General features: G+C 67.8%; 56 protein-coding genes, 1 other RNA gene and 1 riboswitch (1 of these 58 cut by a window edge). Of the genes, 41 read left to right on the top strand and 16 right to left on the bottom strand.

Annotation, left to right across the window (positions count from 1 at the left end; translation table 11 throughout):
• Window positions 1-297, bottom strand: partial view of a hypothetical protein gene (locus ACIRD7_RS40705; protein WP_403461140.1) — the 5' portion only. The gene continues 108 nt to the left of window position 1, outside the view; 297 of the gene's 405 nt are visible here — the first part of the coding sequence; it begins with the start codon at window positions 295-297; its stop codon lies beyond the left edge, outside the window.
• A gap of 481 nt (window positions 298-778) precedes the next feature.
• On the opposite strand from ACIRD7_RS40705, the gene ACIRD7_RS40700 reads away from it, so the two are divergent.
• The 4 genes from ACIRD7_RS40700 (at window position 779) to ACIRD7_RS40685 (ending at window position 3,717) form a co-directional block, all read left to right on the top strand.
• On the top strand, window positions 779-1,708 hold the full coding sequence (locus ACIRD7_RS40700; RefSeq protein WP_403461139.1) for a zinc-binding alcohol dehydrogenase family protein: 930 nt from the start codon (window positions 779-781) through the stop codon (window positions 1,706-1,708).
• A 139-nt stretch (window positions 1,709-1,847) separates the two neighbouring features.
• On the top strand, window positions 1,848-2,687 hold the full coding sequence (locus ACIRD7_RS40695; RefSeq protein ID WP_261722771.1) for an IclR family transcriptional regulator C-terminal domain-containing protein: 840 nt from the start codon (window positions 1,848-1,850) through the stop codon (window positions 2,685-2,687).
• A gap of 106 nt (window positions 2,688-2,793) precedes the next feature.
• On the top strand, window positions 2,794-3,150 hold the full coding sequence (locus ACIRD7_RS40690; protein ID WP_403461138.1) for a hypothetical protein: 357 nt from the start codon (window positions 2,794-2,796) through the stop codon (window positions 3,148-3,150).
• Window positions 3,151-3,171: 21 nt separating this feature from the next.
• A complete protein-coding gene (locus ACIRD7_RS40685; protein WP_403461137.1) occupies window positions 3,172-3,717 on the top strand; it encodes a hypothetical protein in 546 nt (181 codons plus the stop codon).
• Window positions 3,718-3,801: 84 nt separating this feature from the next.
• Here ACIRD7_RS40685 and rnpB read toward each other — a convergent pair.
• The 6 genes from rnpB to ACIRD7_RS40655 all read right to left on the bottom strand — a co-directional run bounded on the left by rnpB (window position 3,802) and on the right by ACIRD7_RS40655 (window position 9,364).
• Window positions 3,802-4,200, bottom strand: an RNA gene (gene rnpB, locus ACIRD7_RS40680) — RNase P RNA component class A.
• 143 nt (window positions 4,201-4,343) lie between these two features.
• Window positions 4,344-4,475, bottom strand: a complete 132-nt coding sequence (locus tag ACIRD7_RS40675) for a hypothetical protein (RefSeq protein ID WP_403461136.1) — start codon at window positions 4,473-4,475, stop codon at window positions 4,344-4,346.
• 632 nt (window positions 4,476-5,107) lie between these two features.
• Window positions 5,108-6,403, bottom strand: coding sequence for an NRAMP family divalent metal transporter (locus ACIRD7_RS40670; RefSeq protein ID WP_403461135.1), 1,296 nt, complete (start codon window positions 6,401-6,403; stop codon window positions 5,108-5,110).
• Complete coding sequence (locus tag ACIRD7_RS40665; protein WP_403461134.1) at window positions 6,400-7,746, bottom strand: magnesium transporter MgtE N-terminal domain-containing protein; 1,347 nt, start codon at window positions 7,744-7,746, stop codon at window positions 6,400-6,402. The genes ACIRD7_RS40670 and ACIRD7_RS40665 overlap by 4 nt, the downstream gene beginning before the upstream one ends.
• 352 nt (window positions 7,747-8,098) lie before the next feature.
• A riboswitch (M-box (ykoK) riboswitch) is annotated at window positions 8,099-8,269 on the bottom strand.
• Between the two features lie 88 nt (window positions 8,270-8,357).
• Window positions 8,358-8,636 carry a hypothetical protein gene (locus tag ACIRD7_RS40660; RefSeq protein WP_403461133.1) on the bottom strand — a complete coding sequence of 93 codons (279 nt, stop codon included), beginning with the start codon at window positions 8,634-8,636 and terminating at the stop codon, window positions 8,358-8,360.
• Window positions 8,633-9,364: an MgtC/SapB family protein gene (locus ACIRD7_RS40655; RefSeq protein ID WP_403461132.1), complete on the bottom strand. Its 732-nt coding sequence runs from the start codon at window positions 9,362-9,364 to the stop codon at window positions 8,633-8,635. The genes ACIRD7_RS40660 and ACIRD7_RS40655 overlap by 4 nt, the downstream gene beginning before the upstream one ends.
• On the opposite strand from ACIRD7_RS40655, the gene ACIRD7_RS40650 reads away from it, so the two are divergent.
• The 3 genes from ACIRD7_RS40650 (at window position 9,363) to ACIRD7_RS40640 (ending at window position 13,089) form a co-directional block, all read left to right on the top strand.
• The gene (locus ACIRD7_RS40650) at window positions 9,363-9,545 is read left to right on the top strand and encodes a hypothetical protein (protein ID WP_403461131.1); all 183 of its coding nucleotides are present in this window, start codon (window positions 9,363-9,365) and stop codon (window positions 9,543-9,545) included. The two genes, ACIRD7_RS40655 and ACIRD7_RS40650, sit on opposite strands and share 2 nt — an antisense overlap.
• Before the next feature lie 387 nt (window positions 9,546-9,932).
• On the top strand, window positions 9,933-11,693 hold the full coding sequence (locus ACIRD7_RS40645; protein ID WP_403461130.1) for an ABC transporter permease: 1,761 nt from the start codon (window positions 9,933-9,935) through the stop codon (window positions 11,691-11,693).
• A gap of 34 nt (window positions 11,694-11,727) precedes the next feature.
• Complete coding sequence (locus tag ACIRD7_RS40640; protein WP_403461129.1) at window positions 11,728-13,089, top strand: nitrate/sulfonate/bicarbonate ABC transporter ATP-binding protein; 1,362 nt, start codon at window positions 11,728-11,730, stop codon at window positions 13,087-13,089.
• A 19-nt stretch (window positions 13,090-13,108) separates the two neighbouring features.
• Here ACIRD7_RS40640 and ACIRD7_RS40635 read toward each other — a convergent pair whose 3' ends face one another.
• Window positions 13,109-13,522: an ArsR/SmtB family transcription factor gene (locus tag ACIRD7_RS40635; protein ID WP_403461128.1), complete on the bottom strand. Its 414-nt coding sequence runs from the start codon at window positions 13,520-13,522 to the stop codon at window positions 13,109-13,111.
• A 65-nt stretch (window positions 13,523-13,587) separates the two neighbouring features.
• Here ACIRD7_RS40635 and ACIRD7_RS40630 point away from each other — a divergent pair, with 65 nt between their 5' ends.
• Both ACIRD7_RS40630 and ACIRD7_RS40625 read left to right on the top strand, forming a co-directional pair.
• Entirely contained in the window at window positions 13,588-14,613 is a 1,026-nt protein-coding gene (locus tag ACIRD7_RS40630) for a magnesium and cobalt transport protein CorA (protein WP_403461127.1), read from the top strand.
• Window positions 14,614-14,676: 63 nt separating this feature from the next.
• Window positions 14,677-15,774, top strand: a complete 1,098-nt coding sequence (locus ACIRD7_RS40625; RefSeq protein WP_403461126.1) for a magnesium and cobalt transport protein CorA — start codon at window positions 14,677-14,679, stop codon at window positions 15,772-15,774.
• 131 nt (window positions 15,775-15,905) lie between these two features.
• Here the strand turns inward: ACIRD7_RS40625 and ACIRD7_RS40620 are convergent, their stop codons facing one another.
• Entirely contained in the window at window positions 15,906-16,478 is a 573-nt protein-coding gene (locus tag ACIRD7_RS40620) for a hypothetical protein (RefSeq protein WP_403461125.1), read from the bottom strand.
• Between the two features lie 192 nt (window positions 16,479-16,670).
• Window positions 16,671-17,108: a DUF6233 domain-containing protein gene (locus ACIRD7_RS40615; RefSeq protein WP_403461124.1), complete on the bottom strand. Its 438-nt coding sequence runs from the start codon at window positions 17,106-17,108 to the stop codon at window positions 16,671-16,673.
• A gap of 449 nt (window positions 17,109-17,557) precedes the next feature.
• Between ACIRD7_RS40615 and ACIRD7_RS40610 the strand changes: the two genes are divergently transcribed.
• The 8 genes from ACIRD7_RS40610 to ACIRD7_RS40575 all read left to right on the top strand — a co-directional run bounded on the left by ACIRD7_RS40610 (window position 17,558) and on the right by ACIRD7_RS40575 (window position 22,985).
• Entirely contained in the window at window positions 17,558-17,953 is a 396-nt protein-coding gene (locus tag ACIRD7_RS40610) for a luciferase family protein (RefSeq protein WP_403461123.1), read from the top strand.
• A gap of 26 nt (window positions 17,954-17,979) precedes the next feature.
• Window positions 17,980-18,186, top strand: coding sequence for a three-helix bundle dimerization domain-containing protein (locus tag ACIRD7_RS40605; protein WP_403461122.1), 207 nt, complete (start codon window positions 17,980-17,982; stop codon window positions 18,184-18,186).
• A gap of 502 nt (window positions 18,187-18,688) precedes the next feature.
• The gene (locus ACIRD7_RS40600; protein WP_319648143.1) at window positions 18,689-19,033 is read left to right on the top strand and encodes an SH3 domain-containing protein; all 345 of its coding nucleotides are present in this window, start codon (window positions 18,689-18,691) and stop codon (window positions 19,031-19,033) included.
• A gap of 290 nt (window positions 19,034-19,323) precedes the next feature.
• Window positions 19,324-19,641, top strand: a complete 318-nt coding sequence (locus ACIRD7_RS40595) for a cell wall hydrolase (protein WP_334645869.1) — start codon at window positions 19,324-19,326, stop codon at window positions 19,639-19,641.
• 90 nt (window positions 19,642-19,731) lie between these two features.
• Entirely contained in the window at window positions 19,732-20,367 is a 636-nt protein-coding gene (locus ACIRD7_RS40590; protein ID WP_403461120.1) for a GNAT family N-acetyltransferase, read from the top strand.
• 278 nt (window positions 20,368-20,645) lie between these two features.
• Window positions 20,646-21,233 (top strand): GNAT family N-acetyltransferase, encoded by a 588-nt coding sequence (locus ACIRD7_RS40585; RefSeq protein ID WP_403461118.1) that lies wholly within the window; start codon window positions 20,646-20,648, stop codon window positions 21,231-21,233.
• The gene (locus ACIRD7_RS40580; RefSeq protein WP_403461117.1) at window positions 21,230-22,168 is read left to right on the top strand and encodes an alpha/beta fold hydrolase; all 939 of its coding nucleotides are present in this window, start codon (window positions 21,230-21,232) and stop codon (window positions 22,166-22,168) included. Before ACIRD7_RS40585 ends, ACIRD7_RS40580 begins: the two co-directional genes overlap by 4 nt.
• 325 nt (window positions 22,169-22,493) lie before the next feature.
• Window positions 22,494-22,985, top strand: coding sequence for a hypothetical protein (locus tag ACIRD7_RS40575; RefSeq protein ID WP_403461116.1), 492 nt, complete (start codon window positions 22,494-22,496; stop codon window positions 22,983-22,985).
• Between the two features lie 54 nt (window positions 22,986-23,039).
• Here ACIRD7_RS40575 and ACIRD7_RS40570 read toward each other — a convergent pair whose 3' ends face one another.
• Complete coding sequence (locus ACIRD7_RS40570; protein WP_403461115.1) at window positions 23,040-24,095, bottom strand: hypothetical protein; 1,056 nt, start codon at window positions 24,093-24,095, stop codon at window positions 23,040-23,042.
• A 582-nt stretch (window positions 24,096-24,677) separates the two neighbouring features.
• Here ACIRD7_RS40570 and ACIRD7_RS40565 point away from each other — a divergent pair.
• From ACIRD7_RS40565 to ACIRD7_RS40480, 18 genes are all read left to right on the top strand, one after another.
• A complete protein-coding gene (locus tag ACIRD7_RS40565) occupies window positions 24,678-25,004 on the top strand; it encodes a hypothetical protein (protein WP_403461114.1) in 327 nt (108 codons plus the stop codon).
• A gap of 152 nt (window positions 25,005-25,156) precedes the next feature.
• A complete protein-coding gene (locus ACIRD7_RS40560) occupies window positions 25,157-25,912 on the top strand; it encodes a hypothetical protein (RefSeq protein ID WP_403461113.1) in 756 nt (251 codons plus the stop codon).
• 269 nt (window positions 25,913-26,181) lie between these two features.
• Window positions 26,182-27,585 carry a hypothetical protein gene (locus ACIRD7_RS40555; protein WP_403461112.1) on the top strand — a complete coding sequence of 468 codons (1,404 nt, stop codon included), beginning with the start codon at window positions 26,182-26,184 and terminating at the stop codon, window positions 27,583-27,585.
• 585 nt (window positions 27,586-28,170) lie between these two features.
• Entirely contained in the window at window positions 28,171-28,986 is an 816-nt protein-coding gene (locus ACIRD7_RS40550) for a hypothetical protein (protein ID WP_403461111.1), read from the top strand.
• A gap of 80 nt (window positions 28,987-29,066) precedes the next feature.
• Complete coding sequence (locus ACIRD7_RS40545; protein WP_403461110.1) at window positions 29,067-29,408, top strand: hypothetical protein; 342 nt, start codon at window positions 29,067-29,069, stop codon at window positions 29,406-29,408.
• Between the two features lie 83 nt (window positions 29,409-29,491).
• Window positions 29,492-30,916 carry a DNA cytosine methyltransferase gene (locus tag ACIRD7_RS40540; protein ID WP_403461109.1) on the top strand — a complete coding sequence of 475 codons (1,425 nt, stop codon included), beginning with the start codon at window positions 29,492-29,494 and terminating at the stop codon, window positions 30,914-30,916.
• A 97-nt stretch (window positions 30,917-31,013) separates the two neighbouring features.
• Window positions 31,014-31,622 carry a hypothetical protein gene (locus tag ACIRD7_RS40535; protein ID WP_403461108.1) on the top strand — a complete coding sequence of 203 codons (609 nt, stop codon included), beginning with the start codon at window positions 31,014-31,016 and terminating at the stop codon, window positions 31,620-31,622.
• 350 nt (window positions 31,623-31,972) lie between these two features.
• On the top strand, window positions 31,973-32,374 hold the full coding sequence (locus tag ACIRD7_RS40530) for a hypothetical protein (protein WP_403461107.1): 402 nt from the start codon (window positions 31,973-31,975) through the stop codon (window positions 32,372-32,374).
• A gap of 83 nt (window positions 32,375-32,457) precedes the next feature.
• The gene (locus ACIRD7_RS40525) at window positions 32,458-33,405 is read left to right on the top strand and encodes a hypothetical protein (RefSeq protein WP_403461106.1); all 948 of its coding nucleotides are present in this window, start codon (window positions 32,458-32,460) and stop codon (window positions 33,403-33,405) included.
• Between the two features lie 117 nt (window positions 33,406-33,522).
• Entirely contained in the window at window positions 33,523-34,278 is a 756-nt protein-coding gene (locus tag ACIRD7_RS40520) for a hypothetical protein (protein ID WP_403461105.1), read from the top strand.
• 124 nt (window positions 34,279-34,402) lie between these two features.
• Window positions 34,403-34,615: a hypothetical protein gene (locus tag ACIRD7_RS40515; protein WP_403461104.1), complete on the top strand. Its 213-nt coding sequence runs from the start codon at window positions 34,403-34,405 to the stop codon at window positions 34,613-34,615.
• A gap of 79 nt (window positions 34,616-34,694) precedes the next feature.
• The gene (locus tag ACIRD7_RS40510; RefSeq protein WP_403461103.1) at window positions 34,695-35,141 is read left to right on the top strand and encodes a hypothetical protein; all 447 of its coding nucleotides are present in this window, start codon (window positions 34,695-34,697) and stop codon (window positions 35,139-35,141) included.
• 105 nt (window positions 35,142-35,246) lie between these two features.
• Window positions 35,247-36,137 (top strand): hypothetical protein, encoded by an 891-nt coding sequence (locus tag ACIRD7_RS40505; protein ID WP_403461102.1) that lies wholly within the window; start codon window positions 35,247-35,249, stop codon window positions 36,135-36,137.
• Between the two features lie 399 nt (window positions 36,138-36,536).
• Complete coding sequence (locus ACIRD7_RS40500) at window positions 36,537-36,803, top strand: hypothetical protein (RefSeq protein WP_266703952.1); 267 nt, start codon at window positions 36,537-36,539, stop codon at window positions 36,801-36,803.
• A gap of 215 nt (window positions 36,804-37,018) precedes the next feature.
• The gene (locus ACIRD7_RS40495) at window positions 37,019-37,636 is read left to right on the top strand and encodes a hypothetical protein (protein ID WP_037620167.1); all 618 of its coding nucleotides are present in this window, start codon (window positions 37,019-37,021) and stop codon (window positions 37,634-37,636) included.
• Window positions 37,637-37,758: 122 nt separating this feature from the next.
• Entirely contained in the window at window positions 37,759-38,508 is a 750-nt protein-coding gene (locus ACIRD7_RS40490; RefSeq protein WP_403461101.1) for a hypothetical protein, read from the top strand.
• A 112-nt stretch (window positions 38,509-38,620) separates the two neighbouring features.
• Window positions 38,621-39,271: a hypothetical protein gene (locus ACIRD7_RS40485; protein ID WP_403461100.1), complete on the top strand. Its 651-nt coding sequence runs from the start codon at window positions 38,621-38,623 to the stop codon at window positions 39,269-39,271.
• A 154-nt stretch (window positions 39,272-39,425) separates the two neighbouring features.
• The gene (locus ACIRD7_RS40480) at window positions 39,426-39,962 is read left to right on the top strand and encodes a hypothetical protein (protein WP_403461099.1); all 537 of its coding nucleotides are present in this window, start codon (window positions 39,426-39,428) and stop codon (window positions 39,960-39,962) included.
• A gap of 141 nt (window positions 39,963-40,103) precedes the next feature.
• Here ACIRD7_RS40480 and ACIRD7_RS40475 read toward each other — a convergent pair whose 3' ends face one another.
• Together ACIRD7_RS40475 and ACIRD7_RS40470 are read right to left on the bottom strand one after the other, a co-directional pair.
• The gene (locus tag ACIRD7_RS40475; protein WP_403461098.1) at window positions 40,104-40,484 is read right to left on the bottom strand and encodes a hypothetical protein; all 381 of its coding nucleotides are present in this window, start codon (window positions 40,482-40,484) and stop codon (window positions 40,104-40,106) included.
• Complete coding sequence (locus ACIRD7_RS40470) at window positions 40,481-40,900, bottom strand: hypothetical protein (protein WP_403461097.1); 420 nt, start codon at window positions 40,898-40,900, stop codon at window positions 40,481-40,483. Before ACIRD7_RS40470 ends, ACIRD7_RS40475 begins: the two co-directional genes overlap by 4 nt.
• Before the next feature lie 456 nt (window positions 40,901-41,356).
• On the opposite strand from ACIRD7_RS40470, the gene mobF reads away from it, so the two are divergent.
• The 6 genes from mobF (at window position 41,357) to ACIRD7_RS40440 (ending at window position 52,892) form a co-directional block, all read left to right on the top strand.
• Window positions 41,357-46,186 (top strand): MobF family relaxase, encoded by a 4,830-nt coding sequence (gene mobF, locus ACIRD7_RS40465; protein WP_403461096.1) that lies wholly within the window; start codon window positions 41,357-41,359, stop codon window positions 46,184-46,186.
• 15 nt (window positions 46,187-46,201) lie between these two features.
• Window positions 46,202-46,501, top strand: coding sequence for a hypothetical protein (locus ACIRD7_RS40460; RefSeq protein ID WP_403461095.1), 300 nt, complete (start codon window positions 46,202-46,204; stop codon window positions 46,499-46,501).
• 1,199 nt (window positions 46,502-47,700) lie between these two features.
• Window positions 47,701-50,316, top strand: coding sequence for a DEAD/DEAH box helicase (locus ACIRD7_RS40455; protein ID WP_403461094.1), 2,616 nt, complete (start codon window positions 47,701-47,703; stop codon window positions 50,314-50,316).
• A 230-nt stretch (window positions 50,317-50,546) separates the two neighbouring features.
• A complete protein-coding gene (locus ACIRD7_RS40450) occupies window positions 50,547-50,762 on the top strand; it encodes a hypothetical protein (protein WP_403461093.1) in 216 nt (71 codons plus the stop codon).
• 59 nt (window positions 50,763-50,821) lie between these two features.
• Window positions 50,822-51,346: an RNA polymerase sigma factor gene (locus tag ACIRD7_RS40445; protein ID WP_403461092.1), complete on the top strand. Its 525-nt coding sequence runs from the start codon at window positions 50,822-50,824 to the stop codon at window positions 51,344-51,346.
• Window positions 51,339-52,892 carry a hypothetical protein gene (locus ACIRD7_RS40440; protein WP_403461091.1) on the top strand — a complete coding sequence of 518 codons (1,554 nt, stop codon included), beginning with the start codon at window positions 51,339-51,341 and terminating at the stop codon, window positions 52,890-52,892. Before ACIRD7_RS40445 ends, ACIRD7_RS40440 begins: the two co-directional genes overlap by 8 nt.
• A 96-nt stretch (window positions 52,893-52,988) precedes the next feature.
• On the opposite strand, the gene ACIRD7_RS40435 is transcribed toward ACIRD7_RS40440, so the two are convergent.
• From ACIRD7_RS40435 to ACIRD7_RS40425, 3 genes are read right to left on the bottom strand one after another with little or no spacing between them, the layout of a single operon-like run.
• Window positions 52,989-54,215, bottom strand: coding sequence for a DUF1173 family protein (locus tag ACIRD7_RS40435; RefSeq protein WP_403461090.1), 1,227 nt, complete (start codon window positions 54,213-54,215; stop codon window positions 52,989-52,991).
• Complete coding sequence (locus tag ACIRD7_RS40430) at window positions 54,212-55,420, bottom strand: hypothetical protein (protein WP_403461089.1); 1,209 nt, start codon at window positions 55,418-55,420, stop codon at window positions 54,212-54,214. Before ACIRD7_RS40430 ends, ACIRD7_RS40435 begins: the two co-directional genes overlap by 4 nt.
• Window positions 55,417-55,857, bottom strand: coding sequence for a hypothetical protein (locus ACIRD7_RS40425; protein WP_403461088.1), 441 nt, complete (start codon window positions 55,855-55,857; stop codon window positions 55,417-55,419). The genes ACIRD7_RS40430 and ACIRD7_RS40425 overlap by 4 nt, the downstream gene beginning before the upstream one ends.
• Between the last annotated feature and the right edge of the window lie 376 nt (window positions 55,858-56,233).

Below are 56,233 nucleotides of genomic sequence, written 5' to 3'. Positions count from 1 at the left end.
ATCAGCTTCTTCCGCGGAGTCGGCATCTGGCTCCGGCCAGCGGCGACTCCCCTCCGCAGCTGCGGAGATCGGGTGGAACAGGATGGTCCCGTCCTCGGCTGCGAGCCACACCCCGCTCGGAGCATCGCCCCCGTCGCGGCGAACGAGGCCGTCTCCCTGTTTCCCGTCATGACGGACCTCATCATTCCCGGAAACGTCCGCGAATTCATGGGTGCCGTCCAGGGACTCCGTGCCTTGCGGATCCCTGTCCAGCACGCCGTTTCGATTTTCCCGCCGGCTCCCGCCCGGCACCGTCATCGCTATCGCCCCCGCGGTCTATTTTCACCTTCTGTGTATTGCGTGCCTTCGGCTCATCCCCCGTTAAGGACACGCACTTCTCCTCCCTGCCTGTGCGGGGCGACACCTTGCTCGTTCCGGAGGACCAACTGCCCGTCACAGCCCACGACCCCAGGCACGGCAGCGCCGAGCGATCCGGCGCGCGGCGCCCCGGTCGATGCGGACGCTCGCCCTCCCCGCGTCTTGATTCCTACCCTTGCGAATATGACTACGTCAACGACGAAACACGGAGAGTCGCGTGGGACGGCCCGCTTCTCACGTGGTGAGAAACCAGCCCGTTGAACACATCTCATGTGGTGAGAATGCGGTTTCATTTCTCACCGCGTGAGAAACGGAGGGCGTTTTCAGGCGCACCGCAGAACCGTCAACTCCATGACATAGCCTGGCCGTCGGAGGCATACCCAGATCCACAACCGCAGGGAGAAATGTGCGCGCCATTAGGATGGAACAGTTCGGCGGTCCGGAAGTGCTGCAGGTGGTCGAGGTCCCCGATCTTGAGCCACGGGGCGCCCATCACCTCTTGCAGGTGAGCCGCGCAGGCGTGAACTACGCGGACATGCACGTACGGGGAAACAGCTATCTCGCTCCCGTGACACTGCCCTACATTCCCGGCAACGAAGTCATCGGCACGACAGCGGACGGCAAGCGCCTCGTTGGCCTCACCCAGGGCGGCGGCTACGCCGAGCAGGCCCACGTGCACCGCCGCACCTCGTGGGAGGTACCTGATGACGTGACCGACGAGCAGGCAGTCGCACTGTGCCTCCAGGGCAATTCGGCCTACCACCTGCTCCACACCGTCGCTGCTGTCCAGGAGGGCCAGACCGTGCTGATCCCAGCCGCCGCGGGCGGCTTGGGGTCCATAGCCGTCCAACTGGCCAAGGGCATCGGCGCGAAGGTGATCGCCCTGGCGAGCACCAAGGAGAAGCGGCAACTCGCAGAAGACCTCGGTGCCGACGCAGTCGTCGATTCCACCAGCGAGACCCTCGCTGAGGACATCAAGGAAGCGGCCGGCGGCCCGGTCCAGGTCGCGCTTGAGATGACCGGCGGACCGACCTTCCACTCGATTGTCGCCGCCCTCGCCCCCAACGGGCGGCTGGCCGTGTACGGATACGCGTCGGGCCAGACCACCGACGTGTCGACCAAGGTGCTGATGGAGCAGTCGATCACCGTCTCCGGCTTCTGGCTGCCGACCCTGTTCCGCGACCTGAAGGCACTGCCCACCAGTATGAACGCACTCTTCGACGCCGTGCGCGCTGGCTCGCTTCGCCCAGTCCTCGGACAGGTTTATCCGATGAGCAAGGCAGCCGACGCCCACGCCGCTCTGGCCGCTCGGGCGCACACTGGGAAGCTCTGCCTTGATACCGCCGGGTAGTTGAAAGCTCAGATTATCCTCAAATTTTCCGCCACCTGGAACAAGAGTGCGACCCGAGGCGTCGTTCAACTAGTCGTCCATGTGAGGGAGTTGGTGGGCCGCTCCCAGCGGCCCACCCGTTGGGGAGGTAGCGGGCTACATGACTGGCAACGAAATCTCGAACGCCTCGGAGACTGGATCTCGTCTCGTCGACCGATTCATCCGAGTCCAGAAGGCCTTTGCTCAGCTGGGCGGGGATGTACACGGCACTGGCGAGATAGCCAAGGCGGCCGGCCTGGACGACTCCACCACCTCACGCATCCTGCAATCCGGCGTCTACGGCGGACTGTTCGAACGCATCGGCCGCGGCAAGTACCGGCTGGGGGCGACCGCCGCGCACCTCGGGATGCACGCGCTCGCCCACGCACCAGCCAAGGACGACAGCACGCACACGATCTTGGAGGAACTGCGCGAGGCGACTGACGGAGGTCTGGTCTTCCAATACATGCTGGCCCCCTTCGGGGGCGCCCAGCGTCAGTGCATCGACATGGCCGTGGGCGATTCGGACCTGGTGGAACTCGGTATGACCGCCCTCGACATCCTCTCCGTCACCCGCTCGCTCCGTACCGGAGCCAGCGGCCGAACCATCCTTGCCTACCTGCCTGCGACCCTCCAGGAGCTGGTGCTGGCCGAACCGATTCCGGCCGAAGCGGGCCCCGGCGTCTACCGCGACGACAAGGAACTCCTCGCTTCGCTCGAAGAAGTCCGTGACCGCGGCTACGCCCTCGGCTACGAAGAGTGCATGCCCCTGTGGAATTCCTGCGCGGCGCCCATCGTCTGGGGGGAAGCGATCATGGGAGCCGCACTCCTACTCAAACCTGCCACCGTCATGCCTGAGGCTCCGGAGTCAGTGATCGAAGCGACAAAGACGGCTGCCTCCCAACTCAGCGCCAGGCTGAGCCATCTGTCGGAGCCCATGGCCATGATGCTCGGAACCTGAGGAAAGTCCAGCTCAGAGCACTCGCCGCACGTGCAGGGAGAGCAGGGTGGACCCGCAGCAGAAATCCATGCGCCGACCGGCGAGAGTCGTGGCTAGGGTGAATCACATGAGCGAACAGCAGGAAGTTCACTCCGTTGCCAGGGTGGCCGCCACCCTCCGGACGGTCCTCGCGGGGTTCCGGCAAAGCGGCGAACGGGCCCTCCCCTTGCTGGTCGGTGAACAGGAGGGAGGCGAGCCCGAAGCCGTCGTCCTTCCCTACGACCTGTTCGTGGTGCTCTGCCGGGCACTGGAGCGTGGCGAGGACCTCGACCTCGGCGTTCTCGCAGCCAACCGGCTGGCCGACGCTCCCGCCCCCGGGCAGGGGCTGGATACGGCGGCCCTGGCCCGCCTGGTCGCCGAGGCGCAGCCCGAGGACGCCGACGATCTCCTCCAGGCGGGCGGGGCATCGCCGCGCGAGGACTGACGACAGCAGGACGGAGAAGTCGTGGCGGCGTCCGACCCCTTCCGCGGAGACCACCTACCGCAGGTCGGCGCCGACATCCTGCAGCTGAAGAACCTCCAGTTGCAGAAGCTGGCGCTCATCCGCATCACACAGCTGACCAGTGGAGAAGTTCAGGGCACCCGCCTGGAACGGATGCCGGATTCCTGGCCGGCGGAACTTAGAAACTGCTGGAAGCTGTATTTCGACGAGCAGGAGTACGACGTCGACCGACGCCTCAACCGCCCAGCGCCGCGCTATCGCATTGTCTACCGATTTCTCGACCCGGTGCCCGACACCGCAGAGCGCGACCGGCGACCACGGCTACAGGTCCTCGCGGTCGGCCCACGCTACCTGGCCGAGGCATACGAGCGAGCCGTCTCCAGGCTCGCCCGCCCGGAGGTAGCAGGGGAACGCTCAATCCAGCCGACACGCCCCTCTGCCCAACCCCTGCAGCAACGCGGACAGCGCGCGGGGGAACGAAGCCGACGAGCCCAGGGCGAGCAGCGCCAGCCTCGACAAGACTCTCCTCGCCCTCGGCATCATCGGTAGGGCGTGCCCAGGACTTGCGGCCCGCACATGCACCGCTGGACGAAGATCACGGAGATGGCGCGACCGTCGGCGCGTAAGAAGCGGCAGACGAGTCGAGCTGTACGCCGGATTCTGTCACCCGGCTGCCTCGCGGCGGCCGGGGAGACGGCCATCCATCTAGGACTGACGTTGCCGCCAGCCTCGTGCGGTCTACCCGCAGACTCGGGCGAGCAGCCCTCAAACGTCCGCGCAGGAGCACCGAGGTGCTCCCTCTTGACCTTGCTCCGGGTGGGGTTTACCTAGCTGCCCAGGTCACCCTGGGCACTGGTGGTCTCTTACACCACCGTTTCACCCTTACCGAGGACCGAGGTCCCCGGCGGTCTGCTTTCTGTGGCACTGTCCCGCGGGTCACCCCGGGTGGCCGTTAGCCACCACCCTGCTCTGTGGAGTCCGGACGTTCCTCGACGGGGCGTGTTGCCCCGACGCGGCCGTCCACTCGGCTCGTCTGCCGCGCTGACTATGTTAGAGGACTGAATCGCTGGCCTGCGCCATTCGTTTCCCCTTACCGCACGGCCGAGCTTGCACAAGCTCCCGGTCACCGGCCCTGCCCGCGAAGTACGCCTCCATTTCGCGACTGCCAGGCACGGTCAGGCGCCGAAGGGCAGTACCTGCTGAACGGCCAGGTCGTCGCGGAGCCGCAGGAAACGGACGGGGTGCCGGTATCGCCCCTCGTCGATGGCGGTGTCTGCTAGGAACTCCGCCACCAGGTCAGGGCGCACGGGGTGGTAGTCCAGCTCACCACGTGTACCCCAGCCGGCGCTGAAGCGTCGCCCGTGCCAGGGGTGATCGAGCCCCCCCCGGATGCAGGCGCCGGGCGAGATCGCGCCGGACGGCGGTCGGCAAGGGTGTGGTGCGCGCAATGAGCCGCAAGGTGCCGACCGCGTCATACCGGGCCAGCAGCAGCGTGGCCGGAGACGCCAATGCCCCGGTGACCCCGCCGATGAGCCCTTCGGCGGTGGTGCGGGAGCACTGGCGAAGCGCCGTTATTCGGAAGCTGCAGTATTCCCCTGCAGGTGGCAAATGGTCATCGTCACCAGCGGCCTGCCGGCTCATGTCAAGCAGGCCGCCTGCGCCGGAACTGCCTCACAATTACCTTCCTCGTAGAGCCCGGCTCGGGCTCGTGGCCTCCGGGGGCGCGCAGCAGCACAACGACCAGATGGCGTGGCTCGGCCTGCGCGGTCGACGTGGACGATCTGCCGGACCGTACCGAGGCGCACCGTCAGGGGACGGGCTGGGGATCGAGGGTGATCAGTACGACGAGTGTGGTGATCCAGGCCAGCAGGCCGGTGACCACGAGGTAGGGGCCGTAATTCTTCATGTCGGGACTCCTCTCCGAGTCGGGGGTGGGGGGTCAGCCAAGGCCGAACCAGCCCAGGACGGTCTGGACGAGCAGGATGGTGGACATGCTCGCGACGCCGACGACCACGGCGGTAGCGGCGATGCGGTAGCGGGGGCTGTTGGCGGCCGGGCCGAGAACGGAGCGGCGGTTGGTCAGGACCAGCAGATAGACCAGGACGATCGGGCTGATGAGGCCCTGCAGGACCTGGGTGCCGATGAGGAGCTGGATGACGTCGACCGGGGTCATCGCCACGGTTGCGCCCAGTACGATCTGGGCGGTGAACAGGCCCAGGAACAGTGGGGCGTCGCGGAAGCTGCGAGAGACGGAGCGCTCGACGCCGGCTGCCTCTCCTATGGCGTAGCTGGCCGAGAGCGGGACGACCGCGCCGGCGAGGGCGGAGGCGCCGATCAGGCCGAGGGCGAAGAGGAGTTCGGCGTTCTGGCCGGCAACCGGCTTGAGGGCTTCGGCGGCCTGGGCGGCGGAGTTGAGCGGGCCGGTGCCTCCGATGGCGGCGGCGGTGGCGATGATGATGGTCAGGCTGATGATGCAGGCGAAGACCGCGCCGAGCATGGCGTCCAGTTTGATCAGCCGGTAGTCCTCGGGCTTGGCGCCGCGGTCTACGACGCCTGCGGCGGCGTAGAACTGCATGTATGGGCTGACCGTCGTACCGATGAGTGCGACGGCGAGCAGGATGAAGTCCTTGCTCGGCTCGATGTGCGGGACGATCAGGTGGTGTCCGACGTCGGCCCAGTGCGGGTGGCCGAGGATCATCGCGATCGGGTACGCGAAGAACGCCAGCGACATGATCAGGAAGATGCGTTCGGCCCACCGGTAGGAGCCGAACAGGACGAGTGACCACAGCAGGATCGCGGCCGGCGGGATGACCGCCCACTTGGGGACGCCGAGGAGTTCGAAGGCGGCGCCAATGCCGGCAAACTCCGACACGACCAGCCCGGTGTTGGCCAGCAGCAGGCAGAACACCGCCAGTCCGGTCAGACGGAGGCTGAACTGCTCGCGGATCAGCGCCCCGAGGCCCTTGCCGGTGTGCGCGCCGAGCCGTACGGCCATCTCCTGGACCATCACCAGGGCGATGGTGACCAGCACCATGAAGAACAAGGTGCCGTAGGTGAACTGGGAGCCGGCGGAGGCGTAGGTGGCGATGCCTGCGGCGTCGTTGCCAGCGTTCGCGGCGACCAGGCCGGGACCGGCGATGGCGGCGATCATCGCGAGGCGGCCCAGGCCGCGCCGCCGCTTGGCGGGGCCGGCGGTGGGCGGAGCCGCGGCCGTGTCGAGGTCGCGGGTGGTCACTGCAGGAACCTCCGGAAGTGCAGGCGCCCGCGCTCGGGCAGCAGGGCGTCGAGCAGGTCGTCGGCCAGGATTCGGCCGAGCGGTCGGCCGGTGTCGTCGACCACCAGCAGTGAGGAGGCGCGGGCGGCGACCAACTGGTCGGCGGCCTCGTTGAGCGGGGTGTCAGGTCGGATGGTGTCGGGCGGGCCGAACTGGGCGCGCCAGGCCACCAGGTCGGCCACCGGGGTGGTGTCCTCGGCCACCGCCACGTCGAACAGGGCGATGTCGCACATCAGTCGGCCCTGGTCGTCCACCACGGTGACGGCGTCGATCTCGGTGCGGTGCTCGGCCTGCTCGGCCAGCTGCGCCCGTACTTGGGCGACGGTCTGATCCTGGTGTGCGGTGATCAGCAGGGTGGTCATGGCGCCGCCCGCGGTGCCCTCCCGGTGTGTCAGCAGCCGACGAAGCTCCGCTGCCTCCCCGGTCGGCATGCGGGTCAGCAGCGCCTCGCGCTCCTCGGGGGTGAGGTCGCGCAGGGCGTCGGTGGCCTCGTCCGGCTCCATCTCGTCCACCAGCCGGGCGGCGTGTTCCGGCTGAGCCTCGCGCAGGAGGTTCTCCAGCTCGTGCGGTTCCATCTCCTCCAGCGCGTCTGCCGCCTGCTCCGGCTCCAGCCAGCCCAGCAGCTGCTGCCGCTCGGCGCGGCCGAGGTCTTCGAGGATGTCGGCGAGGTCGGCCGGGCGCAGCCGGTGCAGCGCGGCCCGGGAGGCCCGCAGCCGTACCTCGGGCGGTCCTTCGGTGGCCTGTTCGGCGAACGGGGCCACGGCCTGCCAGTCCAGCACCCGTTCCGGGGTCGGCCTGGCCTGCCACCGGCGGGGGCCGAGCCGGCGCAGCAGAGTCGGCAGACTCACGTCCACGCCGACCAGCACCACGCGGTCGACCAGCGGAGCCAGGTACAGGTCGGCGGCCCGGGTGACCTGGACCCCGTCCACGTCGACCAGCTGGTGATCGAGTACGTCCTTGGCCAGCAGGGCCTCGCCGGGGCGGCGGGCGAAGTCGCGCAGGTCGACGCGAGCGGTGGACAGTCGCACGTGCCCGGCGTGCACCTTGCCGATGGCGTCCGAGGCCAGGAAGGTGTGCCGTCGTCCGATGCGCAGGATCAGGCCGGTGACCGGCGGGTATGCGTCCGGGCCGTAGAGCCGGGCGACCACGTCGACGACGCGGCCGACCTCCTCGCCGGCCTGGTTGGTGGCGGGTCCGCCGATCAGGCCGGCGAGCGAGACCAGCGAGGTGCGGACCGCCTTGGTGGCGGTGGCCCGGCGTTCCAGGTGGACCCTGCGGTCGCGCAGGCGGGCGGTGGTGGACATGAGCAGAGTGTGGGCAGCCAAGGTGAACACCCCCTTGCCCCGGTATGGCGGGGCATCGGGCGGCCCGCGGCAGCGCACTTCCTCCCCGGACCGGCGGCGGCAGGCACACCGGACACACCCCGGTAGACGGCCTGACAAGGCCGGTGAGCAGGGCGAACCGCCCGCTGAGGAGCCGGGCGGATCAGGTATCAGGGAAGAGCGGGCTGCTTCGGGCCGCGGAAGGACGGCGCGGACAACTCGAAGAGGGGCCGACTATGGCCCGGACTACTGTCCATGTCGCCTCCTCCCGGTCGTGGCCGCGCGCAGGGCGTCGCGGTCAAGCGGCAAGGGGAAGCCGGGCGGCGCACGGCCCGGCACACCCCATCTCGTCAGAGCTTTGGCACTCCACGGCGTAATCCCCTACGGGGAAGCCACTTGGGGTCACCCCTTGGGCCGGGGAGACCTGTCCTGATCCGGAGCGTCTCTCGACGGGTGGGATCAGTGGCCTGTGTCCGTGAAGACGCCTCACCGAACGAGGTGTCTGGTCAAACCTCGCAAAGCCTAAGCCCGCGCCGACCCGGCCTCCTAATCCATGACCAGCCCTTGACCCCGGACGGAACCGGAATTGGCCGTCACGGCCTCTCGCTGTCGGAATGCCCCGGTGAGAACGCTGCCTCGATCCATTCGTGCACGACGGTCACGGGCACACGTCCGTCGTCGGCGACGACACGTTCCGGCACGCCGAAGAGCCAGGCGGCCAGCGCTGCCCTGCGCAGGTCTGCCGTGCGGGAGGCGAGGCCGACCTGGTAGGCGCCCGCGGAGCCCGCGGCCAGTTTCGGGGCGTCCTCGGCCAGGTGCCGGGCGGCCCGGCGAACAGCCCAGCGTGCGCGCAGTACGGCGGTGTCGCTCATACGCCCGCCGCCTCCCGTTCCGTGTCGAGGGGGGTGTCGTCGAGGTGCCAGTGCAGATCCCGCACACCCGGCTCCAGCGACAGCCGCGCGATGAGCTGTTCCAGGCTGCGGGCAGGGTCGCCGCTGAGGGCGACGGCGGCCCGCAGGCTGGTGGTCTCGTCGCCGTCGCGGCGTACCCGCAGCCCGGTGGGCGCGAGGCCGTCGCCGGTGAGGGCCTGCGACAGCAGTGCGCGGACGTGGGTCTCGTCGCCGCGGTCGCAGACCAGGTGGACGGTGGCGTGCACGCCCTCGTGGTCGGGGTCTCGCTGCGGTACGCGGTCGATCAGCCGTCCTGCCGGGCGCAGCAGCAGGTGGACGGCGATGACGACGGCCGTGCCGATGAGGCACAGGTCCAGTCGGCCGGATGCGGCGAGTACGCCGACCGCAGCCGAACACCACAGCGTGGCTGCGGTGTTGAGGCCGCGGACCCCGCCGCCCTCGCGGAGGATGACGCCGCCGCCGAGGAAGCCGATGCCGGAGACGACGTAAGAGGCGACCCGGGTGGGGCTGCCGGGGTCGCCGACGGCCTCGCTGTAGAGGACGAAGAGGGTGGCGCCGACGGCCACGAGGGCGTTGGTGCGCAGGCCGGCCATGCGGGCGCGCCACTGGCGCTCGACGCCGATCAGGGCGCCGCAGCCGCCGCCGACCGCGAGCCGGAGTGCGAAGTCGAAGGTGGTCAGGTTCGCCATGGGAACCTCCCTGGCCCCGCCGCCGGGGCGGGGCAGGTCGGGGGCACGGCAGCGGCCCGACGCGGTGCGGGAGGACTACCGGGTGCCCGAGGAGTGGAGGGACACGGGGGTGCGGGGCCGGATATGGCCCGGACTACTGCTGCGATCCATGTCGCTCACCTCCTCCGCAGGGTCGGCCTGACCCCTCCATAGTTGCACATCGGTGCAAGTAGACCCCTCCGAACGGCCTATTTGCGTATCGATGCAATAAGCGCCACACTACCTGTCGGCACCCGCCTGTCACATCCCTGTGCAGGCCCCCGTGCTCCAGCCCGGAACCGCACGACTGAACGGAGGCGATCGTGGACGTCGACCCACCCAGTCCATGCTGCCTCTCCGGCAGTCTCTGACCCACTTCCGTACGTGACCGGCCGTGCCGCCCTCCGCCGAGGACGCACACGCGCTCCGGCGGAAGGCTGCGCCCGCGCGCTTCCACGCGCCCCGGCCCGCAGCAACCATCCGCTCTCAGCATCTGCTGCGCTCGCGCCCCGGCACGCCTGTGGCCACAGTGCGGTTGGAGGTTCCTGTGATGTCGTTCCGGACGAACGCGCCCGCACCCGCGACGCAGTCGTCGTTCTCCGCCCGTTTCGCCGGCCGTCTGTCCCGTATGACCTGGGTGGACGTGGTGGTCGCCGCCGCCGTACTGGTGCTCCTCTACATCGCGCTGCGGGTCGGAAAGGGGACCACGGTCTCCTTCTCCACCAGCCAGTCCGCCAAGGTGGACACCAGCATCGGCGAGCTGCCCTACGACGCGGCACGCTCCCTGCTGCGCATGTTCCTCGCGCTGGCCCTGTCCACCGTCTTCACCTTCGTCTACGCCTACACCGCCGCCAAGAGCCGACGCCTTGAGCGCATCCTCATTCCGGCGCTGGACATCCTCCAGTCCGTCCCCGTCCTCGCCTTCCTGACGGTGGCCGTGACCGGGTTCATCGCCTTGTTCCCCGGCTCGATGCTCGGCCTGGAGTGCGCGTCGATCTTCGCGATCTTCACCTCGCAGGCGTGGAACATGACCTTCAGCTTCTACTACTCCCTCACCTCCCTGCCCCGCGAACTCGACGAGCTCTCCCGGTCGTTCGGCTTCACCCGGTGGATGCGGTTCTGGAAGGTGGAACTGCCCTCCGGCATGATCGGACTGGTCTGGAACGGCATGATGAGCTTCGGCGGCGGCTGGTTCTTCCTCGTCGTCTCCGAGGCCGTCACCCTCGGCAACACCGACTACGCCCTGCCCGGTGTCGGCTCCTACGCCGGCGCCGCGATCGCCGACGGCGACCTGGGCAAGGTCGGCTGGGCCATCGCCACCATGGCGATCATGGTCATCGGCGTGAACTTCCTGTTCTGGCGTCCGCTGACCGCCTGGGCCGAGCGGTTCAAGAACGAGCAGTCCGAGGCCAGCGAGGTCCAGCGGTCGTTCGTCCTGGACTTCCTGCGCCGCTCCCACTGGCCCCAGCTGCTCGGCCGCGCCCTGCGCCCCGCCGGCCAGGCCCTGAACCGGGCGGGCCGCGTCCTCGGCATCGACGACCAGCCACTCGTCGTCGACCGCACCAGGCAGCGCACCGGGGACATCGCCTTCGCCCTGGTCGCCGGCGGACTGATCCTGTGGGGCCTGATCGACCTCGGCCACTACCTCTACGACCACACCGGCCTCGGCGTCTTCGGAGAACCCCTCCTGCTCGGCCTGGCCACCCTCGCCCGCGTCGTGGTGCTGGTCGCGGTCGCGACTCTCGTCTGGGTCCCGGTCGGCGTGAAGATCGGCTTCTCACCGAAGCTGACCCGCATCGCCCAGCCCGTCGTCCAGGTCCTGGCGTCCTTCCCCGCCAACTTCCTCTTCCCGCTCGCCGTCTGGTTCTTCCTCAAGACCGGCCTGACCATCAACATCGGCGGCATCCTCCTGATGGCGCTCGGTGCCCAGTGGTACATCCTCTTCAACACCATCGCCGGCGCCATGGCCATCCCCACCGACCTGCGCGAGGCCATGGACGACCTGGGCGTTACCGGCTGGCAGCGCTGGAAGCGGCTGATCATCCCCGGGATCTTCCCGTCGTACGTCACCGGCGGGATCACCGCCTCCGGCGGTGCCTGGAACGCCTCGATCGTCTCCGAGGTCGTCGGCTTCGGCGGCACCACGCTCACCGCCACCGGCCTGGGCGCCTACATCGCCCACGCGACGGCGGACGGCAACTTCCCCAAGCTGATCGCGGGCGTCGCCGTCATGAGCCTGTATGTCGTCTGCCTCAACCGGTTCTTCTGGCGTCGCCTGTACCGGCTGGCCGAGGCCCGCTACTCCCTCTGAACTTCCCTATTCCAGAACGCTTTTGGAGCCAGCCATGGCGATGAACACCCTCACCCCGACCCGGGACACCCGCCCCGCCGACGGCGACCTCCTGCTGGAGACCGTCGGCCTGACCAAGTCCTACGCCGGCGCCGACGGCGAACTCCCCGTCCTGTCCGGCATCGACCTCCAGGTCCGCGCCGGCGAGGTCGTCGCCCTGCTCGGCAAGTCCGGCTCCGGCAAGTCCACGCTGCTGCGCTGCCTGGCCGGCCTGGTCCCCGCCAGTTCCGGCACGGTCACCTACAAGAACACCCCGCTGACCGGCGCCAACCCCGGCACGGCGATGGTGTTCCAGACCTTCGCGCTGCTGCCCTGGCTGACCGTGCAGCAAAACGTCGAACTCGGCCTGGAGGCCAAGGGGGTCGGCGCGGCGGAGCGCGCGGAGGCCGCCCGGCAGGCCATCGACCTGATCGGCCTCGACGGCTTCGAGTCGGCGTACCCGAAGGAGCTGTCCGGCGGCATGCGCCAGCGCGTCGGCTTCGCCCGGGCACTGGTCGTCGAACCGGACGTGCTGATGATGGACGAGCCGTTCTCCGCCCTGGACGTGCTGACCGCGGAGAACCTGCGCGGCGAGCTGATGGAGCTGTGGGAGTCGGGCCAGTTCCCGACCCGGGCGATCGTGCTGGTCACCCACAACATCGAGGAGGCCGTGCTGATGGCCGACCGGATCGTCGTCCTCGGCTCCCGCCCCTACGGCACGATCCGCGAGGTCTTCGAGGTCGGGCTCGACCGCCCTCGCGACCGCAACTCGGCCGCCTTCGAGGACCTCATCGACCGCGTCTACCGCACCATGACAGGACGGCACAAGGAAGGCCGTACCCCCGGCCGCGCCGAGGCCGTCGAGCTGGACAAGCGCACCCCGGCCAACACGCCGCTCCCGCAGGCCAGCGTGGACGGCCTGTCCGGCCTGGCGGAGATGGTGCTGCACCGCGGTGGGCGCTGCGACCTGGCCGACCTCGCCGACGACCTCGGTCTGGAGATCGACGACCTCCTGCCCCAGGTCGACGCCCTCGACCTGCTCGCCTTCACCACACTCAGCGGCGACGACCTGCTGCTCACCGACACCGGCACCGCCTTCGCGAGCGCGGACGTCCAGGAGTCGAAGAAGATCTTCGCCGAGGCGGTCCTGCACGCCCCGCTCATCCAGCTGATCACCCGGAGCCTGCGCCAGAACCCCGCCGGCACCCTGCGGGCCGGCTTCTTCCGCGACCTTCTGGCCCACCACTTCACCAGCGAACAGGTCACCGCCCAGCTGGAGACAGCCACCGACTGGGGCCGCTACGCCGAGCTCTACTCCTACGACGCCGAGCCGCAGGAATACCGGCTCGACGAGCCCGACGACTTCAAGGCCGTATGACGGGCATGGCCTCGATGGGCTACTGGCCCAATGCCGGCCGCGCCCCCAGGGCTGCCCCGCGCACCGCGGCGGGCTGTTCCTGTGCGGCGGCTGCCGGCGTCCCAGGTCCGCTGTCGCCGGGTCCGTCGTTGTCGTCCTCGGCATCGGCCACCAGCTGGACCTCCTCCAGCAGCCCGCGCACACTCGCCGCCCGGTAGTAGATCCGCGTGCCCTCCCGGCGCGTGGTCACCAGCCCGGCCGTCCGCAGCTTCGCCAGGTGCTGCGAGGTCGCGGCCACATGGGCGCCGAGGATCCGGGCAAGCTCGCTCACCGGCAGCTCCCGGCCGCTGAGCGCCCACAGCAGCCGGTAGCGCGAGGGGTCGGCCACCGCCTTGAGCACAGCCACCGCACGCTCCGCGGACTCCGCATCCCACGCCTGTTCTTGCGTATCCATGCAACTATGGTACTGGCGGCCCGTACCGCCGGACCGTGCCCGTCACAAGGGCTTGGAGGACAGCCATGACGGCCCCCAGCACCCCACCGCAGCCGGTCCCCGTGGTCGACTGCGCCCTTTACGAGTACGGCCGACGCCGACCGGGACATCTGCCGCTCGACGAAGCGATGGACGCGGCCCGTACGACCCCCGGTGCCTTCGTCTGGATCGGCCTGCACGCCCCCACCGCCGACCAGCTCCAGGTCGTCGCCCGCGCGTTCGCCCTGCACCCGCTCGCTGTCGAAGACGCTCTGGACGCCCACCAGCGGCCGAAACTGGAGCAGTACGACGACACCCTCTTCCTCGTCCTGCGCACCGCCGTCTACCTCGAACACGAGGAGCTGACCCCGACCACCGACATCGTCGGAACCGGCGAGATCATGGCCTTCGCGGGCCGCGACTTCATCGTCGTCGTCCGCCACGACCCCTCCGAGCATCTCGGCCCCGTGCGCAGCCGCCTGGAGGCCGACCCCGAGCGCCTCGCCCACGGCCCCGTCGCCGTCCTGCACGCCATCGCCGACTCCGTCGTCGACCAGCACCTCGACGTCGTCACCGCCCTGGAGGCCGACGCCGACGAGGTCGAGAACGACGCCTTCTCCCCGGACACCACCCGTGACATCGGCCGCATCTACCAGCTCAAACGCGAACTCCTCGAACTCCGGCGCACGGTCGTTCCCCTCGCCCAGCCCCTCCGCGACCTCGCCGAGCGCCGTGTCCCCGGCGTGGACAGGGAGCTGGCCGCCTACTTCCGCGATGTCGCCGACCACCGCACCCAGGCCGCCGAGCGCGTCTCTGCCCTGATCGAAGTCGTCGACAACGCCCTGTCCATGGCCCTCGCCCAGACGAGTGTCCAGCAGAACCACGACATGCGCCGCATCAGCGCCGCAGCCGCGCTGATCGCGGTCCCCGTCGCCATCGCCGGCGTGTACGGCATGAACTTCGACCACATGCCCGAGCTGCGCTGGCTGTTCGGCTACCCCCTGATGCTTGGCGGAACCGCCGTCCTCGTCACCCTCGTCTACCTGGTGTTCCGCAAGAAGCACTGGCTCTGACGTCCGCTTTACGACGGCCTGGCACACTGTCCCGGAATCAGGTCCGGTGAAGGAGAATCCCGCATGTCGATGGTCGGCAACCTGCGCAAAGTGGCCCGCCTGACGCGGCGCAGTCGCGCCCGCGTGGACCTCAGTCACCCGGCCCGCTCCCCGCTCGGCTCCTCGGTGGTCAACTGCGTGGTCTACCGCGACGGCATCCGCCGGCCCGGCACGGACACGGTCGAAGAAGCCCTCCGACAGGTACGCAAGCACGGCCACGACTTCGTCTGGCTGGGCCTGCACGAACCGACCGAGACGGAGTTCGCCCGCGTCGCCGAGCTCTTCGAACTGCACCCGCTCGCCGTCGAGGACGCCGTGGTCGCGCATCAGCGGCCGAAGCTGGAGAGCTACGGCGACGTCCTGTTCGCCGTCTTCAAGACCGTCACCTACGTCGAGCACGAACAGCTCACCGCCACCAGCGAGGTCGTCGACACCGGTGAGATCATGGTCTTCACCGGCCCCGACTTCGTCGTCACCGTCCGCCACGGCAGCCACGGCTCCCTCGGCCCCCTGCGCGAAGACCTGGAAGCCCACCCCGAGCAGCTGGGCAGGGGCCCCTCCGCGGTCCTGCACGCCATCGCCGACCACGTGGTCGACGACTACGTGACCGTCACCGACGCCGTCCAGGAGGACATCGACGCGGTGGAGACCGAGGTCTTCTCCCCGCGAGGCTCCAAGACCGCGGATGCCGGCCGCATCTACCAGCTCAAGCGCGAACTGCTGGAACTGAAGAGGGCCGCGGTCCCCCTGGCCCGCCCCCTGGAGACACTCTCCACCAGGCCCCTGCGCGCTGTCGCCCCGGAGATACGGGCCTACTTCCGTGACGTCGCCGACCACCTGGCCCGCGTCACCGAGCAGATCACCTCCTTCGCCTCCCTGCTCGACTCCATCCTCCAGGCCCACCTCGCCCAGGTCGCCGTGGCCCAGAACGAGGACGCCCGCAAGATCACCGCCTGGGCCGCGATCATCGCGGTGCCCACCATGGTGTGCGGCGTCTACGGCATGAACTTCGACCACATGCCCGAACTGCGCTGGACCTTCGGCTACCCCCTCGTCCTCGGCGTCATCTCCACCGCCTGCTTCCTCCTCCACCGCAACTTCAAGCGCAACGGCTGGCTGTAAGACCACCCTCGCCAACGCATCGCGTGGGCAACCAAGTTGGCTGACTCGTCGTACGGCGCAGCAGAGCGCACGACCTCGACGAATGCGGGAAGTCCGTTTCAGAGATACGGAACAGCTTCGTACGGTGCCGGCTAGCCGTTCCGGTCGGTCGCTACGGCCGTGATCGCTGCCTGGCGGCGAGGTAGGGCGTCCAGCCAGTCCAGTGCGGTCGCCCGGTCCGTGGTGGCGGGGCACAAGGTGAACGGGGCGGCGAGCACGTCGTGAGCAAAGAGGCCCTCCAAGATCGCGCGCCGCTCGCCGTACGACCGGTTCAGCAGTTCTGTGTCCCCCGTCTGGAGAACGTCGAAAATGATCAGATAGGCGGGGCGCTCGGCTGCGGCCTGCACAGCGTTGTGCCCCCGGCGGCGGGCGCGGCGCTGCAGCTCGGCGAAGTTCAGGCGCCCTTCGTGTGGCACGACGAGCTCTCCGTCGAGCACGAGGGCCTCGGTGAGTGCGGTGCTCGCAGCAGCGATTTCGGGAAAGGCTCGCGTGAGGTCCGCGCCCTGGCGGGACTGGACCATAACTAGGCCGGGGCGGGCGAAGAGGACGGCTCGGAAACCGTCCGCCTTCTGCTCCGCGATCCATTCTCCGGGCAGTGCCCCGTCCGGGGGCAACTGCCGCCGCGCTTCCGCGAGCATCGGCTGAATCGGCGGGGTCAGGGCCACACTGTCACATCTACGCGGTGCCGTCTGGTAGTGCGCGCTGGGAGCCCCCGAATGGTCCCAGGCCAGGAGTGTGGCTATGCAGAGGCCGGCGCCGGGATAACAAAGGCATGACCGTGGCATCGCTGGGCAGGCCGAATGGGCTCCCCGAGCACAGAGCGAGGGTCCGCCAGGGGCGTCGTTCTCGCCCCGTGCTCAGTCGAAGATCCCCAACTCTGTGTCGGGGCGGCAGAACGGGCACGCTTCCAGTTGCGTGTCGGTGAGCGCGAGGCGAGCCTCATGCGCACCAACGCGATGGGTGTGATCGCTGGTCATCGTGCAGTCGTCCTGATGCACTGTGGCTTCTTCGGGACCGCTCGGTGTGCGCCGCCGCTCGATCATGAAGCCCGCCGACCCGCGCTCGCGCCGACTCGGGGCAGGGCCGGCCGCGGGAGAACTCAGCGCCCCTCGTCCGCGTAGACGCGGCTGTTGACGAGCAGCTTCGCCCTGACCTTCGGCAACGGACAGAGCATGACGGACGGCCTTCTGCTGAATTGACAGATAGATGCCGATCGTCTGATTCCGCGCGACCTGCTCGTCGAGGAAGTCCAGGATCATGCGAAGGCGGGGCGGGTCAGACGGCAGCTCGAACATGGCGGGCACCGGACCAAGCCGACGAGTGGACGATCATGCGTCGACCTCCTCTTCACGAGGCAGATCGACCAACCTCTCCCCATCCACCGGAAAACGGCCTCGGGAGCCCCAAAAGGGGTGGTAGTACAACGCCACCGACAGGGTGAGGAGCCGTCGCCGCACTGCGGCACCACCCCGCCGTGCGGCCAGCTCACGGTATGTGACGGTCCACTCGTGTTGAGTGCGGGCGAGGTCGGAAGGCATGGGGTGGCACATAGGTCAATTCAATCACCTGTTCGATTCCATTGACCACCGCCCAGCCACTTCTGTGGCCTCCTGAGTTGGCCATCGGCAATCGCAGTTGGCCAGCCGCGCACACCGCGTTGGTATCGGGCCCTTCAGCTGCTGCGGATCAGTTACAGATTCCTCACCTTCTGGTGGCCGGGGGGTGAGCTGGTCATGATGGGCGCATGACGTTGGCAGCGAGTGCCCTCGCACAACTGGCGACCTGGCCCGATCTCGCCGAGGCGGAGCCGAGCTGCGGCGTTGGCCGAGCCCTCTGTACGGCTCACGGCGAGATCGCCCACTTCCACTCCGACGACCACGTTGACCTGTACCTCACGGCCCGGGCCATCAGGCGGTTCGAAGACCACCTCACGGCAGCGACTGCCGTTCAGCTGGTGCCCGGTTCGCAGTGGGTGACGGTGCGGCTCGACGTCACCGCGGACGCCCATCTGCTCATGACTCTGGTCAGTCTCGCCCTCCAGGCGCACCAGGCGTGGCCGGTTCCAGACGACGTGCCGCGAGCCGAATGCAATGATCATCGCAACGCGGTTCGTCCGCGTGAGAATCTTGGCGGAGGCTGAACACACCTCTCCAGGCAGGTGGGGCGATGGCTGACAAGGAACGCGAGGCCGAAGCGGTCCGTGGGGTCGTAGAGCGCCTGACGGAGGCTTTCAGCGCGACACGTAGCCCGGCCGAGGTCGAGGCCGCGGTAGCCAAGGCTCACGCATCTTTCGCGAGCCGGCCGGTCCGCGAATTCGTTCCCGTACTGGTCGAACGCAAGGCCCGGGCGCTGTTGAGTGAATCATCCGACTAGCGATCTGCGCTCTCTGACCGTGTGCACTTGAACCCCCGAGCCGAACGGCGACGCCTCGGATTCCACGGCCCGCGTGGCCATCTACCGCTGAGCAAAGTGGCCAGCTGAGATTGACCACGGGCTCGCAATCTGCGGTTACGCCCAGCCCGCCAGCCATGTACCGCTGAAGGTCACAACCGCAGACGCGGGCGACTGCATGCGCATCCGGACCCTGAACGTCGGAGAGCCTTGCCGCCTACAGCTCGACGCGCCCCAAAGCGGGAGAATACCCGCATTTCAGCAGATCAGGCATTGCCACCAGCACCCAATATGCCGCAAACCCGACCAAGCGTCGTCGTCGCCAGCCCCACGACTCCACCCCTCGCCATCAACACATGTTGATAGACCCAACCCTCGCAAGGCTCGACCATGAGCAAAAATTGCCACCTAACATAAACACCTGTTGATGTCGGTGGCTTCGTGCCGCCGGAGTCCTGATGTCTCAGAGAAGGAGTCCTGGATCATGACCGTGCTCCGCCGAACCGCAGCTCTGGCTGTATCCACCGCCCTCCTCGCCGGAGGCGCGATGACTCTGGCGCCGACGGCGTCCGCAGCCACCTCTCCCAAGTGCACGTACAACCTGGCCGACTTCACCGGCACGGTGGACGGGGACGGCGTCAACTACCGAACGGGCCCCAGCACCAGCTACACCGCCAAGGGGCGGCTCTACGACGGTGACCGCGTGCGCGTCTACTGCGGGAAGGGCAACTGGTACTACAGCTCTCTGGCCAAGCGTTCGAAGGGGGGCCTGGCCAAGGGAACCACGGGCTGGATCCGCAGCGACATGCTCTACCAACTGGCCGGCTGAGCGACGCCGGAAACAGCGACGGCGCCTCGCCTTCCGTGATGCGCCCATGTCGCATCCGTCCGGTGAACGCGCCGCATCCGCCTCCGGGCCCAACACCGAACGGACCGGCGAGCCTTCGAGCGTGCCGCGCCGTCAATCGCCACGGCGATCGAGGGTCACTGGCCACGGCGCAGCGCCATCCAGCCGTGCCACGTTCCCGCTCGCGGCGGCCCATTTCCTCTGCAAGGTCCCTCCGACGAAGGAACTTTATGAATCTCCGTGCTCGCGTGCCTGCTCGTCTCGCCGCTTCCGTGACTCTCGCACTGTCCCTGACCGCCGGAGTGACCGCCGCCACGGCCCAGACCGCCAGCGCGGCAGAAGCGCCGTGCGTTCCCCGCGTGTACTACACGGTCAACACCAACGCCGTGAACTTCAGGACCGGACCCGGGACCGGTTACACGTCGAAGGGACTGCTGTACCGCGGCGACTGGGGCAAGAAACTCGCCACCAAAGGCTCGTGGATCAAGCTGCGGCTCGGGCAGAAATCCCGGACCGGACTGCCCAAGAACTCCACGGGCTGGATAGCCAAGCGCCTGGCCTACGACTGCGTCCCGATGCAGCTCGACTGACGCTGAAAAAGGAGCCTCGGGAATGACCCGTAAAGAGCTGACCGGACGCCTGGGCAACCGGGGCCCGCTCTTGGGGAGGAAGAAGATCGGATGACGAAGAAGGGCGGTAGCTCGGAAGGCGCTGATCAAAGCGGCGTCTTTCCGCGAGAAGGTCCCGACCGTACGCGAGAGCCGACACCTGCCGTGTCGCAACTGGCGGTTTCCTCGTTGCTGGTCGATCCCGCACCCCGGCCGATGACCACGCGAACGAACCAGTTCACGGTGACCCGAACCGCGCATCTCCACGACTTCGACGAAGTCAACGCCATGCACGCCCGGTGTTCGTTGGAATCGCGCTTTGCCCGCTACCACGCTGCCCGGCAGGACGTGACGGCCCGCGAGTGGGGGCATCTGTGTGACCGGTCCAACGGGACGACCTTGGTCACAGTCCCGCTCCATGAATCAACACGCATCATTGCCGTCACCCACCTGCTCCGGACGTCGGAACCGCATGTCCGCGAACTCGGAATCCTCGTCGAGGACTCCTGGCAGGGACACGGTCTGGGCACGACCCTTGCCCACTACATGGTGGACCTCGCGCGCACCCACACCCTCGACTGCCGTGAGATCACAGCCATGACAGGAAGCGGCAACCAGCGGATGCTGTCCATCCTGCGAGGGCTGCACGCCCACGTGACAGGCAGGAACGGCCCCACGCTGGACACCGTGATCCCCGTGGAGGCGTAGGTCCATGTACCAGGCCCTCTGTCAAAACCTTGTGCGGCGTGATGCCAGAACCAACCGGGGCCGACGGTACCGGGATCGCGGTCCTCACGCCCGCCCTGTCGTCTTCCGCCGCCGGGGCAGCAGTCGGCAACGGCGTGGCACCACGGCTCGGCGAGTTCCGTAGGACAGAGCACGTTCCGGGCGCGACCGGTCATCTCGGGGGCTGACATCGCGCGGTATCGCCAGCTGTTCCTGAACAGCCGCATCACGCAATCCGACGCAGAATGGGAGATCTCTCTGTGCCCCCGCTCCTTACCGATGCCCGTCGCAACACGCTCCTCGTGCTCGACGACGGCACGATCACCTACGCACGCACCGCGACCATCGAGGACTATCCTCTCCTCGAAGATCTGCACGCACGGTGCAGTACAGGCAGCCTCTTCCCGCTCTACAGAGGCCGGCGCCCCGGCTTCTCCGCTGCTGAGTGGCAGCGCATAGTGGACAGCCCCCGCAGCCGCGTGCTCCTCGTCACCGCGGACCAGTCCGATCACGCCGTGGCCATGGCGTCGATGATCGAGAGCTCCCGCGCGCCCGAAGCGTGCGAAGTGGCGCTCCTGGTGGCCGACCTAACTCCGCATGCCTACCAGTCGCGCGGTCTCGGCACCCGACTGGCCGACCTCGTCGCCGACCTCGCCCGCGACGCGGGATTCACGTCCCTCACCGTGACGTCGCTGTGGACGAACTGGCGGATGCTGCTCATCGTCGAGCGCCTCGGCGGCCCGACCCTGCCCCAGACCTCGTATGTGCGCAACATGGCGCTGCTCGGCCTGCTGCCCAGTTCCGGCCTCGATGTGGCCGACGAGATCGAACTGCGGATAGCGCTGTGAGGGCGGCTACTCCGTCGGGTACCGAGCGGTCCACCGTTGTCACCGACGACGGCGCCCGGCTGACCGTGTACACCGATGGTCCATCGCGTGCCGGAGTGACAGTGATCCTGAGCCACGGTTTCCTGATGACGGCGGACGTGTGGCGGCTGCAGGCGCGCGAGCTGTCTGCCGGCGGCGTCCGGGTCGTCCGCTACGACCAGCGGGCCCACGGCAACTCGGTTCCAGGCCGCGCGGCCTTGACCGTCGACCGGCTCGGCGCCGACCTCGCCCACGTCGTTGACGCGACAACGCCTCACGGACCAATCGTCCTCGCCGGGCACAGCATGGGCGGCATGGCAGCCCTCACCGTCGCTGCCCGGCACCCGGAACTCATCCGTCGCCGACGTCCACACGTAGCCCTGATCTCGACGGCCTGCAGCCGGGCCCAACTGGTGCCGGGCAACCACCCGCTCCACTGGATCAAGGCAGCGGCCCGTGCGGGCTACTCCTATCCTCTCTGCTGGTTTCCGCCCGCCGCCGACGTCGCACGGCGCCGGCTGCCGAGCCGTCACCAGTGGGCCCTTCGCCCCGAGACGCAGCACGACGGCGGCACCCCGCCTCCGAGCCGACAAGCCATCCACCGTACGCCCACGGCGCAGATCGCCCAGCTGTGGAAGTCCCTGCGCACCTACAACACGGCCGAGATGCTCCACGCTCTCGACTCACTCGCCGACCGCGTCGAAATCGTCACAGGAGAGTTGGACGACTGGATTCCCCTGTCGCAGACCCATGAACTGGCCCGGCAACTGCCTAACGCACGTATGCACGAGCCCGTCATAGGCGCCGGGCACCGACTGCCGACCGACAGGGTCGGCCACGCCGCCGTGACCCAGGTCGTGAGCCGGATGGCCAAGGAGGCGCTCCGTGCCCCTGCTTCCACAGCGTCCCCGAGGTGAACACACATGAGTCGAGACCGTCAACAGCCGCCGCCGGCGGCCCCTTTGGCCATCCGGCTCGACCCGGACACCACCATGACGCTGCGGTTCATCGCCGAGCCGACCGGGCGCCGTCGCCGGCACCGACGCTCCCTTCAGCCTCCCCATCGCCTCACCGGATCCGGGCCGCGGGAAACACCCGCCGAGTCGCGGTACCCCTCCGCGTAGAGGCCCGGGCCTGCACAACCCGCTGGCCCCGTGGCGAGACAGCCGATCGGGCCCCGCCTGCACCGCTTTGTATCACTTCAAATCCTGGCCTTCTCGATCGTGACGGATCGGAGAGCCCATGCAGCCGCATACCCGCGGCGCCCTTGAGAACTGGCGCACAGCCTGGACCGACCAGCAGGACGCCGCCCTGGCCGCCTTTGCCACAGCCTTTCCCGGCCTTGCGCGCATGGATCGCCCAACGGGCTGCTGCGATCCGCGTATGAAAGTCGAACGGCCCGGAGAGGCGACCGGCTTCGTGTGCTTCGACGATCACGGCCGCGCCACGGTGGATTTCGCCGGGATCCCGCAGACCATCCTCGGCAGAACCCTCGAAGTCATCTTCGGGTGCGACTGGTTCGACGAGGGATCCGAGGGAATCGCAGCCGCGCCGCCCGGCACCTACAACTGGGACGACGAAGCCACGTACGCGGAATTCGAGATCAAGGTTGCAGCCGACGCCACCGCCTCGATCTGCATGTCGTACGTGACCGTAGAGGATGCCGTCGCACTCCTCGACGAGCTGCAGCACCAACTGGTCGAGCACTCGGTGGCAACGGCCGAGGAACCTTGACGTCTCCCGACTGTGTCATCTGCCCCGTGCAATGGCGATGCCAGCGAGCTCCCTTCAACGTTTCCAGGTTGCTGTGAGCTGCTGCGGCACGGGCGTGCGCGCCTTCGCGTTCGCTCGCCACATCGCCGTGAACGGAAACTCGTTGTCCACCCAGAGGACGCCGGCCAGCTCCGAAGGCATCGCCCATCGTGGAGGTTTGTCGGGCTGGAACTCGATGGGGTTATGGATGTACGTGTCGCCGTAGTCGAACTGCACCGTCACCGTGGGCGTGCCGTTCAAAAGACAGTCGAGCTGTTCGATACCGAGCCCCGTGAACTTGTCGGCTCCGGCGGCGACGATAAGAGGCAGGCCAGCCTCCTCTGCCAGGGTTCGGTACTTGCTGACCTTCTCCTCAATTCCCGCCACCAGCGGCTGCGCCGAGACGACTCCGGCCCTGCCGCTGGGCGGGACGAGGATCGCCCGCATCCCGGGCGCCTGCATCGTCGCGCCCGTCTGCCGGTCGGCCATGACCAGAAATCTGTAGCCCTGGCTCGGCAGCTCCGCCTGGAGAACGGGTGACAGAAGGTAGCGCCGCAGGTCTTGGGCGATCTTCTTCGCCGTGCGCGCATCCGGCGCGTCCAAGGGACGGTCTCTGAAGCCGGCCACGGTCAGCACTACCGGCACAGGGATCTGCTTCACTCGCTCGACCAGGTCGTGCCAAGCCTTCATACGCCCGAAGAGCTCCTTCGACGGGCTGTGCGTCAGCACCTCGACCAGGGCCATAGGCCGCCCCTCGGCATCAAGCACGGTCCAATCCGGCGTCTGAGTTCCCCACAGTCGTTCGTACTCCACACGGAGACCCGACGCCCGGAGCGCTTCGCCGGCGGCGAGTTCGATGTGATCGCTCCAGAAGTTCTGATCACGCCAGAGGTTCCTCGCGTAGTTGTCAGCCTGCTTGTCTGGCAGGAGGGCCAGCTGCGCGTCGAGCCACGCCCGCCACGGCCCGTACTCGTCTTCTACGGCGAGGTCGTACGAGAGGGGCCGCCCCTCAGGGCGACGTTGGCCGTATCGGCGTTTCTGCTCGGCCACAAATTCGGGGCCGAACCGGCGATTCGGCTGATCGGTCTTCATAGGAGCGGATTATGAATCCTCTCGCGGCTCTGCTGCACGTGAGTTGACATCCGGTACAGCCCTGGCCATCCCCCGACTGGCGTTGTCGTGCCCATGCACCTTTGTGCGTCCAGCTCTCCGGCCAGCCGCCACAGAAACAGGCACCACTTCGCCGCGGGACAGGCGTACCCCATCGTGGTTGAGGTTCTCGGCCAGGTGCGGGTGGTGTCCCTCCCGGCTATCGAGTATGGGAGGCCGCAGCGAACTCTGCGCAAGGTCGGCCGCCCAGTTTTTCTCCGCTCCTGCGTCACGGAGAAAAACTGGCCGTCCTCCCCTGCACTCCGTTCGACGGCCCCCCAAATCTCTCTTCGCCGGGAGGGGCCGGGGGCCGATCTCCACGGCGACGCATCCCCCGGGGCCAAGCCCGCCACCCGGCCACAGCACTCGGGGCACACCAGCCTCAGACAACACCGCCAAAACCTGCATTTGCTCAGCCCAGAGCCCCTTTTCGCATTGACCACCCCACCCAATAAAGATAGATTTACCTATGTCAACACGGGGCAGGGCAAAGCCCCCGGAACCCACACAGGATCAGGAGATCCGATGGACCTGAACGACTACACGAAGCCGCTCCAGCTCAACGACACCACACGTCTCCAGGCGATCTTCGACCCGGCCTTGCGGCGCTTCCGCGCGCAGCTGTGGAAGGCCGGCGACCCGGCCGGACTGCTCGGGCTGGTCGAAGTGTTCACCCACCCCGACGACGTACTGGACGCGGTCGACGAGTTCCTCACCGCGCACGGCGAGGACCCGCTGACGAAGGAGCAGACGGGCCGCTTCGCCGGAATGCTGATCATGGCGAAGGGCGGACCGGACGCCGAGATGCTCCGGCTCGCCATCGAGGAGCCCGACAAGTTCCTCTTCTTCTGATCCACCGCTCCTGTCGGGGGCCAGGGTTGTCGACCTCACCCTGCCCCCGGCTGTGGAGCCTGGCCGTCGGCTTCTACCGCCTGCGAGGCGCGTGTGCCGACGGCGCCTTCTCACCCCGCGTTCCCGCCTGAAATGAAGGAACCAGACAGACCTTGCATACTCCCGCAGCCATCGCGCAGCTCGCCGCCGGGATCCTCGGCAGCGGCTGGAAGGCCGAACGCTCCCCCTGGGAGGTTCGCGGCAGCCTGACCGCACCCGAGACCGACGAGTTCACCCTCCATGTCGACGATCTCCATCACCTCGTCCTGGAAGCCGCCTTGGCGGGCGAGATCGCCCGGTTCACCGGACGCCCCGCCCAGAGCAACGGCGAGGATCTAGCCCGGACCGTCGCCGAGGCCATCCGCCACTACCTGTCCACGCTCGAAGACGACGAGACACAAGGCAGCGCGCTCTACCAGGAGCTGAACCAGGGAGCGCACTTCTCCGGCGCGGACTACAGCGACCCGGAGACTCCCTGCCACCCCTCCGTCACCATCGCAGGGGGAACTTGCTCCTTTTACATCGACGAAGCCCGCGTCGCGCAGGTAGTCGTCGAGCTGGACTGGCTCACCGCGAGCGGCCTCCGAATCTGGCCTGGAGGCGTACCCGTTCGGATCACACTCGACGGAGGAGTCGTCTTCTCCTCCACCGGCACGTGGGTGGTCGAGCTCCAGCACCCCGAAGACGGCGGGGACGACAGCGTGTGGGAATACGAGATAGCCGCCGAGGATGCTCCGACCGAGGCGGACGCCCGTACGGTCGCCGCGCAGCGGTTGCTGGCTGACCTCAAGTCCCGCGACAACGCCGACGCCTGGAGCGGCATCAAGATCCGCAGCGTACGACTCGCGGATCACCCGCCGACGGCCTGAGTTTCGCATTCCCCACGGTCATCGGTCGGCCGGGAAGATCTCAGCGGCCCCGTTCCGACGCCACCGGGTCTCCACGACGCCGCCCGCCTCCCGCGCGGGCGGCGCCTCCCAGGCGCAACATCCCGTCCTCGGACGGCAGTTCGGCCCCATCCCGCGGCCGATGCGCGCCGACGCCGCTGGGCCGCGCTCGGCAGAGCGCAGATTCACCTACGTCGCAGCAGGGGGCAGGGCAAGGCCCCCTGGAACCCACCACGGCAAGAGGTCTACACATGGGTGCCCACAGCCCGCAACTACAACTCGGTCTTTGGCAGGAGCAGCCCCCCGCCGCAGTCAGCGTGAAACCGGTGACCGTGCTTTCGTATGGACTGGGGGCGGATTCGACCCTCGTCCTGATAGAAATGCTGCGCGACCCGGCCGGCTACGGCCTGGAGCCAGACTTCTCCGATCTGATCGTGATCACGGCGACGGTCGGTTCGGAGTGGAGGGACACTGTCAGGCTCGTCGAGGATCACATCTTCCCCCTTCTCCGCCGTCATCGGGTCAGATACATTCAGGTCGCGCGGTGCGGCCCGTACGAAGCTGACGGCTGGGAAGTCCTCGCCGACTCCCGTAGTCCACAGCACTTCATTCCGCGAGGCCGCTGGACCCTCATGGACGAGCTCTCTCTGAACGGCACGGTCGTGCAGGCCGCCGGCGGGAATTCGTGCTCGCTGAAATACAAGGGCTGGCCACTGGACCAGTGGGGGCTGGCCGAGTTCCCCGACAGGCCGTTCCGGAAGATCGTCGGCTACCACGCCCGCGAACAAAAGCGCGCCCGCACCTACGACGGATGCCAGCAGGAGGACAACCTGAAGGCGCGCCGGACCATCTGCACCGTGGAATATCCGCTCATTGAGCAGAGCTGGGACCGCGATATCGTGGAGGGCCGGTTGTTCACCGAATTCGGCTTTCTATGGCCCAAGTCCTACTGCACGTTCTGTGTCTATTCAGGTTCCTGTTCTGCCCGGCCCGCGCATATGGCGCGCTTGCGTGACCACCTTGAGCAGGCTGTCGAGGTACTGGCCCTGGAATACACGTCGATGGCGCTGAACGAGAACGGCTCGTTCTACCCGAAGGAGACGCTGTACACGCGTGTCGCCGAGGACGGCAACACTGCGGCGCTGCGGGCGCTGGAGGACCATCTCGCCTCCGTGGAGTGGGCGCTGTACCGGATACGCCGCGTGTTCCCTCCGGCCCGCACCGGCAGCTGCAAGGAACGGCACGGCGACTCTTGCCGCTCCCCGTGGCCCGGCTGCATCGACCCGGACACGGGCGAGCGGACACCCCCATGCGCACAGTGGCACGGACCCGTCTGCCGCAAGCCGCAGCCCGCATGCCGGGACTCCTCCCGCAAGGGGCAGGCGAGCCGGTCCGTCAAGGTCGTGATCACCGGAACCCGAGCGCAGGTCACCCACCTGATGCGCCGTCGCGCCGCGGACGCCGGCGAGCACGTCGAGGAAGACCATCAGCACCCGCTCGGTCACGTCCGCAGCCAGACGCTCTCGCGCGGTGCACGCTTTCCCGCTGTGGAGGAGTTCCATGTCGTCGCACCCAGCGGCGTGATCGAGAAGCAGAGGAAGAACTTCGAGGAGGTGTGGCAGGAGACCTGCCGACAGCTTCGGCTCCCCACCTGATCGCGTAGACACCGCGTGCCACGCTTCACCGCTCGGCGTCACGGCGAGCCAGAACATCTCCTCTTCCCGGCTTTCCGAGTGTGGGGCCCTCGGCGGGAGGGGTGCAAGAACGGGCTTCGCCGCGTTCTTGCACCCCTCCCGTTCGGGCCCCGTTTTCTTTTTGCCGGGAAGGGGGAGGGGGCCACTCCACGGCACCGCCCCGCGTTCGGTACCGCCCGACAGCCGACCGCGGGCCTCACGCACTTAAAAACGTCTCCGCGCGGGCCGGAAGTCCGAAATCTCTTCTAAACTCCCTTCCGAAACCCGGATTCCGAGGTTGACCCACCCCCCAAGAGAACATAGATTTACCTATGTCGAAAGGGGGCGGAACCGAAAAGCGAAAAGCCGCCCACCAGGAACATCGGCAGCGAATAGACCAGTACGGTCGTCGATCCTTTAAAACTCCACAGAGCGCTTCATTGAAATCCGCAGAACATTGACGTGACATCAAGAACCAGAATTCCAAAGGGGGCAGGGCAAAGCCCCCAGGAACCCACACTGCTGAATGGAGTCACTCAGGTGACGAATCCCGAGATTCCCATTTCGATGACCGACCTTGCCATTGCCATCCGCGAAGGCGCACAGGTCGAGTCGAACAACATCCTCGGCAAATCCGTCGTGTTCACCCTCCCCACCTCCGGAGACGAGGTGACGGTGTGGCCCGGACCCGACAAGCCCCAGCCCTCCGCTCCTCTCGTCCTGCTCTGGCAGCGCCGGTCGCCGCAGGGCACGAACATCGCACAGGGTGCACTGCCCTGGCCCAGCGACCCGAAGCCGCTCGTGAACTGGGCGATCACGATGGCCTACTCGACCGAGGAGATCGGCCCGCAGTACGCGCCCGTCCTCGCCACCCTGCGCGAACACAACGTGATCGGCGACATCGTCCCCGTCCAGGGGGTCGGCCACCTCATCCACGTTCCGCTCCCGGACTCCACCTACCTGACCATCGGGGGTGACGAGGGCCTGCCCAGCCGCGCCGACCAGGTCAAGAACTGGCACGTACAGCACTACGGCCCCGACGAGCACATCGGGGTCATCTACCACGGCTCCGAGCTCCTCAGGATGGTCGGCGCGACCCAGCGCTACCTCCAGATGACGGCCACCCGCTACGGCAGCCACCACCCGCTCGGTGCCCCGGTCGACAGCGAGGAGCCGGACGGTCCGGACAAGCTCTACGGCCTCATCTCCGACCTGTCCGAACTGCGTCGCACCCGCTATGCGGTACCGGGTGGAGCCCTCCTGACCGTCATGGACGCCGACGGCCACAACGGCGCCACCATCGAGGTCCCGGCCGAGGTCGTGACCCGCCTCTGCCGCCTGCTCACCGTCGAAAAGCGGGTCATCGAGATCTACGGCGGCTAACAGCCGACGCACCCCCAACCTGCCGGGCCCGGAGGGCAACCGGGCCCGGCGCCCACGACCCCACAACCACGGATGGACACATGACGACCCGCATTCCCCCGGCACACAACCACTGGCCCCTGGCACTCGCCCGCTACTCCCGCGACCCCGAGCCGCTCGGACTCCCCGACCACCACCGGCCGATGCCCCTGCTGTGGGCGTCCCCGCCCTGCCCGCCGGTCCGGAGCACGTCAGGCCTGCGCCACTTCGCGCAGGCCGATGACCCCCGTTCCCGCATCGCCCGTCGCCTGGCAGTCGAACTCGGCACCTCCTCCGCCTGGAACCTGATCCGCCAAGCGCAGACCGGAAGCTTCCAGGTGGACACGGTCGAGAACGTCATCGAGACCGCTGTCTGGCTCACGTCCCAGACCTACGGCGAGTAACCGCCCCGCAGTCTTTTCCCGCTTCGGGCCCGGAGGGCAAACCGAGCCCGAAGCGCTCAGGAACCCATAAGCAGGAAGAGCACTTGAGCCTCACATTCACTGATATGTATGCGGGCGCGGGCGGATCCAGTACGGGCCTGGTCAATTCAGGACTCGAACTCCTGCTTGCCGCCAATCATTGGCAAGTCGCGGTAGATACGCACACCGCCAACCATCCGGATGCCGAGCACCTGTGCGCCGAGATGGAGTACTACGACATGAGGCGCCTCCCGAAGACAGACATTCTTTGGGCGAGCCCCATCTGTACAGAGATAAGTCCCGCCGGGGGGCGCCCCCGGACCAAGGGTCAAGTCGATGACGAGGAATGGAAATCCCTCCCGGACAAGGCGTTCCAGCGAACACGGGCTACCGCTTTCGAAGTCATCCGCGCCGTCCAACTCCACCGCTACAAGGCCGTATTGGTTGAGAACGTCATCGAGTTCGCGACCGACTGGGAGTTGTTTGACTGGTGGCTGGCCGGAATGGCGCAGCTGGGCTACAACTACCAGATCGTCTGTGTCTCGTCGGCGCACATCGGGGACGCGTTCAATCTCCCCGCTCCGCAGTGGCGCGACAGGTTGTACATCGTTTTCACGAAGGTTGGAATCCGGCTCCCGGATGTGAAGCCGACGCCGCTGGCGTTCTGCGAGGTCTGCGACGAGGACGTGCACGCGGTGCAGACCTGGCGTAAGCCCCGTAAGCCTCGCAAGGGCCAGAAGCCCCGGAGGAGCGGAGTCGGCAAGTACGGCGTGCAGTACGACTACACGTGCCCCTGCGGCCACGGGGTCGTGGAGCCATACGTCCAGCCCGCGTCGTCCATCATCAACTGGGAGGACGAAGGCGTTCGCATCGCAGAGCGTCACGAGCACGGGCTTGATCCTCTGGCCGAGAGCACCATCGCGCGCATTGAGGCGGGCCTGGAGATGTTCCCCGAGACCCCCTCGCTCGTGACCGTCAACCACGGTGGCCACGACGGGCGCGCGTTCCGGCCGGACCTGGCCCCGCTGCCGTCCAGGTGCGCGAAGATCGGGGAAGGGCTGCTCGTCCCGCCCGGAACCTTCCCGTACGCCACGTCGTCGCCGGATCTGGCGGCTCCGCCGTTCGTCATCGAGCTCCGCAACCACGGCAAGGCGCGGAAGATCGACCGGCCGCTGTCCGCGGTCATGGCGGGTGGCAATCACCATGGGCTAGTCATCCCGTACCGCAAGGGCGCGAAGGCCAAGCCGACGTCCGAGCCGCTACACACCCTCTCCACGCACGATTCGGCCGGTCTGCTGCGGCAGGCGGCACGGATCGAGGACTGCTACTTCCGGATGCTGAAGTGGCGCGAGCAGATGAGCGCGCAAAGGTTCCCGCCCGGCTACATCGTCACGGGGACCAGCGACGCTGCCAAGACGATCCAGGCCGGAAACGCGGTGAGCTGCAACGTCGCCCAGTGGCTCGGCGAGCGCGTGGCCGCCGTCCTGTAAGCCCCGTGGGGCCGCCCCAGCGGCGGCCCCACCTCCCCTTTCAGCCGGGCCCGGAGGGCAAACCGGGCCCGGCGCCCACAAGCCGAAGGAGCGCCGCATGGTCTTCCCGGACCCCCGGCACGACGCCCGCGAACGCATCGCCAATACCGCCCGCACCGTCCAGCACACCCGCACCACCCACATGGCGATCCGGCTGCTGCTCACCCGGGGCGTCCGCCCCCAGGTGACCCGTTCCCGCCCCTCCGAACCGCCGTCGCTGGACGTCACGTTCACCCATGGAGCCACCTCCGTCAGGTGGTCCAACACCTACTACCGCAACGGGCACAGCCTCCGATTCACACTCCTGCCGCTCGCCCTGGCGCCCACCGTCCTCGCCGCCGTCAACAGCGCCCCGGACCGCGAGTTGGCCGCCTTCCACGACCCGGCCGACTTCAAGGGCGAGGCCGCCCGATGGCTGGATGAGCAGACCTCGGGTCTGTTGGGCGTGGCCGACAGCCGCCCGATGCCGGGCTACGACGAGGAAGCGTCCGACACACCGATCTACAGCTCAGAGTTGTCCGGGCGCTGGCAGGTGGAGGGGATCGCCCTCGTGGAACTGTCCGGCCCCGACATGACCGCCGTGTGCAACCTGGAGATTCTGCGCCTCAGCGAGGCGGCGGCGCACGCAGTCGTCACCGCCTACGCGGCCCAGATCCCGCCGGGCTGAGCCAGCCGGCTGCCTGGCAGGCGCCACCTCGGCGATGCCAGGCAGCCGGGACTGACCCCCTCGCTGCCCAGGATCCGGGCAGCCCCACCGAATCGAGTTCGCCCGCAGCTGACCGGGCCAAGGGATACACCCCGGGAGTTCTAGGGTCCGGTCCGGCCACCCGAAACACCGTTGACCTCCACTCACTCGAAAGATAGATTTACCTATGTCGAAACGGGGTTAACGACGCCGGATACGGCCTCTCGCCTTCGTCAGGCCGCGCGAGCCGACCGTTTTGATTCCCAGCCGGAGCGCGGAAGGGCAAACCGCGCTCCGGCACCGAACCCACAACCGTGAAAGGCAGCCCGCCCATGGACTTCACAGGACCTCTCGACATCAAGGCGCCTACTGACTACGCCGAACTCATCAAGTCGACGCCGCCGGAGCGGGGGCACGCCCACCTCGCCTACGCCCTCCGCTGGGTCGGCGAGGACGGCACGAAGATCGACCGTGAGGGCAACATCATCGCTCCGGGCTGGGCCGACGCGCTCGACGGCTGGGAGACGTTCAACGCCACCTACGCCCCCGAAATGGCTGGAGCGATCTGCGCCGACCTCCTCTCCTACGTGTGGGAGGCGGCCGGAGCCGAGGGCCTGGGCCTCTCGCTGCGGACCCTCCTCACCTCTCTGACGGACGAGGAGGTGCCCGGGGACGAAGACGTACAGCACTCGCTGCGGACTCTCCTCGACTTCCTGGCCGACGCCCTCGACTGACGTCCCACCCCTGTACTCCTCCGGTGCGCGGCAGGGCAAAGCCGCGCACCGGAGCCGAACCCACCCATGTGAAAGAGCACCCCATGCAGACACACGCGATGCGCACCGCCGCCCGCGAGCGAGTCACAGCCGCGCGTCATCAGCTGGATCTGACCACGGCCGTGCTAGCGCTCCGTCGGAGGGCGGCAGCTAGGCACAGGCGACAGATCAGCAAGACGGACGACAGCCTCCTTCAGTGGCGTTCCGAACAGCGGCTTCTTCCTGCCGACTTCAGCAGCAAGTGGATCGAAGCCGCTGATGCTCAGCGGACGGTCCGTGAGCAGGCCCTCCGGGAGGAGGAGGCCCTGACGGCCGCCTACGAGGTCGTTGCCGCCGCCCACCGGCTGGCCCTCGGCGCGGCACACCGCGAAGTGCACCCCGTACCCGAGCGAGGCACCGTGATCGCTCCGGCCAATCCGGTCGCGCACGCCGTCAACTACACCGCGGCGTATTCCAGTTCCCACGACGGCGACGCGATCGATCACCCCCGTTCGCTGTCGGCCGACCGCGTCGAGTTCGTCCTCGGCCTGTGGCAGAAGGATCCGTCTGCGCGGATCCTCCTCGATGCGTCGTGTACCTACACCGTGGCTCGGCCCGGCAGCTACATCGAGCTGCGCCCCGTCGACGAGCCCGCGCCGACCGAGGGCGATGTGCTGCACGCCGCCCTTGGCGCGTACGGCGTGCCGTCGTCCCCCATGTGGGAGTGCGGCATCACCTACCGCGTGATCCCGCTCGACACCACCGCCACCGGCCAGGACGTCCACACCGGCCCCCGCCTGTTCGTCCAGTCCGGGGAAAGTGCCGATCGGCCGATCGACGCCCACGAGGAACCGTGGACGGTCACCCTTCACAACGCCGACGGCGACCAGATCCGCACGCTCTACAGCGGTTCCCACGTGCCCGGGGGCATCGCCGAGGAGTCCGCCGACTGCGCGGAGTTCGCCGCGTCGTGGATCCGCGACAACGCGCACGCCCGCCTCTCCGGGTTCTGACCCCTCCCTTGAGTCCGGGACGCGGACACGCAAACGGCCGCCCGCGTCCCGGTCTCCACTCACCGCTACCTCCAGCCGGCGAACTGCCGTCCGGCATCACTCGAAAGGCAACCGAGCATGGACACCAGAGCCCGCATCAAGACCCGCACCCACCGCGGCGAAGCCGCCGTGTGGGAATACCTCGACACCTCGTGTGTCGGCGCCGTCTTCAACCAGGACCCCGCCGCCCGCGGTCTGCGCGCCGTCCTGGCCTACGGCCAAGACCAGTGGAACGCCGGGTGGGACGTGCTCCGCACCAGCCCCGTCTTCCGCAGCGAGGCGGAAACCGTCATCACCACCCTGTTCAGCGACGTCCTGCACTACTGGGCCCGCCGCGACCCCAACACCCTCGACCTTCTCCAGCGCCGCATCTGGGAACTGCGCGGGGAATTCGAGAAGTTCGACTTCGACAGGTTCGTCGACGAAGAGGAACTCGCGGCCCTGTCGGCCTCCGACGTGAGCGAGGTGACCGCCCGCCTTCTGGCCGATCTGCTGCTGTGCGCCGAGCGGCTGAACCTCAGCTCCAACAACGTCTTCGCCAACGGAGTGCGCTTCTTCGTGGCCGACTGGAACCAGCTGAAGTTCGAACAGCTCCCGCGCGCCGAACAGGAGGCACACATCGTCCTGGCCACCCTGAAAGAGCAGAAGCTCATCCTCGGCTTCCGGCCGCACGGCGACGAGGGCGACGGCATCTGGCACGTACAGGAGAACCAGCTCGACCGTACGGTCCTGCACACCAAGGACGTCGCCGCCTACGCCGAGCGACGCAACGAGCTCCTCCGGCCCCACCCAGAGCGCCCCGGAAACGCCTGGAACGAGTCCTCCCCGCGCTGACCGAAGCCTTCTCGTCCACCGTCCGGCAGGGCAAGCCGAGCGGCGGACCCCGGAACCCACGCCGTTCCTGGTGGGCGGGCGAAACATCCCGCCCACCAGGAACGGCCCCGAGCGGAGACTTGTCATGACCATCACCGCGAGCACTCCAGCCGACCCGGGCGCGGACTTCGAGCGGGCGGCACGCCAGGCCATCCGTCTGGTCACCCCGGCCAGGTTGCGCCTGGTCACCTCCCAGCCCAGGCCCCCAGCCAAGGCAGGTCCCTCTACAGACGCCGACGTGGAGGCTCTCGCGATCAGCATCGGCGTCCTCAGCCAGCCTGACACCGAGCCCCTGTGACTGGCCCCGACCGGTCCAGCCGGACGGCTTGACCACCGCCTTCCCCCCCTCGGCACAAGATCCCCATACCTCGAAAGGCATGCCTCCCATGAACAACCTCGCCGCCATTCCCGTCGCCGCCGTACTGCTGCACGCCCTGGCCGTCGTCGAATTCCCCGGCTTCCTGGAACTCGACGAGGACTTCGTCATCGCCCACCCGCCGCACCTCCCCCAGGACAAAGCCCTGGACAGCGAGCACATCATCATCAACACCCCCTGGGGAGCCGACGTCAGCGGCCCCGCCCACCAGTACACGGGCGGCTTGTACGCCATGGCATACGAGGGCTACGACGGCTCGGACTACTGCGACATCGAGCGCGTCTACGAGGCGCAGCCCGGAGGGGACCTCATGGTCCACGCCGCCGCGTGCGCGAAGGCCGTCGCCGACTGGTTCACCTCCCGCCAGGCAACCGCCCAGGGCTCCGGAGACGAAAGCGGGGCCGACGACACGGACAAAGTCCGTACCAGCACCACCGAAGTGTGCTGACTTGGGCAAAGCCGCCGGCCCCTGGAACCCACAAGCGCAGCACCAAGGCACCACCCCTGAGGTATCCGACAGTGTAGGGCCTTGCATGAGACAGGATGAGCCACGATGACCACGACCAGAGAACAGTTCGAGCAGCGCCTCGCGCAGCTGCGGCGCGAGGCGCCGGAACTCACGCGCAAGGACTTCGCGCACCTCGCCGGCGTCGCCGAGAAGACGGTCCGGAACTGGCTGGACGCCGACCCGGAGTTCGCTGACACCGCCCGGACCGGTCCGCGGCGAGTCCAGCTCTTCCCCTTTGACGAGGGCGCGCAATGGGTGCGCAAGCAGCTCTTCGGCGCCGACGAGCGGGCGCCGGAAGTGAGCCGGGGGCCACGCCTCGCCGCTGAGCCCCAGCGCATGCCCCACACGCCCGGCGAGCGGTGGCGCTGGGTTGACATGGCGCGTCTTCGCGGCGTGACGCCGACCGCCGTGCGGCTGCTCGCCGCCGACTACCGGGACCACCCCGAGCGCCCGTTTCCGCCGCGCGACGAGTTCGACCGCATGTGTGACGCCGATGAGGTCTCCGCCTGGTTCCTGTGGTACGACACCACCCGTCCGGGATACACCGGCCCCCGGCCCGCCGAGATCGCGGCCGAGTCCGGCACCAAGGACACCCGCCACAAGGAGGTCGTCAGGCGCCTGCACACGGCGCTCGACAACGGCGAAACCCTGACCAGCCGGGCCCTGGCCGAGGAACTCGGGGTGAGCATCGATGTCGCGGCCCGCTACCTGCGGCAGGCCGCCGAGGAAGTTCTCCCGAAGCGCGGCCTGATCTCCCGCAGCCAGATCGCCGAACGGCTGCCCGCGGCGTCCGCCACGCTCACGCCCGAGCAGCGTCGCGAGAGAGTGAAGACCCTTCTCAAGCGCAAGAGCGCCCCCGCCCCCGTCATCACGGTGGCCGATACGCCCTACTACAGCGAGACGGCCATCGCCGAGTTCCTGGCCCCTCCCGCGTGACCCCGCCGACCGCCGTCCCCGATCGGACGGGCCGCGGTCGGCATCCTCACCTTCGCATCCCGGCGATCGAGTGTGGGGCCCTCGGCGGGAGGGGTGCAAGAACGGGCTTCGCCGCGTCCTTGCACCCCTCCCGTTCGGGCCCCGCTTTTTCTTTGCCGGGATGGGGAGGGGGGCATCCACGGGCACCGGCCCGGGGGCGGCTCGGCGCCGTAGCCGTGTGCGGCACCACGCGCGTCCGCACACCCCAACCGCGCTGCGACCCGGACGAAATCCGCAGAGACTGACCCCTGTTGGGCCGGGATTTCACGTTGACCACCCCACCCAAGAAAGATAGATTTACCTATGTCGAAAAGGGGCAGGGCAAGGCCCCGGAACCCACGATCCACCGAGGAGATCACCTTGGCCGAGGACACCGAAGACGCCGAGCAGACCGAGTTCCTGTTGGTGTGCGAGAACGGCGATATCGAGCCGTTCGACGACTACCACGACGCCTACGAGGCGCTGACCGCCGCCGTCAAGCGTGACGTCGAGAAGCACGGCGAGGAGACGGCTCGTGAGGGTGTGATCCACCCGTACGGAATGTCGATCACCGTCATGCGCGACGGCCGTGACGTCACGGAGGACTGGGAGCGGAACGAGCCGCACAAGCCGCTGAGCATGGACTGAGCGGCGCCCGGCCAGCGAGCCGGAATCCCTCGAATCGCCGGGATGCGCGGCTGCTCCCACGCGCGAGCTCGCTCGTGAACGTCGTCGACGCACGAGCCGGCCGGAACGCCGCGCGCCCGGCGCCCTTCCCCCCTCTTCCGCTCTTCAGAGCGTCCGTCACGCGCCCCACTGCTTCGGGCCGGGGAGTAACCGGCCTGCTTCGAAAGGACTCCATCATGCGTATCACCACCGCCCCGCACGCCATCGAGGCGCGCGCCGCGTTCGGCGGTTACTCTGCCTTCCCCAGACGGGTGGCCCCTCTGCTCGCGATGCGCCTCACCGTGATGCGGGAGTACGCGGCGAACCGCAACCACGTCGCGGTCTGGGCCGACACCGCCAAGCAGGTTCACGAGGCCATCGTGGCCGTGTGCTTCGCCGAGGTCGCCCGTCGCCGCCGGTACCGCCGGTTCGCGAGCCGTGTCGCGCTGGACGCCATCGTGGCGTACGAGAAGGCGTACGTCGTCACTCTCTCGCGCGACGAAGCGGGCCACTACCACCCCGAGCCTGGCACCGAATACCCGTTCGCCGTCTCCGACATCGGCCGCGCCGCCGCCGATCTCCTCGGCGACGAGTGGTTCGCAGACTCCGGTTCGTGGGGCGTGCGCGGTTACCTCCAGGCAGACGGCGAGAGCGGCGGCTACACCCTCGCCGTTTCCGACAGCGGTGTCCTCTACGTCGAGACCCTGCCCGAGGCACGCCGCACCGATGTCGCCGACGTGTGGTCCAGCGACCGTCTCGGGGACATCGCCGCCCGCGTCGCCGACACCATCCGCGAACTCCGCAAGGGCGACTGACCCGCCCTGCGCGGCCGTGCCCCGTGGCCAGGAAACCGGCCGGGGCACGGCCGCCGCACCCCGGCTCCACCACCCGCCCGGAGACCGACCGGGCAGTCCCCCGAGTGAGAGGAACTCGCGCGATGACCAGCAAGACCAATCCCAACGGCTACACCGTGCACGCATTCAACGCGGCCGGTGACGTCCTCGGACTCGACGGCCCCCAGTCGGCCGGAAAGGCGCGTGAGGGCGTGGACGGCCAGACCGCCGGACAGTCCCTGTTCATCGAGACCGGTCACCGGCTGGAGGGCAATGGCCTTCCGGTGCGCGACCGGATCCGCTGGTACGTCGTCACCGATCACAAGGCCCGCCGCCACACGTGCCACGGACGGCCCGAAGGTGTCGAGCCGGGCACCCTGGGCGCCCTGGTGCGCTACCTCGAATTCTCACCGGCTGATTGGGTGGCGCTCGCGATGCTCGAACACGCCACGGAGGGCACCCCGTTCTGCGGCTCGTGCGAGGACACCGGCACCGTGACCCTGTACGACGGTTCCACCGACGGGGTCATCGGCAGCCGGGCGTGTGAGGACAAGGCATGCATCCAGCGCGGCCGGGCGCGGGCGCGGATTACTGAACAGCGCCACACGGGAGAGCTGTTCATCGGGCATGAGGTGTTCACGCCGCACATCTGCTCCGAGTGCCACTACGGCGGTTACACGCCCGTGCCCGGCCTGTACGCGAGCACAGGCCCGGTCTATGTGTGCACGGCGTGGGGGTGCGGTCACACCGTCGACCGGAGCGCGTTCGAGGTCGCGGACGGCGAGAGGTTGGCCGAGGCGAACAACCGGCTTCACACCGCCCGTGCCCGCCGCCATGACGAACCCCCCTTCTAGGCACCGCAGCCCCCGCCACAGACGGTGTGCGGCCCGATCGAGTCGGGCCGGGGAGCACCGGGCCACCCCATCCGGGGCACGGCCCCAACCCCACGGAGAGGAACACCACGACATGACCACGCAGGACGAGCACCCTGCGGCTCACCGACCCGCCACGTACGACACCGGCCGGCGGGAGTGGACGGAGGCTGAGGCACTGGAGCGCGACCGGCGGGCGGAGGAGCGCACGCGGCCGGTGACAGCGGAGCTGGTACGGAACCGGGGCACACGGGAAACGGTGGTGTGGCTGCTCGACGAGTCCGGCACTTTGTGCGCCACGGCGCACGTAATCCGGCTGGACATCCGCCACGACGTCCGCCAGGACGACGCGGAGGCAGCGGCAGCCCGTGCGCTGGTGAAGACAGGTTTTCGTCCCGTGCTCGGCTGGACGTGGACGGAGGTAGGGGCGGACGCCTCCCGGCGCCGGTGGCGTATCGCGATCGAGCCGACAGCCGACTACCTGTCGTACGTAGAGCGCCGCTACGGTCCGCGTCCGGAGATTCCGGCTATCGACGGCGCCACCGTCACGGCGCGCACGCAGCGCGGATGGTGGGACGTCACCACGTCCGACGGTGAACGGTACGCGCTCACGTGGTCGCCGCAGATCGGCGGCGACCGGTGGACGGTGTGGGGCGGGGAGAACTTCACCCGGCTCGTTCGCTCCACCACCAACCAGGCGAAGGCCTTGTTCGTGCTCCGCCACCCGAGCCACGCTCGCGGTTGACGCGGTGTGGCCCCGGGGGTGGTGCCGGACACCCGCCGAGGACTTGGCCGCCAGTAACGGCCTCCCCCCGATACCCCTCCGCTACTGACCATGGCCGCCCGGCCCGGGGCCGCACGCCCCGGGTCCCGGGCCCGCACCGAACGGAGCACATCCCATGCGACTGCGTATCCCGAAGTTCCACCCCCTCTCCGACATGCCGCTGTTCGAGTCGCAGCGCACCCTGCGCGGCCACCCCTTCTACCCCGGCGCGAGCGTGCTGCGCTCCCTCGCTCCCCGCGAACCCCGCCTCCCGGCCGAACAGGCGCCGTGCGTCGTCTACCACTCGCCGTGGGGCCACCTGGTCGTCACCGAGATCCACCCGGAGAACCTGAACGGCTACGGCTGGACGTGCCTGTCGAACTACCCGGACGGTGCCGAGTGGGGAGACCTCGGATACATGGGCGAGTTCGAGCAACGGCGCGGCACGCCGTACGAGTTCTGGGAGCGAGACCTGCACTCCCAGGACCGCAACGCGGCTGCCGCTATCGCCCGCATCCTCACGCGCTACGACCACCCTCCTGCACAGCGCAGCGCGCCAGAAGGGCCCGAGCAGGCGCCCGCCGTCCCAGCCGAACCAGCACCCCACCCAACCGCCGCCCCCGTTGCTCGCATGCCCCGTACTCCCAAGGACGCTCTGCGCGTCCGCCGCTGACCCGAGACCGCCAGCCCGGGCACGCACCAGGGCGTGCACGCCCGGGGTCGCAGCGCGAAGCCGCGGGCCCCCGCACCGACATCCACTGAGTCGGTGCGGGGGCCTGCGGCTTTGTTCGTTCGCTGCCTGTGCCGACGCTGCCTATTGGCGCGGCGGCTGGTTCACCCAGGACTGCGGGCTTCGAACAGTCGGCCCCGGCGGAGCTGATACGGGGTACTGGGGTACCTGCTGTGCAGGGTACGCGGCCGGTACCGGCTGCTGCGGGTACGGGCCGGTCTGGCTCCCGGGAGCGGGGGCCGGCGGTACACAGCGGAGCTTGGTCCCGGCGTACAGGGTGACGCTCCAGGCGGGTTGGTCACTGTAGAGGCGCCACATGGGTTTGCCGTCGACCGTGGTCCTCTCGTAGCGGCCGAGGCGGAAGCCGATCGTCGTTCCTCCTTCGTCCTCCACCTCCATCAGGAGACCGATCCACTCGGGGCTGAGGTCCTCGATCGGCCGTTCGGCCGCCGTTTTGGGTGTCATCCCTTCTCCTCTCGCGTCGAGGCCGCGCGTTCCTCAGCCGGCCCGGACAGCGTCGGCCCATGCGGCGTACCCATGTGCGTGGCCGAGGCGGTAACAGGCTGGCCGGTCGGCGTCTCGCGTGCGGTAGTTGCGGCCGGTGCGGAGCTCTGATCCGGCGCAGGGTCTTCCTGCGTGCTGGTGGACTCGGCGGCGGCCTTGCGAACGGTTTCCACGGACTCACCGAGCCGTTCGGCGACGGAACGGACGCCATCGAGCTGGAGCATCTGGCCGAGGCTCCGGGCCTGCCTGGCCCGCAGCTCCTCTTTCGCGGTCCTGGCCTGATCGCGCAGCCGAGCGGCGTAGGCGGCGATCTTCTCCTCGGCCGCTTCGGTGACGTCCTCGATCTCCTGCGCTGCCAGTTCGTAGTCGGTGGCCAAGTCCTCCAGCCGTCGCTCTCGCTCCCAGTGCGCCGCTCGGCGTGCGCGCACTCGCTCGCGGGCGTCAACCTCCCGCGCCGATTTCCGCGGACTGCGTTGAGCCATGCAACTCGCCTCCCCTGAACGATGGGTTCTGGGTCATTGTGGCCGATGAATCCACGCTTCCCGCATGGGGAATTTGAGGTCTTCTCCGAATGACGCAGCCAGAGGCATTCAGAGGCATTCAGAATTACTTGATCTTGCCTGTGGATAACGCGAACTGCGGGTTTTCCGCAGGTCCGCTCAGGAGAGCGGACCTGCGGAAAACCGGGAGCGCTTCGCGGTCCGTGAAGAAGGATGGTGCAGGTCGGCTCGCTGACTCGGCTCGTTCCTCGCTCGCCAACTCCCCTTCCCTGCACCCCCCTTCTTCACGGTCAAAGCTCTTGCATTCACAATGACACAAGGTAATCTGAGTGCATGATGACCATCCACAAGCTCTCAGCTGGGGATGGCTATCGCTATTACATGAGCGAGACAGTCACCGGAGATGTACGCCGTTCTCCCGACCGTGACCTGGGTGATTACTACACGGCGGAGGGAAATCCGCCGGGTGTATGGGTCGGTGGTGGAATCGCGGAACTCGGCGTCTCCGGGACGGTGTCCGAGGAGCAGATGGAGGCCCTGTACGGCGAGGGACTGCACCCGAATGCGGACGAGATCATCAAGACGGCCGTGGCCGAAGGGCTCTCCCCCGCCGAGGCCACCCGCCGGGCACGGCTGGGCCGCCGCTTCTACCGGTACGACCAAACCGCCGGCCCCCTCGCAGCGAAGATCCAGCACGAGATCGATGCCCTCGAAGCCCGCAAGGGCGCGGAGGCGACCGCCGATGAGCGTAAGAAGGTGCGGGCCAAGGCCGGCGCCATCGCCTTCCGGGCGGACTTCGGCCGCTCTCCCAAGGATGCCGAGGAACTCGCCCGCTACATCAGCGCGAACACTGCCTCGAAGCAGCAGGCGGTCGTGGGATACGACCTGGTCCTGCGTCCTCCGGAGGAAATCGGCAAGGGTCTGTTCGGTGAGGGCGACGAGGACGTCTGCCGGATCACGATGGAGTGCGACGAGGAAGCGGTCCTTGAGACGATCGGCTGGATCGAAGAGCACGCGCTCGCCACCCGCACAGGCATCAACGGCATTGCCCAGGAAGACGTGCGGGGCGGACTCATCGCCTCCCTCTTCACGCACTACGACAACCGGCTCGGCGAACCCCTTCTCCACCATCACCTGGTCGTGGCGAACAAGGTCCGCGGGGCCGACGGCAAGTGGCGCTCGATCGACGGGAAGCTGCTGTACGCGATGGGGGTCGCCGCCTCCGAGTTCTACAACCAGGTCGTGATCGAGAAGGTGTGCGCGCGGCTCGGGCTGGAGGCCGAGGAGCGTGAGGTCACCCCGGGCAAGCGGCCGGTCATGGGGCTCAAGGGTTTCGACCGCGGGGTGCTGGAGCCGCATTCGAAGCGGACGCGGGACATCGGCGGTCGGCTGGCGGAACTGCTTCAGGCTTACCGTCAGGAGCACGGCAAGGAGCCGGGGACTGCGGCTCGGATGGCGCTCATCCAGCAGGCCACGCTGGAGACCAGGCCGGCCAAGAAGAAGGGGCGGTCCCTGGCCCAGTTGCGGGCGGGATGGCGCAGGCAGGCCATCGCCGCTGTCGGCCGGGAACGGGTTGACGCGCTGCTGCGTACGGCGCAGGTCGCGGCGTCTGCACCCGGTGACGGAAGCAGCGACCTGTCCGAGATCGATGTGGTGCAGGCCGCTGAGGACGTCCTTGCCGTGGTGTCCGATGGGCGAGCGGTGTGGGGCGAGCGGCATGTGCTGGCGGAGTCGCGACGCCACGTCGTGCGGCTCACCCGAGGTCGCAGCTCAGCGGCCGATGGGCTCGCCGAGCGCATCACCGAACGCGTGCTGGCGCATGGTTCGCTGAGCATCACACCGCCCGATCTGCATCGGCCGTTCGCGCCTCTTCTGCGGGCAGACGGTACGAGTATCTACCGGCGCCGCGAGTCCGTCCTGTACACCTCGCGTGAGGTCTTGGCCGCAGAAGACCGGGTCTTGAACGCAGCGCGCACCGTGGTGGTCCCCGCGCTCGCCGGGGACCGGTTCATGGAGGTCGCTGACCACTTCCAGGGCCATGAGCTGGATGCCGGACAGCGCCGGCTCGCGAAGGCGTTCGCCTGCTCCGACCGCCTCGTCGTCGGTGGCATCGGCCCCGCCGGCGCTGGCAAGACCACCGCACTCCAGCTCGTCCGCGACGCGGTGGCGGCCGGGGGCGGACGGCTCATACCTCTTGCCCCCTCCTCGCGCGCGATGAAGGTCATCGAAGGCGACCTCGGCACCACGGCGTACACGCTGCACGGATGGCTCGCCCAGCGCGATCAGCTGACCGAAGGCAGCATCGTCCACCGCGTGTTGAAACGTCGCAGCAGCAAGGGCCGCAAGACCGTCTCGGAGGAATACGCGCTGCGCCCGGGGGACGTGATCGTGGTGGACGAGGCGGGCATGGCCGGTACGCGAAACCTCGCGCGCGTGGTGGCCGAGGCCGAGTCCGCCGGCGCCCTGGTCCGACTCATCGGAGATCCCGCGCAGCTCGGTTCGATCGAGTCGGGAGGCTTGCTGCGCCAACTCGCCCGCTCTGTCGGCGTGGTGGAGCTGGAAGAACTCCACCGCTTCCAGACCGAGGGCGAGGGGGAGGCAACCCTTGTCCTGCGCGACGGCGACCCGGCTGATGCCTGGAGCTGGTACCTGGATCAGGGGCGGGTCGTGGGCGGCAGCCGCGAGGAGATGCTCAGCGCCGTCTTCACCGGGTGGCAACACGACGTCGAGGTCGGTCTGAAAGCGCTCATGATGGCCGACGACGCCGAGATGGTCCGCGAACTCAACCTGCGGGCCCAGGCCTTCCAACTTGCCTCTGGGCGACTCGACTTGAGTCGGACCACGCGGTTGCGCGACGAGCTCCAGGCCGCGGTCGGCGATGTCATCGTGACCCGCAAGAACCAGCGCAAACTCTCCCTGCTCGGGGGCCGCGACTATGTCAAGAACGGCGACCAGTGGCTGATCGAGCGGATCGACCTGCGCGGAAACGCCCACGTCCGACACACCGGCCACGGCGGTCGGATCGTTCTGCAGCGCGGCTACCTGCGCAAGCACGCCGAGCTCGGGTACGCGTACACCACACACCGCGCCCAGGGCATCACGGTGGCAGCCGCCCACGGCCTCATCAGCGCGCGCACCTCGCGGGAAGCTGCCTACGTCGAGGCGACCCGGGGAAGCCAGTCCAACCACATCTATGTCGTCACCGACGACGCCCAGAACATGCGCGACGTGCTGGACACCGTGGCCCACAGCAGCCAGGCCTCCGTGTCCGCCCACGAGATGATCGAGGCCGAACATGAACGCGCCTACAGCATCGGCCAGCTCGTCGCCGAGTACACCGACGTCTACGCCCGCGCCACCAGCCAGCGCCTGCAGAGCCTCACCCGCCGTGTCCTTGGGCCCGAGGCTGAGATGTTCATCGCCGCGGACGCCTGGGAGGTCGCCGAGCGTTCGTTGCGCGCCGCCGAAGGCGAAGGATGGGACCTCGGCCGGCTCATCTGGATCGCCTTCGACGAACGGGACTTCGCGGACGCGGAGGACCCGGCTGCCGTGCTGGCCTGGCGCATCGACTACCGCGTCGAAGCCGGACAGAAGGCAGCTGAACGAGCCGCCCGCCGGGAGGCCCAGCCGGGCGGCAGCCGCCCACTGAAGACGCTCAGCACAGAGCAACTGCAGCGCCTCCTGGAACTCGCCGAGCAGCACCGCCGAACCGCCCTGGAGGAACTGCTGCGCGCGGACGCCGCCGTCGACAGCCAGCCCCGGCCGGTCGTGGCAAACGGACTTCCCCACCCCGCCTGGCCCGACCGAGCACACGGACACCTCACCCGGGCCCAACTCGCCGCAGCCATCGCCCAGATGCGGGCCCGCATCCGCCGCGCGGAACACGAAGGGGACCACGAGGCCGAACGCGCCGCTGCTGCGGAACACGCCCTGCTGCGGCGCGAGCAGCAGCTGCGCAGGGCGATGCCGGCACGCGAACGGATGCGCGAAGACTGGCAGCGCGAACCCGGCCGTAGCGCCGGCCACACCGCCCGCCAGCCCGTGGCAGCCACCCGCGCCGAACGCACGGCCAACCTCCAGCGTCAGGACACGGCCCGGGAACGACTCAAGCGCGCCCAGCTCATCGCCGCCAAAATCCGAGCCGAACAACGGCTGCGCGACGAACTCCCGCACCATCCGGCACCGGTCCTGGACAACAACGGCCACCTCCCCGACTGGATCGCTCCCTCCGTAGCCGTACGGGACATGGACACTCCGGAGGGCTGGCGTCAACACCTGGTCGAGCGGCGCTTCGTACTCTCCGGACGCCTGGAACAGATGGGACTTGCTCTGGCCGAGTCCCCACCGCCGTGGACCCGGGTCCTCGGACCAGTCCCCGTCGAGGGAACCGACCTTCGCGAACAGTGGGAGCGCACGGCGGCGGTAGCGGACGTGTGGCGCATCCGCCACGCTCTGGGAGACGACGTTCCCGGCATTGGTGAGCAGCCGGCTGATCCCCGCGACGCTCATGCCTGGTCGATCTTCCAGCAGCGCATCACGGAGGTCGGCCGCCGTGCTCGCGCGTCCGCCGCCGCGCGGCACCGACCCGACGAGCCGTCCGCCGGGCTGCGGATCGCCGCACGCACGGCCGAGAACTTCCAGTACCGACTGCTCGACGCCCACGAGTCCGAACCTGAGGACCGGGAGGCAGTATCGGCCGCAGCCGCAGCATTCGCCGAACTCGCCCTGCGCCGGGCCCTGGAAGGACAGGAACCTGTTGAAGAGTGGGTCGAGCAGATTCCTTCGCCAGACTCGGAGAACACCGCTCAGCAGGAGCAGTGGCAGCAACTCGTCGCAGCTCTCGCCACCTATCGGATGCTGAACCAGATCGACTCTGACGAGCCTTTGGGAGAGACTCCTGATGAGGCCGAAGAGCGAGAGCAGTGGTCGGAACTGCACGAGGCCATGACGCTCTTCCAGCGCTCCCGCATCCAGCAGCGCCTGGAAGAAGTCCGGGCCCACCGAGACGCCGAACGTGCACGGCGCGGCCTGGCCCCCGTCACACCTGGAGTACCGGCGGACGACTCCGTCCGCCGGCGGCGGGCCGACACCACACAGGACGAACAGAACCACCACCGGCGCCGCGGACCCAACCCGGGACCGCGCAGAGGACCGGGAACGTAGTGAGGAGATGAAGGAATGGACGAGAAAGACGAGAACGTCACCACCAACGAAGGACTCACCGAAGAACAGCGGGAACTTCTCGCCCAGTTCGCCGCCCGGCGAGCTGCTCGGCTGGCCGTAGCCGCCGGACGAGCACCCGAGCAGTCGGAACTTGAGGCCCGCCTGCACGAGATGGACGAGGCCTTCGCCGAGCACCCAGACCGCGACAACTCGCTGGTCCAGGAGAATCACGAACTCAGGCGGTACACCGCGATCCTCGAAGAAGCCGTACGCGCCCTGATGGCAGGCGAATTGGTCGCAGACACAAGGCAATAGTCAGGCAGGCGAGTACTCGACATACAGGGTGATCTGCAGCGGCCGGTTCCTCTGGCCGTCACGGTGGCCTCCGGTCCGCTACGTGCCGCCGGCGCTCACAGCCGTCCCGAGTCCCTGTCGGGAGAGCATCCAACGACACCCTAGAAGCACCGAATGGGGCCCGGTTCCCGGGGGATGGCGGCAGCGCGCTCCTCTTCCGCCATCCGCTGCTGGTCCCGCCTCATGGCATCCGCTCGGGCTTCGGGGGTGACGTCCCCACCAACTGTGATCGCCGCCGTACCGGGGATGTGGGTGAGCGAGTACCGGACGGGAGTGCGGCTGGAACGCGACGGCAGGTGCAGACGGGCGACACCAGCTGGCAACTCGGCACGCAGTGCTCCGTGCCAACGGATCCACAACGCGGGACACCCACGGAGGGCCTCATCGCGGAGCTTGTCCACGGCAGTGCTGTCGTCCGCGCGGTCGATCTCCACAGCGACCGGGGGACCCTCCCCGCGAACCAGGCGAAGATCCAGGTAGGCAGACCAGGGCGGCGACCAGTAGATGCGGCAGCCCGCACTCATCGGGCGAGGCGGGTCGATATAGCGCATCGGTGCCTCCCATCTGCACTTCCAGCCTGACGCTGTCGCCCACTCCGACACGGCGCGGGTGATGCACAGGGTTGCGTCCTTGCCGGTCAGACCGGTGAAGGAGAAGCGGGTCCCGGACAGGTGTGTGCGTAAGGCCGCGGCGAGGACCTCGGACTCGCCAGCCGCCGTCGGTTTGAGGGCCATCCGCCGATTCTCCACCCGGGCACTGACAACAGCCGGGGGCGTTACCGAACAGCGGGAACATGCACGGACTTAGCCCGCCCCAGAGTCCCCTGAAGTGCCCAACGCCGTCGTCGTGCGGGACGTGTCCAAGCCCGCTTCGAGTTCCTTGACACGCGGGTCGGACCGGTCCTCACCACGACGAAAAGGTGGTAATACCTGGTCGCTGTCCTCAGCCCGAGGCGCGACAATGGTCGGTCATGAACTACCGCAGCCCGTTCGGACCAATCGACTCCGACGATCACAACGGACCGGACGCTCGGTGCCTCTCTCGTACTGACGGCCAGCGTCCTGAGACGACACCAGGCACGCCGCCGCTGAGGGCCACTACTTGATACGGATCACTCCCGGCTCGGCATTCCACTAACCGCAACCGAAGGACCAGAGCACATGGCGTTCAAACGCTCGTCCGGCACGACCACGGCCCCCGCCGACCCAGAGCAACTCTATCGACAGCTGGCTCTGATCAACGACGGTCCCGAGGCCCTGTGGTCGCACCAAGCCGACGTCCTTCGGTCCTGGCACGGCGACCGTCTCAACGATCCGGACGTCGCCATTGAGTTGCCGACCGGTGCAGGAAAGACACTGGTCGGCGGTCTCATCGGCGACTATCGGCGCCGTGCGGCTGGCGAACGAGTGGCCTATCTGTGTCCGACGCGGCAGCTCGCGAAACAGACCGCGGAGAAGCTCACCAAGTACGGCATCCCGAACGTTCTACTGACCGGCAAGGTCAAGAACTGGAATCGTGCCGAGCGCAGCCGCTACACCACTGCCAACGCCATCGCCGTCAGCGTCTACAGCCACGTCTTCAACGCCAATCCCGCACTCGACGATGCCCAGTTGCTGTTGCTCGATGATGCGCATGCCGCCGAGGGGTACGTCGCCGGGCCCTGGAGCCTGGAAATCAGCCGGGACGAGCAGAGCGCGTACCACGACGTGCTCTCCGCGCTGTCCGACGCCCTCGACCCTCTCGTCGTCGCACGACTACGTACGGACACGCCGGACAGCCAGTACCGCAACAGCGTCTACCTCGCCTCGCCGCTCGGGGTGGCCGCCCAAGCCGGGTACCTGGAGGAGGTCCTCACCGCCGCCGTGGCCACTGAGAAGCTCAGCGACGAGGGAGTGTACGCGCTGCGGTTCCTCCAGGGCCACCTTGATCAGTGCATGGTCTACCTGTCCTACCGGCGCCTGCTGATCAGGCCTCTGATCCCGCCCACCTTGTTCCATGCCGCCTTTAACGACCCTGTCCGGCGGGTCTATATGAGCGCCACGCTCGGTGCCGGCGGCGAGCTGGAGCGGATCTTCGGACGTCGCACGATAAAGCGCATCCCGATCCCCAAGGGCTGGGAGAAGCAGGGCACCGGCCGTCGTCTGTTCTGTTTCCCCCAGCTGACCACCGACCTTTCGGCCGAGCCGGCCAAGGTAGGCCCGTGGGTGGCCGACGTCATCGCCCGACACGGACGTGCTGTCGTCATGACACCTGACACTCGCACCGCCCGCACGTTCACCAACACCCGGATCCCTGACGGCTACAAGGTCCTCAAGGCCGACGACGTCGAGGATGACCTGAAGGTGTTCACCCAGGAGACCGCGGCGGCCCTGGTGCTGAACAACCGGTACGACGGCATCGACCTGCCCGACAACGACTGCCGCCTGGTCATCCTCGCCGGGCTGCCCGCCCGAGGCGATCTACAGGAGCGTTTCCTGCACGGCTCCCTGGGCGCGGTCGAAGTCCTACAGGAACGCATCCGGGCCCGCATCATGCAGGGAGCCGGCCGGGCCACACGTAACTCCCGCGACTTCGCCGCTGTGTTGCTGCTCGACGACGACCTCGTCTCCTACGTGACCCGTCGCGACGTCCAGGAGGCAATGCACCCGGAGATCCACGCGGAACTCGACTTCGGCTACAACAACAGCATCGAAGCCACCTCCGCCGAAATGCTGGAAAACCTGCGGGTCTTCATCGCGCACGACCGGGATTGGCGGGAGGTCGACCAGGACATCGTCGAGGCCCGCGAACGGTACGAGCGTATCGACGCCCCGGGTTCGGTCGAGCTCCAGCGCTCGGTACGCGACGAGGTAGCCGCATGGGACGCAATCTGGCAGAGCGAGTGGCAACGAGCCCTCGAACTCATCCGCCAGGTACTCGATGCCCTGCGCGGCGGACGGGCACCACAGCGGTACGCGGCTCTGTGGAACTACCTCGCCTCCTGTATCGCGCAACGGCTCGCCAATCAGACCGGTGACCCCGCCCTCCACACAGCAGCCACGAAGTTCTACGACGACGCCCGCAACGCCGGTCGCGGAACCACCTGGATGTCCCACCTGGCCGCCCCGGTCGAATCGACCACCGCTCCAGCCCCGCCCGCAGTCGATCCGCTCGACGAGCAGGCGATGAACGGCGTGCTCGCCAACGCTGCTCGCCTGGCCAGGCCCGCCATCTTCGACACCGAGATCCAGCGTGCCCGCACAGCTCTGGCAGACACGCCCAGCAAGCCCTACGAAGCCGCCCTCGTGCTGATGGGGCAGCTCGCCGGCGCACTACCGAGCGAGGGCGACGGCCACAACGACTCCGCGCCGGACGCAACGTGGATCTTCGGCAGCACATCCTGGGTGGTCTGGGAAGCCAAAAGCGAGGCCAAGCCCGACGGCGAACTCGGCGCCGGGGACGTACGCCAGGCCGGAAGCCACGTGCGGTTCGCCGCCGACAAGCGCGGCGAGTCCGCTCCGGGCGACTCGCACGCGTTCCTCGTCACCGCCCAAGAACGGATCCATCCCAGCGCACACGCGGTCGCCGAGAGCCACGTGTACCTCGTTCGCCCGCCCGAGGTGCTGGAGGTCTTCGACTGCCTTGTCCGCGCCTGGCGAACCGCACGAACCCGCAACTTCGCGTCCCTGTCGGGAGCCGACCTCGTCGCCATCTTTAAGGCCGAAGACGCGCTCCCCTCACAATGGCTCCCCCGGCTGCGCAACCGGCCCATCCAGAAACAGGAGGACGTTGTGTAATCCGCCTGAGCGAGGCCGCGATCGTCCAGGGCCATCGAGTTGGGAAAGCCGTCCGTCTGGGAGCGCGCCGACGCACTCCCAGACGACGACGCTGTTCAGGCTGCTCGCCCGGTACTGCCCGTCGTACGAGGCGATCCCTTGAACAAATGACCTTCCGCATCCGCTTCGAGCGCGAAAGATCGCCCCGCCATGTCATTGCACGCTTTCAAGATCACTAGTTACTAGTGGGCATGGACGACACGAACGTGCCCGCATCCAGCCGGGCGGAGGACGGAGCGACGAGCGGCGGCTCGCGGCTGGCAGTTCAGATCGCGATCCTGCACGGGTCCGCTGCCGCTCTCGCCACGGTGTATACGACAACGCACTCCTTCGCCGTCACGGCGCTGAGCGCCGTTGTCGCCGTGACCCTGGCGTGGATGCTCGAACGGCACCGGGGATGGGGATAGGGAAAGATGCGTGGCCAAATGCGCTGCTCCACAGAGTCCCGGGAGGAAGGCTCCACGTCTTGCCCAGTGCACGTGAGGACGAGTTCGTTGCCTTCTTCCGAAGGGAATTACCTCTGCTGATCCGCCACCTGACGATCCGGGGTTTCGACACATCGGCCGCCAAGGAGGCCGCGCAGGAGGCCATGGTGGAGCTCCATGAGCAGTGGGAGGTTGTCGCGCACCCGACAACTTGGGTGCGCCTCGTTGCCATACGAAGGGCGATACGTGGGCAGAATCAAGAGATTGCCCGGCGCAAAGTCGTGAGTGCAATGGCCGCGGTCTCGTACCCTGATGTCGATCTGCGAACTCCGGAGGAACAGGTCACGCGACAGCAGGAGTTGGAAGAGGTAGTCGGCCTGCTACGAACACTGCCGGACGTGCAGCGGCAGATCGTGGCCTGGACCTGGGACGGTGCCACACCGGCTGAAATCGCCAGGCACCTCGGAACATCACCTGAGACTGTGCGATCCAACCTTAGACATGCACGGAATCGTTTGAAGCAGCTGTGGGCCAAGTCCCGAAAGGAGGAGTCCAACGATGGATGAGTCCGACAACGAACTGGCCAGTTCGGCTGCCTTCAACGCCTGGCTGAACCGCGTAGGAGACGACCTCGCCGCATCCCTGATCAGCCCAGAGGAAACCGAGGAAATGCTCGCCGCAGTCAAGCGTGCCAGTTCCTCGTCCGGTGCATCCTCCGCCTTTCATACGGCACTGGCAGCCACAGGTACCGACATGTACACCGCACTTCGGACCATGGCTACCTGGAGGAACCCATCGGTCAGTACCGTGGCCGAGGAAGAAGACCTGTATGGCCTCCCGTTCATCGACACGCCCGCAGCCTCGCCTTCAGACACCGCGACAGACGACGCCAGCCCGCGACGTTCTGCAGGCGCCAGGTTGCGCGTGGTGGAATCCGGCCCGGAACAGACGGGGCCCACACCCGTCGCCCCTGCTCACGAGTCGGCGAGCGGCAAGGATCGAGAACCCCAAGTGCGCTACACCCTGAACGATGAGAGCATGCGTGCGCTTCTGCTGGACACGGCGCTCTACCAAGACCGCGGAGTCGCGATCCGCGAGCTGTACCAGAACGCCTTGGACGCGCTCAGGTACCGCACTGCTCGGTACGAGTACCTGACCCGACGCACAGGCGCCAGTGTTCCTTGGCAGGGCACCATTCAGTTCATTCAGGGCGTAGACGACCACGGGCGCGACTTCTTGGACTGTCTCGACAACGGTATTGGCATGGGAGAAGAGGAGCTCAGGACATACTTCTCACGTATCGGGGTGTCCTTCGCCAGCCGGCCTGAATTCGTGAGCGAGAAATCCAAATGGCAACGTTGTAATCCTCCTATCCGCATGTACCCCAACAGTCGCTTCGGTATCGGGGTAATGAGCTATTTCATGCTGGCCGATGAAATCGAGGTCACCACGTGCCGCATGGACCAGCAAGGTATTGCCGGTCCGGTCATGAAAATGACGGTACTCGGTCCCGGACAGACCGCCCGGATCAGTCGGGAACAGGCCCAGGGCCACACCCCCGGCACACGCGTCCGGCTATTTCTCAGGGACGGACGGATCACCCCCTCTTGTGTCGACGTATTGCAGCGGCTCCTTGTCATCGCCGATTACAGGACAACAGCACGCCACGGAAGTCGATCGGCAGCTTGGGAACCGGGCGAATGGACCAAAAAAAGGGCACCTCGCCACGCACATACCCTCAACGTGCGTGGAAGGTTGATGCCCACGCTGGCGGGACAAGTAGTCTGGTGCGAATCAGGAGGAGCGCTGCTGGCCGATGGGCTGCTCGTCCAGCCGGCCTACCGCCACGGGGTGCTGGCCGACTTGCAAGGCGCAAACAGACTGCACGGGGCAGTGATCAACCTGTCTGGATCCTCTGCGCCTGCGCTGTCCATAGACCGCAAGCACATCCAGGACGATGTCTCTACCGAGGTCGATTCCCTCGTGACCTCAGCCGCCAGAGAACTCGTATCGAAAGGGCGTGATTTCGTCGCAGACGACTGGTTGCAGTCCCTGGCTCGGCAAAGTCCTCGACTCGCCGCCGTCGTCATGCAGGCTGCATCCGAGGCCTGAACGTGTCGAAACAGCCCCAGTGAAGCCAACTCGCGTGCGGATTAGCCGCTTTGGCAAGGCTCATGTGCAACGCTTAAGCCCTGAAGGGCGCTTGACTCAGCGACGACGGACGTTGGGAAGCGAGTCGGTTACGTCCCACTCGATCAACCCGGCACCTTGCTGTTGGTAGAGGGCCTGCTTCACACGCTTACGCTGGTCATACGACTCCCTGCCGTGGATTCCATAGACCTCGACGTAGGAGTGGGGGGAGGTATCAGTAAGGACGAAGTCGGGGAAGACGAGATCGCTTCCGTCGTATCGCACCGGTTTGACGTAGGCACGTCCGGCGTCGGTGAGCGCGTTGGCCATGACGACTTCGTGACTGGAGTCGGCGGGTATGTACAGCTTGCTGACCAGCATGGCGGCCATGTCAAGTACCCGAACGTGGCCCTTCGGGCTGAGTTCGACCAGGAACAAGCCGATCCGGCGGGCTCCGTGTTCGTCCGCGGCTGAGGAGAAGGCCGGCCGGTATGAACGGCGAAGCCGTTCGTCGAGAGCTGTGGTAGCGAACAGGGCGCCGCGGTGGTGAGCCAGCGCGTATCGGATGCCGTAGCGGGTCGGTTTGACGTCTCTGATCTCGCCGAGGATGAGTCCCCGCCGCTGTGTGTCTCCGCGACGTTTCAGGCGGGCGATGCGGAATGTCTCGAAGGCGGCGATGTTGCGGCGGGCGTACTGCTCCCGGAAGGGGGGTACGACGTACAGGGCCTCGGTCAACTCCTCGTGGTTGATGGAGCATCCGGCGATCTGCTCGCTCAGCCGGGCGTGGCAGACCCACCAGGTGCGTCGTCGCCAGCGGGGATGCCAGGCGTTGAGTTGGGATTCCTCCCAGAGCCAGTGGAGAAGGCCGAGCAGGCCGACGGTGCGGCGGGCACGGCCTTCTCGTTGTTCGGTGGAGGTGGTGGCTGGCTCCGGGGCGCTGAGCTTGCGGGCGAGTGCGGCGGAAAAGCGGATAGCGACGCCGTCGTCGGACTCGTTGATGGCTTCCGTGCTGTAGCCGTCGCGTCCGGTCAGTTCTGAGGCGAGTTTGTGGAAGCCGCAGCTGGGGTCGTGTAGTTCGCCTTCGCCTGGCCAGCCGGCCAGGTGGTAGCGGCCGGCCCGACTGCACCGTATGACCAGGCGGAGTGCTGGTGTCTGGCAGAGACATTGGCCGTGGCCCACCTCGGCCCTGGCGCGGGCGAAGAGGGGGCCGTACTCGGTGGCGTGTTCTCGAAGCACGATGAGCGGCAGTGACTTGTCCGCGAGGCGTACGCGATCGGCTCGGTCAGCTTTGGAGGGCGTGGTCATCTCTGCACTCCTCCGTAACTGGGTCCGGTCGCAGGCCGGTGATGCTGCAGTTCTTCCTCTGCCTCGCTGTGACGACGCCGCCGGACGATCCTGATCATCATCTGAATTGCCGTCTGGTGGAGATCTGGGGCCTCGTCGGAATCGAGTTCCTCAGCCAGAGCACGCCGCAGGACGGCCTCCTCCGCCCGCTGGCGTTCGGTGAGCCGCAAGCGCCGTTGAATCTCCAATGTGATGCGCTGCACCTCTTCTACGAGCTCCTCGACCCGTTGCGCCGCATCAGCGGCTTCTGCGGGAACAGGCGTTCCTTCGGGGAGTTGCTCGGTCAGCTGCCGGAGCCTGTGGGAGGCGGTCATCGCTCGGACCATTGCCTCGCCGCGCCGGCTGCTCAGCTGCGGCGGGCTCAGCAACGCCAGGGACTCCACGCGCGCCAAACGCACGAGAGCGGCCAGGACGTCCGCCTGGTTCAGGACCTCCATACCGGCGGCCAAGCCCGGATCCAGGCGGCCCGCGTTCAGCTCGGCCGACGCGATCCGGTCTGCCCAGGCCAGCAGATCGGCACGCAGGCGCGTCACGGCCTGCAGCTCTACTCCGTACGCGGTGAACGCAGCATCCGGGATGTCAGCAACCTGTGCCAGGCGCACGTACAGCTCTTCGCGCATCTGCGCCTCGGGGATCTGATGGAGCCCCGCCATGCCCCTCACGTAGTCGACGAGGTAGGAGTCGACGTTGCCGAGCCCAATGTGTCGGGTCAGGACCAAGAGGTCCACGAAGTCCTTGGCGTTGAGGCGATGTTCTGGTGCTTCGATCTTGGCGTAGAGAAGGTCGCCGACAGCGGCGACCGGTATGCCGTCGACGGTGGTGGTGTCGAAGTAGCGGGTCATGCGGGCGAGTTGAATGGTGACGCTGCCGTGGAGGGCGTGCGTGGCCAGCAGATCGCTGTTCTGGTCGCATTGCGCGACCGGGTGATACGCCCAGGTCCGGGTTTCCTCAACTCGGTACCCCTGAGCGGTCAGTGCGGCGATGACGGCCGCCCTCACTGCCGGAGAGTCTTGGACCTGGTCCGTGAACACGTCGATGTCGTGGGCGGGGCGGGCCCCGGCGATGCCCAGGACATGGAGTGCCAGCGAGCCGGAGAGGTGGTAGCCCTTCCGGCCGCAGGCGGCGAGTACGATCCGGGCGACCGTGATCATTGCGTCGGTGTTCACGCTGCGGTCAGCTCCGGGAAGCGTCGCTCCCACACCTGCGCGACGGTCTGCGGTGCGAGCCGTCGTGGCCACAGCCTCAGCAGAACATCGCGGTTGATCAACGCTGCCTGCTCGGTCGCGGTTCCTCCTACCAGGAGTCTGCGGTACAGCACGGCACACAGTGCCATGTCCGCCACGTCCACGAGTGCGGGCACGTCGCCGTCGACCAGATGACGGGGAACGTCCACGACGCCCGATCCGGGTCCAGCGAGAGCGTCGAGATCCGCTACCACCTCGAACCCCTGGAACAGGAGAAAGTCACTCACGCCCAGCGCGGTGAGCGCGTGAGCGATGTCCTCGGGCATCAGTCCCTGACGGGCGGCTTCGTCAATCACTCCTTGCTCGGCGCCCCGCAGGCGCGCCACGCGCGCGAAATCGGGCCGGGGGGTGCTGGCCATGTGGTCCGCTCTCCTTTGGCGATGCGTCAAGTACCCGCATTGATCGACTAGTTGCGGCGAAGTCGCCCGTCACCCGCGCCGTTCACCTCTAACGTCACCGCACGGCGACTTCCCCTTGTAGAGATGTCGGCCGACTGTCGCGCCAACCCCGCCGCAAAATACCCCCTGGGGGTATTCAAAAGTGTGAGAGTGTGGCTTCGACCGCCCGATGCACGTCCCAGAACGGAGGACTTGATGACTGACTGCTCCATACCCGTGCCGACCGGTGCGGGTAGCGCGTCTGGCTAGGGCGGCGCCATTTGGCTCCACCCGGGGCGACTCCAACTGGCCCCACTGAAAGGGGCGTTCGGAGGTACTCGGGGGTAGTGGCGAGGTG

The organism is Streptomyces sp. NPDC093568 (genome assembly GCF_044764945.1).
Classification (GTDB): domain Bacteria; phylum Actinomycetota; class Actinomycetes; order Streptomycetales; family Streptomycetaceae; genus Streptomyces.
Note: the sequence above shows the minus strand (reverse complement) of the source record. Positions and strands in the feature narration are given on the sequence as shown.

Coding starts and splice junctions, on each gene's coding strand:
- ACIRD7_RS40700 (WP_403461139.1), top strand. CDS start 779: ATGGAACAGTTCGGCGGTCCGGAAGTGCTGCAGGTGGTCGAGGTCCCC.
- ACIRD7_RS40695 (WP_261722771.1), top strand. CDS start 1,848: ATGACTGGCAACGAAATCTCGAACGCCTCGGAGACTGGATCTCGTCTC.
- ACIRD7_RS40690 (WP_403461138.1), top strand. CDS start 2,794: ATGAGCGAACAGCAGGAAGTTCACTCCGTTGCCAGGGTGGCCGCCACC.
- ACIRD7_RS40665 (WP_403461134.1), bottom strand. CDS start 7,746: ATGTCCACCACCGCCCGCCTGCGCGACCGCAGGGTCCACCTGGAACGC.
- ACIRD7_RS40660 (WP_403461133.1), bottom strand. CDS start 8,636: ATGAGCGACACCGCCGTACTGCGCGCACGCTGGGCTGTTCGCCGGGCC.
- ACIRD7_RS40650 (WP_403461131.1), top strand. CDS start 9,363: ATGGGAACCTCCCTGGCCCCGCCGCCGGGGCGGGGCAGGTCGGGGGCA.
- ACIRD7_RS40655 (WP_403461132.1), bottom strand. CDS start 9,364: ATGGCGAACCTGACCACCTTCGACTTCGCACTCCGGCTCGCGGTCGGC.
- ACIRD7_RS40645 (WP_403461130.1), top strand. CDS start 9,933: ATGTCGTTCCGGACGAACGCGCCCGCACCCGCGACGCAGTCGTCGTTC.
- ACIRD7_RS40640 (WP_403461129.1), top strand. CDS start 11,728: ATGGCGATGAACACCCTCACCCCGACCCGGGACACCCGCCCCGCCGAC.
- ACIRD7_RS40635 (WP_403461128.1), bottom strand. CDS start 13,522: ATGGATACGCAAGAACAGGCGTGGGATGCGGAGTCCGCGGAGCGTGCG.
- ACIRD7_RS40630 (WP_403461127.1), top strand. CDS start 13,588: ATGACGGCCCCCAGCACCCCACCGCAGCCGGTCCCCGTGGTCGACTGC.
- ACIRD7_RS40625 (WP_403461126.1), top strand. CDS start 14,677: ATGTCGATGGTCGGCAACCTGCGCAAAGTGGCCCGCCTGACGCGGCGC.
- ACIRD7_RS40615 (WP_403461124.1), bottom strand. CDS start 17,108: ATGTTCGAGCTGCCGTCTGACCCGCCCCGCCTTCGCATGATCCTGGAC.
- ACIRD7_RS40610 (WP_403461123.1), top strand. CDS start 17,558: ATGACGTTGGCAGCGAGTGCCCTCGCACAACTGGCGACCTGGCCCGAT.
- ACIRD7_RS40605 (WP_403461122.1), top strand. CDS start 17,980: ATGGCTGACAAGGAACGCGAGGCCGAAGCGGTCCGTGGGGTCGTAGAG.
- ACIRD7_RS40600 (WP_319648143.1), top strand. CDS start 18,689: ATGACCGTGCTCCGCCGAACCGCAGCTCTGGCTGTATCCACCGCCCTC.
- ACIRD7_RS40590 (WP_403461120.1), top strand. CDS start 19,732: ATGACGAAGAAGGGCGGTAGCTCGGAAGGCGCTGATCAAAGCGGCGTC.
- ACIRD7_RS40575 (WP_403461116.1), top strand. CDS start 22,494: ATGCAGCCGCATACCCGCGGCGCCCTTGAGAACTGGCGCACAGCCTGG.
- ACIRD7_RS40570 (WP_403461115.1), bottom strand. CDS start 24,095: ATGAAGACCGATCAGCCGAATCGCCGGTTCGGCCCCGAATTTGTGGCC.
- ACIRD7_RS40565 (WP_403461114.1), top strand. CDS start 24,678: ATGGACCTGAACGACTACACGAAGCCGCTCCAGCTCAACGACACCACA.
- ACIRD7_RS40555 (WP_403461112.1), top strand. CDS start 26,182: ATGGGTGCCCACAGCCCGCAACTACAACTCGGTCTTTGGCAGGAGCAG.
- ACIRD7_RS40550 (WP_403461111.1), top strand. CDS start 28,171: ATGACCGACCTTGCCATTGCCATCCGCGAAGGCGCACAGGTCGAGTCG.
- ACIRD7_RS40545 (WP_403461110.1), top strand. CDS start 29,067: ATGACGACCCGCATTCCCCCGGCACACAACCACTGGCCCCTGGCACTC.
- ACIRD7_RS40535 (WP_403461108.1), top strand. CDS start 31,014: ATGGTCTTCCCGGACCCCCGGCACGACGCCCGCGAACGCATCGCCAAT.
- ACIRD7_RS40530 (WP_403461107.1), top strand. CDS start 31,973: ATGGACTTCACAGGACCTCTCGACATCAAGGCGCCTACTGACTACGCC.
- ACIRD7_RS40525 (WP_403461106.1), top strand. CDS start 32,458: ATGCAGACACACGCGATGCGCACCGCCGCCCGCGAGCGAGTCACAGCC.
- ACIRD7_RS40520 (WP_403461105.1), top strand. CDS start 33,523: ATGGACACCAGAGCCCGCATCAAGACCCGCACCCACCGCGGCGAAGCC.
- ACIRD7_RS40515 (WP_403461104.1), top strand. CDS start 34,403: ATGACCATCACCGCGAGCACTCCAGCCGACCCGGGCGCGGACTTCGAG.
- ACIRD7_RS40510 (WP_403461103.1), top strand. CDS start 34,695: ATGCCTCCCATGAACAACCTCGCCGCCATTCCCGTCGCCGCCGTACTG.
- ACIRD7_RS40505 (WP_403461102.1), top strand. CDS start 35,247: ATGACCACGACCAGAGAACAGTTCGAGCAGCGCCTCGCGCAGCTGCGG.
- ACIRD7_RS40495 (WP_037620167.1), top strand. CDS start 37,019: ATGCGTATCACCACCGCCCCGCACGCCATCGAGGCGCGCGCCGCGTTC.
- ACIRD7_RS40490 (WP_403461101.1), top strand. CDS start 37,759: ATGACCAGCAAGACCAATCCCAACGGCTACACCGTGCACGCATTCAAC.
- ACIRD7_RS40485 (WP_403461100.1), top strand. CDS start 38,621: ATGACCACGCAGGACGAGCACCCTGCGGCTCACCGACCCGCCACGTAC.
- ACIRD7_RS40480 (WP_403461099.1), top strand. CDS start 39,426: ATGCGACTGCGTATCCCGAAGTTCCACCCCCTCTCCGACATGCCGCTG.
- ACIRD7_RS40475 (WP_403461098.1), bottom strand. CDS start 40,484: ATGACACCCAAAACGGCGGCCGAACGGCCGATCGAGGACCTCAGCCCC.
- mobF (WP_403461096.1), top strand. CDS start 41,357: ATGATGACCATCCACAAGCTCTCAGCTGGGGATGGCTATCGCTATTAC.
- ACIRD7_RS40460 (WP_403461095.1), top strand. CDS start 46,202: ATGGACGAGAAAGACGAGAACGTCACCACCAACGAAGGACTCACCGAA.
- ACIRD7_RS40455 (WP_403461094.1), top strand. CDS start 47,701: ATGGCGTTCAAACGCTCGTCCGGCACGACCACGGCCCCCGCCGACCCA.
- ACIRD7_RS40450 (WP_403461093.1), top strand. CDS start 50,547: ATGGACGACACGAACGTGCCCGCATCCAGCCGGGCGGAGGACGGAGCG.
- ACIRD7_RS40440 (WP_403461091.1), top strand. CDS start 51,339: ATGGATGAGTCCGACAACGAACTGGCCAGTTCGGCTGCCTTCAACGCC.
- ACIRD7_RS40435 (WP_403461090.1), bottom strand. CDS start 54,215: ATGACCACGCCCTCCAAAGCTGACCGAGCCGATCGCGTACGCCTCGCG.
- ACIRD7_RS40425 (WP_403461088.1), bottom strand. CDS start 55,857: ATGGCCAGCACCCCCCGGCCCGATTTCGCGCGCGTGGCGCGCCTGCGG.